The 57,671-nt window shown below is 64.5% G+C and carries 42 protein-coding genes (2 of these 42 only partly in view); 16 read left to right on the top strand and 26 right to left on the bottom strand.

The window, feature by feature from the left end:
• Positions 1-63 carry the 3' end of an aldo/keto reductase gene (locus tag ABNP31_RS15465; RefSeq protein WP_085593104.1) on the top strand. The gene continues 762 nt to the left of window position 1, outside the view, so only the last 63 of its 825 coding nucleotides appear in the window; its start codon lies off the left edge, out of view; the stop codon is at positions 61-63.
• Between the two features lie 169 nt (positions 64-232).
• On the opposite strand, the gene ABNP31_RS15470 is transcribed toward ABNP31_RS15465, so the two are convergent.
• The 5 genes from ABNP31_RS15470 to ABNP31_RS15490 form a co-directional block, all read right to left on the bottom strand.
• Positions 233-2,329, bottom strand: coding sequence for a putative bifunctional diguanylate cyclase/phosphodiesterase (locus ABNP31_RS15470; protein WP_350012481.1), 2,097 nt, complete (start codon positions 2,327-2,329; stop codon positions 233-235).
• 127 nt (positions 2,330-2,456) lie between these two features.
• Positions 2,457-2,951: a GNAT family N-acetyltransferase gene (locus tag ABNP31_RS15475; protein WP_085665110.1), complete on the bottom strand. Its 495-nt coding sequence runs from the start codon at positions 2,949-2,951 to the stop codon at positions 2,457-2,459.
• A 249-nt stretch (positions 2,952-3,200) separates the two neighbouring features.
• Positions 3,201-4,136 carry a catechol 1,2-dioxygenase gene (gene catA, locus ABNP31_RS15480; protein WP_350012482.1) on the bottom strand — a complete coding sequence of 312 codons (936 nt, stop codon included), beginning with the start codon at positions 4,134-4,136 and terminating at the stop codon, positions 3,201-3,203.
• Positions 4,137-4,179: 43 nt separating this feature from the next.
• Positions 4,180-4,470, bottom strand: coding sequence for a muconolactone Delta-isomerase (catC, locus tag ABNP31_RS15485; RefSeq protein WP_350012483.1), 291 nt, complete (start codon positions 4,468-4,470; stop codon positions 4,180-4,182).
• Positions 4,471-4,593: 123 nt separating this feature from the next.
• Positions 4,594-5,715, bottom strand: coding sequence for a muconate cycloisomerase family protein (locus ABNP31_RS15490; protein ID WP_085665112.1), 1,122 nt, complete (start codon positions 5,713-5,715; stop codon positions 4,594-4,596).
• A 135-nt stretch (positions 5,716-5,850) separates the two neighbouring features.
• Between ABNP31_RS15490 and catR the strand changes: the two genes are divergently transcribed.
• Both catR and ABNP31_RS15500 read left to right on the top strand, forming a co-directional pair.
• Complete coding sequence (gene catR, locus ABNP31_RS15495; RefSeq protein ID WP_085615336.1) at positions 5,851-6,723, top strand: HTH-type transcriptional regulator CatR; 873 nt, start codon at positions 5,851-5,853, stop codon at positions 6,721-6,723.
• Between the two features lie 99 nt (positions 6,724-6,822).
• Complete coding sequence (locus tag ABNP31_RS15500) at positions 6,823-8,157, top strand: D-serine ammonia-lyase (protein WP_238066483.1); 1,335 nt, start codon at positions 6,823-6,825, stop codon at positions 8,155-8,157.
• A gap of 164 nt (positions 8,158-8,321) precedes the next feature.
• Here ABNP31_RS15500 and ABNP31_RS15505 read toward each other — a convergent pair whose 3' ends face one another.
• Positions 8,322-9,233 carry a LysR substrate-binding domain-containing protein gene (locus tag ABNP31_RS15505; protein ID WP_025338757.1) on the bottom strand — a complete coding sequence of 304 codons (912 nt, stop codon included), beginning with the start codon at positions 9,231-9,233 and terminating at the stop codon, positions 8,322-8,324.
• A 97-nt stretch (positions 9,234-9,330) separates the two neighbouring features.
• Between ABNP31_RS15505 and ABNP31_RS15510 the strand changes: the two genes are divergently transcribed.
• The 5 genes from ABNP31_RS15510 to ABNP31_RS15530 all read left to right on the top strand — a co-directional run bounded on the left by ABNP31_RS15510 (position 9,331) and on the right by ABNP31_RS15530 (position 15,839).
• Positions 9,331-10,422 carry a tartrate dehydrogenase gene (locus ABNP31_RS15510; protein ID WP_350012484.1) on the top strand — a complete coding sequence of 364 codons (1,092 nt, stop codon included), beginning with the start codon at positions 9,331-9,333 and terminating at the stop codon, positions 10,420-10,422.
• Between the two features lie 194 nt (positions 10,423-10,616).
• The gene (locus ABNP31_RS15515) at positions 10,617-12,215 is read left to right on the top strand and encodes a BCCT family transporter (RefSeq protein ID WP_350012485.1); all 1,599 of its coding nucleotides are present in this window, start codon (positions 10,617-10,619) and stop codon (positions 12,213-12,215) included.
• A 139-nt stretch (positions 12,216-12,354) separates the two neighbouring features.
• Positions 12,355-13,476, top strand: a complete 1,122-nt coding sequence (locus tag ABNP31_RS15520; protein WP_085593088.1) for an aromatic ring-hydroxylating oxygenase subunit alpha — start codon at positions 12,355-12,357, stop codon at positions 13,474-13,476.
• A 77-nt stretch (positions 13,477-13,553) separates the two neighbouring features.
• Positions 13,554-14,525: a PDR/VanB family oxidoreductase gene (locus ABNP31_RS15525; RefSeq protein ID WP_350012486.1), complete on the top strand. Its 972-nt coding sequence runs from the start codon at positions 13,554-13,556 to the stop codon at positions 14,523-14,525.
• A 234-nt stretch (positions 14,526-14,759) separates the two neighbouring features.
• Positions 14,760-15,839, top strand: coding sequence for a helix-turn-helix domain-containing protein (locus ABNP31_RS15530; RefSeq protein ID WP_085665118.1), 1,080 nt, complete (start codon positions 14,760-14,762; stop codon positions 15,837-15,839).
• A gap of 138 nt (positions 15,840-15,977) precedes the next feature.
• On the opposite strand, the gene ABNP31_RS15535 is transcribed toward ABNP31_RS15530, so the two are convergent.
• The 16 genes from ABNP31_RS15535 to ABNP31_RS15610 all read right to left on the bottom strand — a co-directional run bounded on the left by ABNP31_RS15535 (position 15,978) and on the right by ABNP31_RS15610 (position 36,476).
• Complete coding sequence (locus ABNP31_RS15535; RefSeq protein ID WP_238066485.1) at positions 15,978-16,844, bottom strand: LuxR C-terminal-related transcriptional regulator; 867 nt, start codon at positions 16,842-16,844, stop codon at positions 15,978-15,980.
• 53 nt (positions 16,845-16,897) lie between these two features.
• A complete protein-coding gene (locus tag ABNP31_RS15540; RefSeq protein ID WP_238066486.1) occupies positions 16,898-18,310 on the bottom strand; it encodes an aminotransferase in 1,413 nt (470 codons plus the stop codon).
• A 34-nt stretch (positions 18,311-18,344) separates the two neighbouring features.
• Positions 18,345-19,448, bottom strand: a complete 1,104-nt coding sequence (locus ABNP31_RS15545) for a polyamine ABC transporter substrate-binding protein (RefSeq protein WP_350012487.1) — start codon at positions 19,446-19,448, stop codon at positions 18,345-18,347.
• A 250-nt stretch (positions 19,449-19,698) separates the two neighbouring features.
• Positions 19,699-20,400, bottom strand: a complete 702-nt coding sequence (locus ABNP31_RS15550; RefSeq protein WP_238066487.1) for an NAD(P)H-dependent oxidoreductase — start codon at positions 20,398-20,400, stop codon at positions 19,699-19,701.
• A gap of 43 nt (positions 20,401-20,443) precedes the next feature.
• Positions 20,444-21,859: an aldehyde dehydrogenase family protein gene (locus ABNP31_RS15555; protein WP_350012488.1), complete on the bottom strand. Its 1,416-nt coding sequence runs from the start codon at positions 21,857-21,859 to the stop codon at positions 20,444-20,446.
• On the bottom strand, positions 21,852-23,042 hold the full coding sequence (locus ABNP31_RS15560; RefSeq protein ID WP_238066489.1) for a pyridoxal phosphate-dependent aminotransferase: 1,191 nt from the start codon (positions 23,040-23,042) through the stop codon (positions 21,852-21,854). The genes ABNP31_RS15555 and ABNP31_RS15560 overlap by 8 nt, the downstream gene beginning before the upstream one ends.
• A 24-nt stretch (positions 23,043-23,066) precedes the next feature.
• Positions 23,067-24,296 (bottom strand): alanine racemase, encoded by a 1,230-nt coding sequence (gene alr / locus ABNP31_RS15565; RefSeq protein WP_238066490.1) that lies wholly within the window; start codon positions 24,294-24,296, stop codon positions 23,067-23,069.
• Positions 24,297-24,330: 34 nt separating this feature from the next.
• Entirely contained in the window at positions 24,331-25,938 is a 1,608-nt protein-coding gene (locus ABNP31_RS15570) for a 5-guanidino-2-oxopentanoate decarboxylase (protein ID WP_286101717.1), read from the bottom strand.
• A complete protein-coding gene (locus tag ABNP31_RS15575; RefSeq protein WP_085665125.1) occupies positions 25,931-28,048 on the bottom strand; it encodes an acetate--CoA ligase family protein in 2,118 nt (705 codons plus the stop codon). The genes ABNP31_RS15570 and ABNP31_RS15575 overlap by 8 nt, the downstream gene beginning before the upstream one ends.
• A gap of 17 nt (positions 28,049-28,065) precedes the next feature.
• Positions 28,066-29,226: an acyl-CoA dehydrogenase family protein gene (locus ABNP31_RS15580; protein ID WP_015270769.1), complete on the bottom strand. Its 1,161-nt coding sequence runs from the start codon at positions 29,224-29,226 to the stop codon at positions 28,066-28,068.
• Between the two features lie 33 nt (positions 29,227-29,259).
• Entirely contained in the window at positions 29,260-30,054 is a 795-nt protein-coding gene (locus ABNP31_RS15585; RefSeq protein WP_085665126.1) for an enoyl-CoA hydratase/isomerase family protein, read from the bottom strand.
• A 339-nt stretch (positions 30,055-30,393) separates the two neighbouring features.
• Positions 30,394-31,800: an amino acid permease gene (locus ABNP31_RS15590; protein WP_075044924.1), complete on the bottom strand. Its 1,407-nt coding sequence runs from the start codon at positions 31,798-31,800 to the stop codon at positions 30,394-30,396.
• Positions 31,801-32,017: 217 nt separating this feature from the next.
• Positions 32,018-34,270, bottom strand: coding sequence for an ATP-binding protein (locus ABNP31_RS15595; RefSeq protein WP_350012489.1), 2,253 nt, complete (start codon positions 34,268-34,270; stop codon positions 32,018-32,020).
• Positions 34,267-35,043, bottom strand: coding sequence for a substrate-binding periplasmic protein (locus tag ABNP31_RS15600; RefSeq protein ID WP_238066495.1), 777 nt, complete (start codon positions 35,041-35,043; stop codon positions 34,267-34,269). Before ABNP31_RS15600 ends, ABNP31_RS15595 begins: the two co-directional genes overlap by 4 nt.
• Positions 35,040-35,756, bottom strand: a complete 717-nt coding sequence (locus tag ABNP31_RS15605; protein ID WP_012271826.1) for a response regulator — start codon at positions 35,754-35,756, stop codon at positions 35,040-35,042. The genes ABNP31_RS15600 and ABNP31_RS15605 overlap by 4 nt, the downstream gene beginning before the upstream one ends.
• A gap of 75 nt (positions 35,757-35,831) precedes the next feature.
• The gene (locus ABNP31_RS15610; protein ID WP_015270774.1) at positions 35,832-36,476 is read right to left on the bottom strand and encodes a TetR family transcriptional regulator C-terminal domain-containing protein; all 645 of its coding nucleotides are present in this window, start codon (positions 36,474-36,476) and stop codon (positions 35,832-35,834) included.
• A 101-nt stretch (positions 36,477-36,577) separates the two neighbouring features.
• On the opposite strand from ABNP31_RS15610, the gene ABNP31_RS15615 reads away from it, so the two are divergent.
• Complete coding sequence (locus ABNP31_RS15615; RefSeq protein WP_085665129.1) at positions 36,578-37,324, top strand: enoyl-CoA hydratase; 747 nt, start codon at positions 36,578-36,580, stop codon at positions 37,322-37,324.
• 625 nt (positions 37,325-37,949) lie between these two features.
• On the opposite strand, the gene ABNP31_RS15620 is transcribed toward ABNP31_RS15615, so the two are convergent.
• The 3 genes from ABNP31_RS15620 to ABNP31_RS15630 are packed head-to-tail and all read right to left on the bottom strand — an operon-like array spanning position 37,950 to position 42,122.
• A complete protein-coding gene (locus ABNP31_RS15620; protein ID WP_085665130.1) occupies positions 37,950-39,005 on the bottom strand; it encodes a lipocalin-like domain-containing protein in 1,056 nt (351 codons plus the stop codon).
• The gene (locus ABNP31_RS15625) at positions 38,995-41,457 is read right to left on the bottom strand and encodes an ABC transporter permease (RefSeq protein ID WP_350012490.1); all 2,463 of its coding nucleotides are present in this window, start codon (positions 41,455-41,457) and stop codon (positions 38,995-38,997) included. Before ABNP31_RS15625 ends, ABNP31_RS15620 begins: the two co-directional genes overlap by 11 nt.
• The gene (locus ABNP31_RS15630; protein ID WP_350012491.1) at positions 41,454-42,122 is read right to left on the bottom strand and encodes an ABC transporter ATP-binding protein; all 669 of its coding nucleotides are present in this window, start codon (positions 42,120-42,122) and stop codon (positions 41,454-41,456) included. The genes ABNP31_RS15625 and ABNP31_RS15630 overlap by 4 nt, the downstream gene beginning before the upstream one ends.
• A gap of 343 nt (positions 42,123-42,465) precedes the next feature.
• Here ABNP31_RS15630 and tssG point away from each other — a divergent pair, with 343 nt between their 5' ends.
• Genes tssG through tssJ form a run of 3 tightly spaced genes read left to right on the top strand, consistent with a single transcriptional unit; the run spans position 42,466 to position 44,821 of the window.
• Positions 42,466-43,476, top strand: a complete 1,011-nt coding sequence (tssG, locus tag ABNP31_RS15635; protein ID WP_350012492.1) for a type VI secretion system baseplate subunit TssG — start codon at positions 42,466-42,468, stop codon at positions 43,474-43,476.
• Positions 43,473-44,042, top strand: coding sequence for an FHA domain-containing protein (locus ABNP31_RS15640; RefSeq protein WP_085665134.1), 570 nt, complete (start codon positions 43,473-43,475; stop codon positions 44,040-44,042). The genes tssG and ABNP31_RS15640 overlap by 4 nt, the downstream gene beginning before the upstream one ends.
• Positions 44,039-44,821, top strand: a complete 783-nt coding sequence (gene tssJ / locus ABNP31_RS15645; RefSeq protein ID WP_350012493.1) for a type VI secretion system lipoprotein TssJ — start codon at positions 44,039-44,041, stop codon at positions 44,819-44,821. Before ABNP31_RS15640 ends, tssJ begins: the two co-directional genes overlap by 4 nt.
• 118 nt (positions 44,822-44,939) lie before the next feature.
• Here tssJ and tssM read toward each other — a convergent pair whose 3' ends face one another.
• The gene (gene tssM, locus ABNP31_RS15650; RefSeq protein WP_350012494.1) at positions 44,940-48,602 is read right to left on the bottom strand and encodes a type VI secretion system membrane subunit TssM; all 3,663 of its coding nucleotides are present in this window, start codon (positions 48,600-48,602) and stop codon (positions 44,940-44,942) included.
• Between the two features lie 293 nt (positions 48,603-48,895).
• Here tssM and tssF point away from each other — a divergent pair, with 293 nt between their 5' ends.
• The 4 genes from tssF to ABNP31_RS15670 all read left to right on the top strand — a co-directional run.
• Positions 48,896-50,659: a type VI secretion system baseplate subunit TssF gene (gene tssF, locus ABNP31_RS15655; RefSeq protein ID WP_350012495.1), complete on the top strand. Its 1,764-nt coding sequence runs from the start codon at positions 48,896-48,898 to the stop codon at positions 50,657-50,659.
• A 15-nt stretch (positions 50,660-50,674) separates the two neighbouring features.
• Positions 50,675-51,478, top strand: coding sequence for a type IVB secretion system protein IcmH/DotU (icmH, locus tag ABNP31_RS15660; RefSeq protein ID WP_025338729.1), 804 nt, complete (start codon positions 50,675-50,677; stop codon positions 51,476-51,478).
• 242 nt (positions 51,479-51,720) lie between these two features.
• On the top strand, positions 51,721-54,456 hold the full coding sequence (locus ABNP31_RS15665; protein WP_350012496.1) for a type VI secretion system Vgr family protein: 2,736 nt from the start codon (positions 51,721-51,723) through the stop codon (positions 54,454-54,456).
• 4 nt (positions 54,457-54,460) lie between these two features.
• Positions 54,461-57,671, top strand: the 5' portion of a protein-coding gene (locus tag ABNP31_RS15670; RefSeq protein ID WP_350012497.1) for an RHS repeat-associated core domain-containing protein. It continues 1,463 nt past the right edge of the window; 3,211 of the gene's 4,674 nt are visible here — the first part of the coding sequence; it begins with the start codon at positions 54,461-54,463; its stop codon lies off the right edge, out of view.

Raw genomic sequence — 57,671 nt, forward strand, 5'->3', positions numbered from 1 at the left:
GCCGGGTTGCCGAAGGACCAGCGGGTGGTGAGCCCGGCGTTTGCGCCGGACTGGAACAGCTGATTGCGGCTCAATATCTGAAAGCTGACACGATCTCTGTGGGAGCGGCCTTGTGTCGCGAAAGGGCCGCAAAGCGGCCCCGGCAATTTTTGCGGCGAAGCTGAAAATGATGGGGGCGCTGCGCGCCCCAATCGCGACACAAGGCCGCTCCCACAATGGGCCGCGTAGGCCGTTATATTGGCGTCACGACCTGCTTCAACCGCTCGTTCGCCGGTGCCGGTCGCCCGTACAGGTAACCCTGGAAGTGCGAGCACCCCTCCGCCGCCAACCGGCGCATCTGCTCTTCCGACTCAACCCCCTCGGCCGTGGTCTTGATCATCAGGCTGTTGGACAGGTCGGTAATGGCGCGGATGATCGACATCGCCTCGCGACTGTCGCACATGTCATGCACGAACGACTTGTCGATCTTGATCCGGTCGAACGGGAACGAACGCAGGTAGCCCAGCGAGGAATACCCGGTGCCGAAATCGTCCAGCGAAATGGACACGCCCAGGTCCTTCAGTGCACGCAGGGTACGCACGTTCTCCTCGCTGTTGCCCAACAGCACCGACTCGGTGACCTCCAGCTCCAGCCGCTGTGGCGGCAGGCCTGAGTCGGCCAGCGCCAGGGCCACGGTGTGCACCAGGTTGGCATTCTTGAACTGCACCGCCGACAGGTTGACCGACACCGTCTGCTCACTGTCCCAGCTGGCCGCCTCCTGGCAGGCCAGGTTCAGCGCCCGGTTGCCCAGTTCGTGGATCAGCCCGGTTTCCTCGGCGATGGGGATGAAGTCCATGGGCATGACCATGCCACGGGTCGGGTGCTCCCAGCGCAGCAACGCCTCATAGCCGGTAACGCTGCTGGTCTGCTGGTCGACCACCGGCTGGTAGTGCAGCTGCAACTGGCCCAGGTGCAGCGCGGTGCGCAGGTCGGTTTCCACCAGGCGGCGCTGGCGGGCGGCGACGTCCAGTTCGACGTTGAAGCACTCGTAGCGGTTGCGGCCATTGCGCTTGGCCTCGTACAGCGCCATGTCGGCGTAGCCCAGCAGTTGCTCGGCCTGGTCGCTGTCATCAGGCGCAATGGCAATACCGATGCTCACCCCCACCGTGAACTGGTGCCCCTCGATCTGGAACGGTGGGCAGATCGCGTTGATCAGGCGCTGCGCAGTGTTGCATGCGGCCTCCCGGCCCTCCAGGCCGGTCAGCACCACGGCAAACTCGTCGCCGCCCAGGCGGGCCAGGGTGTCGTGTTCGCGCAGTTCGCGCCGCAGGCGCTTGCCCAGCGCGCGCAGCAGCTTGTCGCCAAAGGCGTGGCCCAGCGAATCGTTGATGTTCTTGAAGTTGTCCAGGTCCAGGCACAGGGCGGCGGTCAGCTTGGCGTGCTCGCTGTCACGCACCAGCGCCTGGCGCAGGCGTTCGTTGAACAGGGTGCGGTTGGGCAGCCCGGTCAGCGCATCGTGGTGCGCCATGTGGTGGATCTGCGCGTGGGCGGCCAGCTCTTCGGTGGCGTCTTCGGCAACGAACAGCACGTAGTCGGCCTGGCCTTCACGGTTCTGGCTGAGCAAGGTGCGGCTGCGCAGGGTGCGTGGGCCGCAGGCCGTGTCGACCCGGGTTTCGGCGGCATGCCCCTTGGTGCTGCGGGCGCCACGGGCCAGTTGCTGTTCCAGGTAACCGGCAGCACCCGGTGCCAGGCATTCGCCGGGCAACTGCCCGGTCATGCTGCGCTGCGGCCCGCCGAACAGGCGCTCGGCCTGCTGGTTGGCCAGCAGGATGCGCTGGCTTTCCAGGTCCTGGACAATGACGCTGGCGGGGATGTTGGCAATCACCGAATCAAGGAACTGCGACAGTTTGGCCATTTCCTGGCTGTACTGCTCGGCCAGTTCCTTGGCCTGCAGCAGTTCCAGCTCTTGCCGGTGGTGCTCGGAAATGTCGCGGGTGACCTTGGCGAAGCCCACCAGTTGCCCGGCATCGTCGTACACCGCGTCGATCACCACATGGGCATGGAAGGTCGTGCCGTCCTTGCGCAGGCGCGAACCGGTCTCTTCAAAGCGCCCGGTGCTGCGCGCCTGCTCAAGGTTGAGCGCGGGCAGCCCGGCGGCGCGCTCGGCATCGGTGTAGAACAACGAGTAGTGCTGGCCGACGATTTCCTCGGCCAGGTAGCCTTTGGCGCGCTGGGCGCCAGGGTTCCAGTTGGCGACGATACCTTCGGGGGTGAGCAGGTAGAAGGCATAGTCCACCACACTCTGGATCAACAGCCGGTACATGATGTCGGGGCTTGCGACTAGCGACATGAACTTTACCTGGGCCTTCGAAAGGCGTGAAAAGGATTGGTGGCATTATGCCTCCGATGACGATTTTGTGAAGTAGCTCACAAAAAGCCACGATCCCTTCAATTTGCGAACGAAGGCTGGCAACCCCTCAATGGCGGGCGCCCGTCACCAGGAAATTGAGCAAGCCCGGTTCGTCATCCAGGGCTATGGGCTGCGCCGGGCGCGACAGCTCGGCCAGCACGGCATCGCAGAAGGCCACGGCAGGCATGTCCTGGGCGTAGCAGCGCATCAGCCAGTCGCCCTCGCCGCCCAGCAGTTGCAATGCCACCGCCCGGCCGATGCCCTGTCGGCGGTACTTTTTCAGGATGAACAGGTCGGCCAGTTCGAACGCGTCGATGCCCGGCAGCTCGCTGCGTTCGACCAGCACGAAACCGGCGATGAAACCATCTGCCAGCACCAGGTACGCGCCCCAACCATCGGCCTGCCAGTAACGTTGCAGGTGCTCGTCATGGATATAGAAGCGGCCGTCCACTTCGACGTCTTCCTGCTCCCAGTCCGAGGACTCGTAGGCGTAGAACTGGTAGAGGTTGCGAATCAGCGGGGCCTGGTCGGCAGTGGTTGCCAGCAGTTCGATGGGCAGCATGGTGCGGGGGCTCGGGTAAAAAGGCGGATTCTAGATCAACAGCCCCTGGCAGCAAAAAGCCCAGGCCCTCCCCGCACGGAAAGGCCCAGGCAAAACCATCACAAGCACATCACTCATTGATTTAGCAGGCCCCTGTGGGAGCGGGTTCACCCGCGAACACCGGCACAGCCGGTGCCATACACCGTGTCGCATTCTTCGCGGGTAAACCCGCTCCCACAACGACCTCTACAACCGGAGCAATAACACCACTCAGGCCCCCTGCAACGCACGCGGGCGGTGGCTGCGCGCCTCGGCGTCCGGCGCCTTGGCCGCCTGCAGGTGGAAGTCGAACGCCAGTTCGGCAAAGCGTTCGCCCTCTACGCCGCGATCACGCGCTGCCGCCGCATCCTCGACAAAGCGCAGCTCGCCGACCAGCCCGTCACGGGTGGCATAGGCAAAGTCATCCCACAGGTACTTGTCGCCGGCCAGGTTTATCTGCGTGGTCAGATGGCGGTGCCCCGGCGCCGAGATGAAGAAGTGCACATGCGCCGGGCGCTGGCCGTGGCGGCCGAGCAGGTCCAGGCATTCCTGGGTTGGCCCCTGCGGGTCGCAGCCGTACCCCGACGGCACGATGGAGCGCGCGCGGTAACGCCCTTCGGCATCGGTGATGATGCGCCGGCGCAGGTTGTACTCGGACTGGGTCGAGTCGAAGTACGAATAGGTGCCCTGGGTGTTGGCATGCCACAGGTCAACAGTGGCGCCGGCCAACGGCTTGCCTTCGGCGTCGAACACCTGGCCCTGGAGGAACATCACCACGCCCGGGTCGCTGCCGTCGTCCATGCGCGCTTCACCCTGCGCCAGCGGCGCCCCCGCCACATACAGCGGGCCTTCGATGGTGCGCGGGGTGCCGCCAGTCAGGCCGGCCTCGGCGTCCTTGGCATCCTGCAGCAGGTCGAGGAAGTGCTCGATGCCCAGCCCCGCCGCCAGCAGGCCGGCTTCGTTACGGCCACCCAGGCGGTTGAGGTAGTCGACGGCATGCCAGAACTCGTCTTCGGTGATTTCCAGGTCTTCGACCAGGCGTGCAGTGTCCTGCAGCACACGCAGGATGATCTGCTTGAAGCGTGGGTTGCCTTCGGCATGGCCCAGGCCGGCCACTTCCTTGAAGAACGCCTGAACATCGGCAGTATGGGAAATTTTCACGGTCATCGTGCTTGCCTCATCTTGTTCTTGTCAGGTAGACAGGTGCGACTCAGCGGTCGTCGCTGTGAATCGACGAGGGGTGCCGGCACAGGCAGTCGACCTCGATGTCCATGTACGGGAACAGCGGCAGCTGCATCAGGGTGTCGTGCAGCGCCTCGACGCTGGGCACGTCGAACACGCTGTAGTTGGCGTAGTGCCCGGCAATGCGCCACAAGTGGCGCCAAATGCCTTCGCGCTGCAGGCGCTGGGCCAGTTCCTTTTCGTCGGCCTTGAGCCGGGCGGCCTTGGCCGGGTCCATGTCGACCGGCAGTTTCACGGTCATCTTCACGTGGAACAGCATGCTGGTATCTCCTTTCTCTGATTTGGCGCGAACACGGGCGAAGCCCGTGCCATCCACCGCGTCGCCTGCTTCGCGGCTAAAGCCGCTCCCACAGGGGTTGTGTGTTCTTTCAGCCAGCGTGACTCAGCAGCGGGCGAAGCGCGCCAGGCGCTGTTCGTCCAGGGTCAGGCCCAGGCCTGGGGTACGTGGAATGTGCAGCTGGAAGTCGCGGTACTGCGGCGGCTCGTTGACGATTTCTTCGGTCAGCAGCAGCGGCCCGAACAGCTCGGTGCCCCAGGTGAGCTGGCGCAGGGTCAGGAAGGCGTGAGCCGAAGCCAGGGTGCCGATCGAGCCTTCGAGCATGGTCCCGCCATACAGGGCGATGCCGGCAGCCTCGGCGATTTGCGCGGTGCGCAGCACGGCGCGCGGGCCACCGTTCTTGGCTATTTTCAGGGCGAAGATGCTGGCCGCGCCAATGGCGGCCAGGCTGAAGGCGTCCTCGACGCTTTCGATCGACTCGTCGGCCATGATCGGCGCCGGGCTGCGCTGGTTCAGGCGCACCTGGCCGCTGCGGTTGATGCGCGAAATCGGTTGCTCGATCAGGTCGATGCCGTTGTCGCCAAGCACCTGGCAGGCACGGATGGCCTGGGATTCGTCCCAGTACTGGTTGACGTCGACCCGCACGCTGGCACTGTCGCCCAGCTCGCGCTTGATCGCCATCACGTGCTTGAGATCCTGGGCCAACGGGTTGGCGCCGATCTTCAGCTTGAACACCCGATGCCGGCGAATCTCCAGCATGTGCAGGGCTTCGGCGATGTCACGGGCGGTGTCGCCGCTGGCCAGGGTCCAGGCCACTTCCAGGCTGTCGCGCACGCGGCCACCCAGCAGTTCGCTGACCGGCAGGCCCAGGCGCTTGCCCTGGGCATCGAGCAAGGCGCTCTCGATACCCGACTTGGCAAAGGTGTTGCCCTTGGCCAGCTTGTCCAGCTTGAGCATGGCGGCGTTGATGTTGTCTGCCGCCAGGCCGATCAGCGCCGGCGCCAGGTGCGCATCGATGTTGGCCTTGATGCCTTCGGGGCTTTCGTAGCCATAGGCCAGGCCGCCGATGGTGGTGGCCTCGCCGATGCCTTCCACGCCATCACTGCAGCGAACACGCAATACCACCAGGGTCTGCTGCTGCATGGTGTGCATCGCCAGCTTGTGCGGGCGAATGGTCGGCAGGTCGACGATAATTGCCTCTATACGTTCAATCAGCGCGCTTGTCATTGTTGCCAGGTCCCGTTGTTTCGGGCTGCCAGCCGCAGGCCCGAGTGGTGCATTTACTTGCTTGTTCAAGGATTGCGCGAGACCCTGATAGCCGTCCAATATCGAATGAATCTCCCACCATACCCTGGAGGTCTGATGGAGCTGCGCCACCTGCGTTACTTCAAGGTCCTGGCCGAAACCCTGAACTTCACTCGCGCCGCCGAGCTGCTGCACATTGCCCAGCCACCGCTGAGCCGGCAGATCAGCCAACTCGAGGACCAGCTCGGTACCTTGCTGGTGGCGCGCGAGCGCCCGCTGCGGCTGACCGAGGCGGGCCGCTTCTTCTACGAGCAGAGCTGCACCGTGCTGCAGCAGCTGGAGAACATCAGCGACAACACCCGTCGCATCGGCCAGGGCCAGCGCCAGTGGCTGGGGATCGGCTTTGCCCCCTCGACCCTGTACAAGGTGCTGCCGGAGCTGATCCGCGAGCTGCGCCAGGACAGCGAGCTGGAACTGGGCCTGAACGAGATGACCACGCTGCAGCAGGTGGAGGCGCTGAAAAGCGGGCGCATCGACATCGCCTTCGGGCGCATTCGCATCGATGACCCGGCCATTCACCAGCAAGTGCTGTGCGAGGACCCGCTGGTGGCTGTACTGCCCAAGGGCCACCCGCTGGCGAGCAGCCCGCTTACCCTTGCCCAGCTGGCTGGCGAGGCGTTCATCCTCTACCCGGCCAACCCGCGGCCCAGCTATGCCGACCATGTGCTGGCACTGTTCGCCCACCACGGCATGAGCATCCGCGTCAGCCAGTGGGCCAACGAACTGCAGACCGCCATCGGCCTGGTGGCCGTCGGCGTAGGCGTCACCCTGGTGCCGGCGTCGGTGCAGCAGCAGCACCGCACCGATATCGAATATGTAAGCCTGCTCGACAGCGGCGCCGTCAGCCCGATCATCCTCAGCCGACGCAAGGGCGATGTGAGCCCGATCGTGCAGCGCTGCCTGGCATTGATTGCACAACAGGCCGAATGAGCGCGCTCCCTGACCTCACGCGGTCGGTTGTAGGAGCGGCCTGCGCAGGCCAGAAGAATGCGCCCCCCGGGTCATCATCAACCAACAGGAAAAACCAGCATGATTCACGGCAAGACACTGCAAGCATGGTGCAGCTCCCACCCCCTGATCGAAGACCTGGTGGCCCTGCGCGAAACCCGTTGGTTCAACCCGCACATTGCCCCTGCCGCCCAGGCCCTGGCCGATGTCGGCCTGAACGCCGCCGATGTCAGTGCCGCCAGTGCCCGCCTGGCACGCTTTGCCCCGTACCTGGCCAAGGTGTTCCCGGACACCGCCACCAGCAGCGGCATCATCGAGTCGCCACTGCGCCCGCTGCCCACCTTGCACGCCACCTTGCTGCAGGAAGCGGGCCTGCCAGCCAGCGGTTCGCTCTGGCTCAAGGCCGACAGCGAGCTGCCGATCTCCGGTTCGATCAAGGCCCGCGGCGGTATTCATGAAGTGCTCAAGCATGCCGAAGACCTTGCCCTGGCAGCCGGCCTGATCAACCTCGACAGCGATTACCGGGAACTGGCCAGCGACCAGGCCCGGCAATTCTTCAGCCAGTACAAGGTTGCGGTCGGCTCGACCGGCAACCTCGGCCTGTCGATCGGCATCATGAGCGCCAGGCTGGGCTTTCAGGCGACCGTGCACATGTCGGCCGATGCCCGCCAGTGGAAGAAGGACAAGCTGCGCGCCCATGGCGTGAAGGTGGTCGAGTACGAAAGCGACTACAGCGTGGCAGTGGAGCAAGGGCGCCAGCAGGCGGCGGCGGACCCGAGCTGCTACTTCGTCGACGACGAGAACTCGCCACACCTGTTCCTCGGCTATGCCGTGGCGGCCGAGCGGCTGGCCGTCCAGTTCGAGGCCGCGGGTATCAAGGTGGATGCCGAGCACCCGCTGTTCGTCTACCTGCCCTGCGGGGTCGGCGGCGGCCCGGGTGGCGTGGCGTTCGGCCTGAAGCTGATCTGGGGCGACCATGTGCACTGTATCTTCGCCGAGCCCACCCACTCGCCCTGCATGTTCCTGGGGGTGTATAGCGGTTTGCATGACGCCACCAGCGTGCAGGATTTCGGCATCGACAACCTGACCGCCGCCGACGGCCTGGCGGTGGGCCGCCCTTCCGGCTTTGTCGGCAAGGCGATGCAGCGTTTGCTCGATGGTTATTACACGGTCAGCGACGAGGCGCTGTACCGGCTGTTGGTACTGGCCCATGACCAGGAGAACGCGCGGCTGGAGCCTTCGGCGCTGGCGGGGATGCCGGGCATGGTCAAGGTGCTTGAATCGCCTGAATACCTGGCGCGCATGGGCCTGTCGGCTGGGCGCATGGAGCGGGCCACGCACCTGGTGTGGGGAACCGGTGGCAGCATGGTGCCGGAGGCAGAGTTCGCAGCCTATCTGGCCAAAGGAAGGGGCTGAGGAATCGTCTCTGCTTTTGATGTCTGTAGGAGCGGCCTTGTGTCGCGATGGGGCGCGCAGCGGCCCCACATTTTCAGCTTTGCCGCTAATTTCGCCGGGGCTGCTTTGCAGCCCTTTCGCGACACAAGGCCGCTCCTACACAAAGCGGGTGTTGCAGGTAGGCTCTACCCCGGCAGGCTATAACGCTCGGCAAAGTACTGCCGGAAAAAGTCCACTGCCACTCGCACCTTGGCCGAACTGGCCAGCGGAGTGGTGTACACCGCCCAGATATCCGCCGGCTGGTGATAGTCCTCCAGCACCTGCACCAGGCGCCCGTCCTGCAGGCTGTCGTGCACATCCCACCAGGAACGCAGCAATATCCCGCGCCCGTCCAGGCACCACTGGTGCGCCACTTCGCCATGGTTGCTCGACAAACCGCCGGTCACCCGCACCCCCTCCTCACCCTCCGGGCCCATCAGCTGCCACACGCCAAACGGGTGGTCGCGCTCCTTGATCACCAGGCAGTCATGGCTGGCCAGATCGCCCAGCACCTTGGGCGTGCCGCGCCGGGCCAGGTACGCCGGCGCGGCGCACAGCACCCGGCGGTTGCGCGCCAGCGGCTTGGCAATCAGGTTGGGGGCGATGGCGTTGCCCACGCGGATATCCAGGTCGACGCCTTCGGCGATCAGGTCCACCAGGCGGTCATGCACGTCCAGGCGAATGTCCAGCCGCGGGTAGCGCTCGGCCAGCTCCGACAAGGCTGGCGCCACGAAGCGCCGGCCCAGGCCCAGGCTGCTGGCGATGCGCAGTTGCCCGGCCGGCTCGCGGTGCTGGGCGCTTATGTCATCACCCATGCGCTGCACCGCATCGAAAATCTGCAACGCCCACTGGTACACCCGCTCGCCCTCCTCGCTCACCGTCACCCGCCGGGTGGTGCGGTGCAACAGGCGCACTTCCAGGGTTTGCTCGAGCATGCGAATGCGCTTGCTGATGTACGCCGCCGACATGCCCAGCTCATCGGCCACGGCCGCGAAGCTGGCGCGCCTGGCCACTTGCAGGAAGATGTTGAGGTCGTCGAGGTTGGGCAGATTATTCACGTAGCGTGTTCCAAGAATCCATGAATGGCTAGATTATCTCCGGATCAAGCCCTTATAGCATGGCCAGCACCTGTTCCCTAGACAACGAGTGCACCCCATGAGCAAGACTTTCAGAATCGCGGCAATCCCCGGCGATGGCATCGGCAACGAAGTACTGCCTGAAGGCATTCGCGTGGTCGAGGCCGCTGCGCGCAAGCACGGCCTGGACATCAGCTTCGAGTTCTTCGAATGGGCCAGCTGCGATTACTACCTGGCCCACGGCAAGATGATGCCGGACGACTGGTTCGAACAGCTCAAGGGTTTCGACGCCCTGTACTTCGGCGCAGTGGGCTGGCCTGACAAGGTACCGGACCACATCTCCCTGTGGGGTTCACTGCTCAAGTTCCGCCGCGACTTCGACCAGTACGTGAACATCCGCCCGGTGCGCCTGTTCCCCGGCGTACCTTGCCCACTGGCTGGCCGTGAGCCAGGTGACATCGACTTCGTGGTCATTCGCGAGAACACCGAGGGCGAGTACTCGTCGCTGGGCGGGCGCATGTTCGAAGGCACCGAGAACGAGTTCGTGCTGCAGGAGTCGGTGTTCACCCGCCGCGGCGTCGACCGCATCCTCAAGTACGCCTTCGATGTGGCCCAGACCCGCCAGCGCAAGCATGTCACCTCGGCCACCAAGTCCAACGGCATGGCCGTGAGCATGCCGTACTGGGACGAGCGCACGGCGGCGATGGCTGCCAATTATCCGGAAATCAGCTGGGACAAGCAGCACATCGATATCCTCTGCGCGCGCTTCGTGCTGCAACCGGACCGCTTCGACGTGGTGGTGGCCTCGAACCTGTTCGGCGACATCCTCTCCGACCTCGGCCCAGCCTGCGCCGGCACCATCGGCATCGCGCCATCGGCCAACCTCAACCCCGAGCGCAAGTTCCCGTCGCTGTTCGAACCGGTGCACGGTTCGGCGCCGGACATCTATGGCAAGAACATCGCCAACCCGATCGCGATGATCTGGTCCGGTGCGCTGATGCTCGACTTCCTCGGCAACGACGGCGCCGACCCGCGCTATCGCGCCGCCCACGACGACATCCTCAAGGCCATCGAGCAGGTCATCGCCGCCGGTGAAGTGACCCGCGACATGGGCGGGCAGCAGTCCACCCAGCAAGTGGGCCAGGCCATCACCGCGCTGGTCGAGGCCTGATCCACCAGGGCCGATTGTCAGAAGTGTCTGACAATCGGCCCTTTGGCTCTTGCGAGCGGCGTGGATTGTATGCAAAATCTGTTAACCATTAGATATTCGTAAACCATAGGTTAACGACCAAGGAAGGAGTGGTACTGCAACACCCCGGATGCCTGCCGGGTAAAACAAGTACGCCAACGTCCCAGGAGACGATGATGTCGCACAAGAATAAAAAGATTGATGTGTTCCTGATTACCGTGAGCCTGATTGCCGTGCTGCTCACCGTGATCGGCCTTGCAGCCTTCCCCGCCCAGGCGGAAAGCGCCGCCAACCAGTTGTTCGAACTGTCCACCCGCACCTTCGGTACCAGCGTGCAGGTGCTGGTGTTCGGCAGTACCCTGGCCGTGCTGTACCTGGCCTTCAGCAAGTACGGCAACATCCGCCTGGGCAGCGGCAAGCCTGAATACGCCACCGCCACCTGGGTGTTCATGTTCATCTGCGCCGGCATGGGCTCGTCGACCCTGTACTGGGGCGTGATGGAATGGGCCTACTACTACCAGACCCCAGGCCTGAACATCGCCGCGGCCAGCCCCAAGGCGCTCGAGTACAGCGTTGGCTACTCGTTCTTCCACTGGGGCATCAGCGCCTGGTCGATCTATGCCCTGGCCTCGCTGGCCATGGCCTACCACTTCCATGTGCGCAAGAAGAGCGGCCTGAACCTGGCCTCGATCGTCGAAGCGGTGACCGGCTTCAAGGCTACCGGGCCGGTAGGCCGTAGCGTCGACCTGATCTTCCTGCTGACCATGATGGGCGCGCTGACCGTGTCGCTGGCCCTCACCGCCTCCACCCTCACCCGCGGCCTGCACGACCTGGCCGGCACCCCGGACACCTTCACCGTGCAGCTGCTGGTGATCGGTGGCGTGGCAGTGATGTTCTCGCTCAGTTCCTACATCGGCATCGATGGCGGCCTGCAGCGCCTGAGCAAGATGGTGTGCATCGGCGCGCTGGTGTTCGCCGCGGTGGTCCTGCTGGTCGGCCCGACCCAGTTCACCATCAACAACACCGCCAACTCGATTGGCCTGATGATCCAGAACTACGTGCACATGAGCCTGTTCACCGACCCAGCCGGCGACGGTGCCTTCACCCGCAACTGGACGGTGTTCTACTGGCTGTGGTGGGTGTCGTACGCACCAGGCGTGGCCATGTTCGTAACCCGCGTTTCGCGCGGCCGGCAGATCAAGGAAGTGGTGCTGGCCCTGCTGCTGGGTGGCAGCTTCGGTTGCTGGTTCTTCTTCGGCGCGCTGGAAAGCTACAGCATGCACCAGTTCATCACCGGTGCGGTGGATGTACCGAAGATGCTCGCCGAACAAGGCGGCGAATCGGCCGTGACCCACCTGCTGCTGGCGTTGCCATGGGGCCAGGTGTTCCTCGGTGTGTACCTGTTCATCATGGCCATCTTCTGTGCCTCGCACATGGATGCCGCAGCCTATGCGGTAGCCGCCACCAGCACCCGCAACCTGCGTGAAGGCGACGACCCGACACCGACCCACCGCCTGTTCTGGTGCGTGGTACTGACTCTGGTGCCACTGGCCATGCTGTTCGCCAAGGCCTCGCTGTCGACCATGAAGACCGCCGTGGTGCTGACCGCCATCCCGTTCATGGTGATCCTGCTGGTGAAGATCTACGGCTTCTTCAAGTGGATGATCGCCGACTACGGCCAGGTATCGGCCCACCTGATCGACGAAGAAGCGGCCCGCATGGCTGGCGAAGAGCCAACCGAGCAGGCCCCGCGCAGCGCCGCTGCGGTGCACTGACCGATGCTGTAGAAGCGAGCTTGCTCGCGATGGGGCTGCCAGGCAGCCCCAGGATAGCTGCAAATTTTTTTGCCTGATCTGTTAACCAACAGATACGCGTTAACCAATAAATACAAACCGAGCTTGTGAGAAACCTGTCATGAACGACTTCAAACGCCTGCCCGCCGATTTCTGCGCGAACGCCGACGAGGCCTTCACCATCCCCGCCAATTTCTACACCCAGGCCGCGGTGTTCGAGCACGAGAAGGAAGCGATCTTCGCTCGCAGCTGGATCTGCGTGGGCCACCGGAGTGAAGTGGCGGAGAACAACGCCTACATCACCCGCGAAGTGATAGGCGAAAGCATCATCGTCGTACGTGGCCGTGACAGCGTACTGCGCGCGTTCTACAACGTCTGCCCGCACCGCGGTCACCAGTTGCTCAGCGGCAGCGGCAAGGCCAAGAACGTCATCACCTGCCCGTACCACGCCTGGACCTTCAAGCTCGACGGCGAACTGGCCCACGCCCGCAACTGCGACAACGTGGTCAACTTCGACAAGGAAAACTCCACCCTGGTGCAGCTGCGCGTAGAGGAATACGCCGGTTTCATCTTCATCAACATGGACATGGACGCAGGCTCGGTAGAAGACCAGTTGCCAGGCATGCAGGCACGCATGCGTGAAGCCTGCGCGGTGATCGACGACCTGCACCTGGCCGCGCGCTTCGTCAGCGACACCCCGGCCAACTGGAAGTCGATCGTCGACAACTACCTGGAGTGCTACCACTGCGCCCCTGCCCACCCGGGCTTCTCCGACTCGGTGGACGTTGGCCAGTACAGCCACAGCCTGCACGGCAACTGGACCCTGCAATACGGCCTGGCCAAGCCTTCGGAGCAGTCGTTCAAGTTCGACGAGAATGTGAAAGACCCATCGTTCGCCGGTTTCTGGGCCTGGCCTTGCACCATGTTCAACGTGCCGCCAGGAGCCAACTTCATGACCGTGATCTACGAGTTCCCGGTCGATGCCGAAACCACCCTGCAGCACTACGACATCTACTTCCTCAACAAGGACATCAGCGAGGAGCAGCAGAAGCTGATCGACTGGTACCGCGAAGTGTTCCGCCCGGAAGACCTGCGCCTGGTCGAAAGCGTGCAGAAGGGCCTGAAGTCCCGTGGCTACCGAGGCCAGGGCCGGATCATGGCCGACCGCGAGCGCAGCGGCATGAGCGAACACGGCATTGCCCACTTCCACAACCTGATCGCCGTGGCCCACCTCGACGATTGATGGCAACCGCTCCACGTTTTTTGCACGTAAAGGTGCGCGGCAGGGCCTGCCGCGCACCCAGGCAGTCGAGGTGAACCATGGCCAACACATATGAAATGTTCAGCGTGCACGTTACCGCAGTGGAACAAGCCACGCCGCTGATCAAGCGCTTTACCCTGGCCCGCGAAGACGGCGCGGCGATGCCCGCCTTCACCGGTGGCAGCCACGTCATCGTGCAGATGCACGGCACCGACGGCAGCCAGTTCAGCAACGCCTACTCGTTGATGAGCGACCCGCGCGACACCCGCAGCTACCAGATTGGCGTGCGCCTGGAGGAGCAGTCCAAGGGCGGCTCGGCGTTCATGCACCAGCAGGTGGAAGTGGGCACCCGCCTGACCATTTCCTCGCCCAACAACCTGTTCGCGCTGGACCCGACCGCCGGCCGCCATGTGCTGATTGCCGGCGGCATCGGCATTACCCCGTTCCTGGCGCAACTGCATGAACTGGAAGGCGCCAGTGCCGACTACGAACTGCACTATGCCTTCCGCGCGCCGGAGCACGGGGCGTTCCAGGACCAGCTGGCCAACGGGCCGCACGCCGCCAACACCCGTTTCTACATCGACAGCCTCGATCGCAAGCTCGACCTGGCCACCCTGTGCGCGGGGCTGGACGAGCAGGCGCACCTGTACGTGTGCGGCCCCAAACCACTGATCGACGCGGTCATCGCCTGCGCCGCCCAGGCCGGCATTGCCGAGCACCGCGTGCATTGGGAACAGTTTGCCGCCACTCCGGTCACCGGCAGTGCCTTTACCGTGGTGCTGGCGCAGTCGGGTGTGGAGTTGCAGGTTGAAGAAGGCATGACCATCCTGCAGGCCATCGAGAAGTCCAAAGCCGCCAAGGTCGAGTGCCTGTGCCGCGAAGGCGTGTGCGGCACCTGCGAGACGGCCATCCTCGAGGGTGAAGCCGAGCATTACGACCAGTACCTGAGCGACGAAGAAAAGGCTGCCCAGCAGAGCATCATGCTGTGCGTCTCGCGTGCTCGCTCGGCGCGGTTGGTGCTGGACCTGTAACTGGTATTTCCAGCTTGTCGCGACCCCCTGTGGGAGCGGCCTTGTGTCGCGAAAGGGCTGCATGGCAGCCCCGGCAATTTCGCGTCGGGTCGAGATATGGGGGGCGCTTCGCACCCCTTTCGCGACACAAGGCCGCTCCCACATTGACTGGGTAAGGCTTCCAAAACCGTCAACCAAAAGTTGACAAGTTACGTATACTGGCAGGCTCTTGGCCCAGATCAGGACACCCTGCCGATGTTGGAAAACAGCTTCGCCTTCCGCCTCAAGGAACTGCTCGAGCATCACAAGCTGACCCTGCAAGCCGTGGGCACGGCCTTGGGCATTTCGCGCACTGCGGTGCACAAGTGGACCCGTGGCGGCGAGATCGACTACGACAACCTGCGCAAGCTGGCCGACTTTCTCAAGGTCAACTGGATCTGGCTGCGCTATGGCGACGAGGCGCTGCAGAACATCCAGCAACCACAGGTGGTCGAGCTGCCGATGACCGATCTGCGCCGGCGCCTGACGGCCGAGATCATGGAAAGCGAAACGCGCATGAAACTGGCCCAGGAAGGCGCACGCATCGTCACCTGGGAATGGAACCTGATCAGCGACGAGGTCACCTACTCGCCCAATGTCGAGCAGGTATATGGCTGGCCGGTGCACCATAACGAAGACTTCTGGAAACACCTGCCGGGCGAAGACGTGCAGCACATGCAGGCGATGTATGCCGAGGCAGTGGCCAAGGGCAGCGGCTGCGAGTGCGACTTCCGCATCACCCGCCCCGACGGTGAAGTACGCTGGATCTCCTCCCGCGCCACGGTGGTACGCGACAGCGCCGGGCGATCGGTGAAGATGGTCGGCATCAGCATGGACAACACCGAGCGCCAGATGGCCCAGCAGGCCTTGAGCCAAAGCGAGGAACGCTTCCGCACGATCTTCGAGCTGGCCTGGGGCGCCCTCGCCTACATCGACCCCGACGGCACCTGGCAACGGGTCAACAACAGCCTGTGCGAGCTGCTGGGCTACCGTGCCGAGGAGCTGTACGGCATGACCTTCCAGCAGATCACCCACGCCGATGACCTGGCGCAGAACCTGCAATTGCTACAGCGCATGCTGGCCGGCGAAACCGAGCGTTACGAAGTGGAAAAACGCGTACGCCACAAGAACGGCGAGTACATCTGGGTACGCGCCCGCACCTCGCTGCAACGTCGCGACAACGGCGAGCCGGAGCACCTGATCAGCGTGTTCGAAGACATCAGCGCCGAGCGCCAGGAACATGAACGGCTGCAGGCGCACATTGCCGCGCTGGAGGCAAGACTGGCTGCTTCGTGACAAGGCTTACCCGAAAACCCAAGTCTGTCGCGATCCGTGTGGGAGCGGGTTCACCCGCGAACACGGGCGAAGCCCGTGCCATCCACCGCGGTGCCTGCTTCGCGGGTGAACCCGCTCCCACAGGGACCGCGCCAGCTTTCAGATTTGAGTAAGGCCGTTGCTCCTTTGCTGCCAGGCCGGCAGGTGATCGCCACGCAGCCAGTCGATAAACCGCGCAAACAACTCCGACTGCGAGTTGATCTCCAGCTTCAGGTACAGATTCTTGCGGTGCATGCGCACGGTTTCCGGCGAGATGCCCAGCTCCAGCGCGGTGGACTTTACCGAATGCCCACGCAAGATCATGTGCGCTACCTCCCGCTCACGGTCGGTCAGCACCTGGCAGCCGAAACTGTCGAACGCCGCCTGCAGGCTGCCACGCTCCGCCGATGCGGGGCCGGGCTCCAGTTGGTGCCGGGCGTAGCGCCCCAGCAGCTCGCGTACCATCGGCTCCAGCGCACGAAGCAGGTCGATCTGCCCTGTACTCAGCCGCGTGCCGCTGCAGCCCTGGAACAGGCTCAGCGACAACTTGCGGCCAGCGCTGAGGTCGACGATGTAGTAGCTGTCTTCACTGCAACCGGTACCCAGGTAATAAGCCTTGTAGTAGTCGCTGTCGAAGAAGTTGTCCGGGGCGATTTCCTGCAGGTGGTAGAAGCCCTCGGCCAGGCCGCTCTGCACGGCCAGGCAGAACGGGTCGAGCAGGTAGCCGGCAGTGAAGTAGCGCTCCAGCACGGCGGCGCGGTGCAGGTCGGGGATGCCTTGCTGGTACAGCAGTTGCGGTGCCCGCCCCTGGCACTCGAGGCTGATCATCATCGATTCCACCTGCACCAGCTGGCCGATGGCGGCCGCCACATGCGCCAGCGCCTCGGGCGTTTCGCTGTGGGCCAGTGCGCGCTGCAGCGCCGCATGCCATTGCTGCAGCGCGCCCAGTGAAAGGGTAAGCGGGGTGTCGGGAGAGGCCTGGGTCATGCCCGGCAGTCTAGCCTGCCAGGCACGCCCGCGCACAGCCCTTTGCGCCAGGTTCATCGGCCCTGGTACAGGCCAAGCGCCGTGAGTTCGCGCGCGGTTTCGATGATGCACTGGCGCAGGGTTTCGACGATCTCGTCCACCTGCGCATGGGTGACGATCAACGGCGGCGACATCACGTTCAGGTGCATGATCGGCCGCACCAGCAGCCCTTTGGCCTGGGCCTTGCTGTGGATGCGTTCGCCGATGTTCACCTCATCGGCGAACAGCGCCTTGCTGGCCTTGTCGGCAACGAACTCGACACAGGCCATCAGCTTCATGCAGCGCACATCCCCCACCAGCGGCAGCTCGCGCAGGCTTTGCAGGCGCTGTTCCAGGTAGCCGCCAACGTCCTTGACGTGCTCCAGCAAATGCTCGCGCTCGATGATCTCGATGTTTTTCAGCGCCGCGGTGCAGCACACCGGGTGGCCGCTGTAGGTGAAGCCGTGGGTGAAGCAGCGGCCCTTGCCCGGCTCGGCGATCACCTGCCAGATGCGCTCGGAGAAGATGCACGCCCCCAGCGGCAGGTAGGCCGAGGTCAGGCCCTTGGCGGTAGTGATGATGTCGGGGGTGACGCCGAACAGTTCCTCGCTGGCGAAGAAGGTGCCCAGGCGCCCGAACGAGGTCACCACTTCGTCGGCGACGAACAGGATGTCGTAGGTCTGGCACAGCTGCCACATGCGCTGGAAGTAGCCCTTGGGCGGAATGATCACCCCACCCGAGCCCATGATCGGCTCGGCGAAGAACGCCGCCACGTTGTCGGCCCCCAGCGAGAGAATCTTGTCCTCGAACTCGGCCACCAGGAAGTCGAGGAACTCGGCCTCGTCCATGTCGTGCGGGGCGCGATACGGGTTGGGGTTGGACACATGGTGGATCAGGTCGTGCTGATAATCGAACTCCGGCACCCGGTCAGCGGCCTTGTTGCCGATCGACATGGTCAGGGTGGTGGAGCCATGGTAGGCGTTGTAGCGGGCGATGATGTGCTTCTTGTGCGGCTTGCCACGGCAGTTCTGGTAGTACTGGATCAGCCGGTAGGCAGTGTCGACCGCGGTCGAGCCGCCGGTGGTGAGGAACACATGGTTCAGGTCACCCGGCGCCAGCTGCGCAAGCTTCTGGCACAGCTCGATGGCCACATCGTTGGCCATGTCGGAGAACGGGTTGGAATAGGCCAGCTGGCGTACCTGGTCGGCGATGGCCAGGGCCATTTCCTCGCGGCCCAGGCCAATGTTGGTGCACCACATGCCGCCGACGGCATCGAGGAAGCGGTTGCCGTGGGTATCGCGGATGTAGGCGCCCTCGCCGGCAACGATGTTCAGCGCGCCTTGCTCGCGGTGCTCGTCGAACACGTGGTAGCCGTGCATGTAGTGGGCCTTGTCGGCTTCCACCAGCGGGTCGTGGGCAATGGCGAATGCTTTGCTTGGGGTGGCCATGGGCAGCTCCTTGGCAGTGATCGTTGGGCAGTGTTCAGAAACCGGTCTTGACCGTGCTCCAGACCCGGGTGATGGCGCGCATGTCCTTCGGGCTCTGGGTTTTCTGCGCGAACAGGCGCTCGCGGGTTTGCGCGTCGGGGTAGATGGCCGGGTCCTGGCGGATCTCGTCGCGTACCAGCGCAGTGGCAGCGGCGTTGCTGTTGGCGTAGTGGATGTAGTCGGTGACCTTGGCCATGGTCTGCGGCTGCAGCAGGAACTCGATGAAGCGGTGGGCATTGGCTGCGTGCGGCGCATCCTTGGGGATGTACAGGTTGTCGAACCAGATCAGCGAGCCTTCCCGGGGGATGAAGAACGACAGCTTGATGTCCTTCTTCGCTTCCACCGCGCGGGCCTGGGCGGTGGCGTAGTCGCCGGACCAGGTCAGGGCCAGGCAGACATCGCCGTTGGGCAGGCTGGTGAGGTAATTGACCGAGTCGAACTTGCGAATGTACGGGCGAATGCCCAGCAGCAGTTGTTCGGCCGCCTTGAGGTCGGCCGGCGATGCGCTGCGTGGGTCCTTGCCCAGGTACTGCAGGGCCAGCGGGATAACTTCGGTCGGCGCGTCCATCAGGGTGACGCCACAGTCGGCGAAGCGCGAGACGATCCTGGGGTCGAACAGCATGGCCAGCGAGCCGATGGGGGCATCGGGCATGCGCGCGGTGATCTTGTCGACGTTGTAGGTTACCCCTGAGCTGCCCCAGGTGTAGGGCGCCGAGTATTTCAGGCCGGGGTCGTAGCCTTGCAGGTTGTTCACCACCTGCTGGTCGAGGTTGTGCCAGCTGGGCAGTTGCTGCTTGTCCAGCGCCTGGAACACCCCGGCGCTGATCAGTGGGGGGACCAGGGAAGCGTTGAGCATGACCAGGTCGTAGCCGGAGCGGCCGGTGAGCAGTTTGGTCTGTACCGTTTCGTAGCCGTCGAAGGTGTCGTAGATGACCTTGATGCCGGTGGCCTTCTCGAAGTCGGCCAGGGTGGTTTCGCCGATGTAGTCGGTCCAGTTGTACAACCGCAACGTGTTACCGCTGTCCACCTCTGCCGCCTGGGCCAGGCTGGCGCCAGACGCCAGCAGCAGACCGCCAATCACCTTCAGTACCTTGCGCATGGCAACTCCATCGTGTGAGTGCTCGGGATCGAGCCGATGGGGGCACTATCGAGGGATTTGCCGGAGGGGGACATACCCCGAATGTGTGGGTGGTCGTTTTTTGGCAGAATGTCGTATGCCGACAGAATTCTGGGGCTGCTTTGCAGCCCTTTCGCGACACAAGGCCGCTCCTACAGGGTACGCGGATCCTGTAGGAGCGGCCTTGTGTCGCGATGGGCCGCAACGCGGCCCCAGTGGTTCGAGCAAAAGCTCACGGCAGCGGATACAACGCCTCATCAAACTGCTCCAGACGCGGGAACACCAAAGGCTGGTCGTCCGAGAGCTGCTCCAGGCGCTGCCGGTACTGCTGCAAAAACGCCTGCCGCGCCTCGTCACTGATGTACGGCACATGCCAGGCCACGAACGGCGGCAGTACCTCGAACCCCACGTAGGCCAGCGTGCCGCGCAAGATCGGCCGCAGCATGTCTTCCAGCGGCCCATGAATCGCCCCCTCGCCAAACATGTGCTCGCGCCCGCCCAGGGTCACGGTCACCAGCGCTTTCTTGCCCGCCAACCCGCCCTGGTCGTAGAAGCGCTTGCCGCCATAGCACACCCCCGACACCAGCACCCGGTCGATCCAGCCCTTGAGCATGGCCGGCGCCGAGAACCAGAAGATCGGGAAGTTCAGCACCAGCAAGTCGGCCCACAGCAGCTTGTCCAGCTCCTGCTGGATGTCCGCGGCAATGGCGCCACGCTTCACCCCCTGGCGCTGCTCCAGTGCATACACCAGGTACTCGGGGTTCTCGCGCTGGCTGAAGTCATCGGCACTGGCCACCGGGTTCCAGCCCATGGCGTACAGGTCGCTGACCTGCACCTGGTGGCCCTGGGCGCGGAAGGTTTCCACGGCCTGGTCACGCAGGGCAGCAGTGAACGATTGCGGCTCGGGGTGAGCGTGGACGATCAGTACATTCACAAACATTCTCCTCACACAAAACAGGTTGTCTTCCAGCTGTGGCTCAACACTGCACCGCTTTCACCTCGACGAACTCCGCCAGGCCCTCCTCGCCCCACTCGCGCCCGTTGCCCGACTGCTTGTAGCCACCAAACGGTGCCTGGTAGTTGAACCCGCCACCGTTGATGAAGCATTGCCCGGCGCGTATCTGCCGCGCCAGGGCCAGGCCGTGCTCGCGGCTACCGGCCCACACCGCGCTGGACAGGCCGAACGGCGAATCGTTGGCAAGGGCCAGCGCCTGGGCCTCGTCGGCATAGGGGATCAGGCACAGCACCGGGCCGAAGATTTCCTCCTGGGCGATGCGCATGCGGTTGTCGACATCGGCGAACAACGTCGGCGCCACGTAGAAGCCGCGCTCGAAGCCGGCCGGCGTATCACCGCCGCACAGCAGGCGCGCGCCCTCTTCCTGCCCCAGGCGAATGTAGTCGAGCACGGTGCGCCGCTGGCCTGCCGAACACATCGGCCCGAGGAAGCTGGCCGGGTCACGCGGGTCGCCCATGACCAGCGCACGGGTCTCGGCCTCGGCAATCTCCAGCGCCTCGGCGTAGCGGCTGGCCGGCAGCAGCATGCGGGTCAGGGCCGTACAGGTCTGCCCCGAGTTGATCATCACGTCCTGCACGCCATGGCGCACCGCCGCGTGCAGGTCGGCGTCGGCGGTGATCAGCAGCGGCGACTTGCCACCCAGCTCCAGGCACACCCGCTTGACCGTCGGCGCGGCCGCCTGGGCCACGCGCACCCCGGCGCCGGTGGAGCCGGTGAACGACACCATGTCCACCTGCGGGTGCCGGGCCAGGGCCTCGCCGACCTTGGCCCCCGGCCCGCTGACCAGGTTGAACACCCCGGCCGGCAGGCCGATGGCCTCGATCATCTCGGCCAGCAGGAACGCATGCAGCGGTGTTTCCTGGCTGGGCTTGACCACCACCGTGCAGCCGGCGGCCAGGGCCGGCGCCAGCTTGCCGATCATCTGGTGCAGCGGGTAGTTCCACGGGTTGATGAACGCGCACACGCCAACGGCCTCGCGGTACACCAGCGAGTTGCCGACTTCGCGCACCTCATCCATCAGCCCGGCCAGTTCGGCGTACTGCTCCAGCCCGGCAATCGGGCCCTCGACCTGTACCGCCTGGCACCACTGCACCGGCATGCCCAGTTCATCGGTGATGAGCGAGGCCATTTCCGCGGCGCGGCTCTTCAGCTGTGCGGCCAGCGCCGTTATGTACCCGGCGCGTACGCTGGACGGTGTGCGCGACCAGCCATCGAAGGCCCGCCGCGCAGCCATCACCGCCCGTTCGACATCGGCCTCGGCGCCCAGCGGCACGCGGCCGATGGCCTGTTCGGTGGCCGGGTCGATCACCTCGGCCATGCCCTGCCCGCTCGGTACCTGCCAGGCACCGTCGATGTACAGCCGCGCATACTCACGCATGGGCCTGCCCCTGCATCAGTGCGGCGGCGCAGCGGGCGATGCGCCGGCAAGCGTCGGCCAAGGCCTCGTTACCCAGTACCAGGCCCAGGCGGATATGCCCGGCAGCGCTGGGGCCGAACGCTTCGCCAGCGAGCACCGACACACCCTGGCTGTCGAGCAGGCGATCGGCGAATGCCTGGGCACTGAGGCCGGTCTCGCGGATATCGACCATCACGAACATACCGCCATCGGGCTTGAGCACCTTGATGCCCGGGCAGTCGGCCAACTGCTCGCACACCAGGTCGCGACGCTGGCGATAGGCTTCGCGCATGACATCCAGTTCCGGGAGTTGTTGCTCCAGTGCAACCACGGCGGCGTCCTGGATGAAGTCCGGCGAGCCGTACAGCATGCACAGGGCGAGGTTTTCCAGGTGGGTGGCAAGCTCGGTCGAACCGACCACCCAGCCCATCCGCCAACCGGTCATGGCATGCGACTTCGACAGGCTGTTGAGGGTGGCGGTGCGCTCGGCCATACCCGGCAGGCTGCCAGGGCTGACATGCTCGCCGTCGTACAACAGCTCGCTGTACACCTCATCGGAAATCAGCCACAGGTCGTGGGCGATGCACAGCTCGGCCAGCGCTTCCCAGGTGGCGCGCGGCAGGCTCGCCCCCGAGGGGTTGTGCGGGCTGTTCAGGGCCAGGGCGCGGGTGCGCGGGGTGATGCGCGCGGCCACGTCACGCGGGCACACGCGAAAGCCGTTCTCCGGCTTGACCGGCACCGGCACCACCTTGGCGCCACAGGCCCCGAACACCGCCTCGTAGGTCACGTACATGGGCTCGGCGACAATCACCTCGTCACCCGGGTCGAGCACGCACTGAGCCACGCAGTACAGCGCGCACTGGGCCCCCGCCAGCACCGTTACCTGGTCGGCATCGACGGCCTGGCCGCTGCGCTGCCGGTGGCGGTTGGCGATGGCCTGGCGCAGCGCCAGCTTGCCGCGCACATCGGCGTAATGGGTGTGGCCCTCACGCAGGCTGTCGATGGCCGCCTCGACGATCGGCGCGGGGGTGTCGAAGTCCGGGTCACCCACCGACAGCAGCAGGATATCCTTGCCCTCGGCCTGCAGCGCCAGGGCGCGGTAGTGGATGTCCCAGGCCGCGGCCCCGTCGCCGGCGATGCGTTGAGTGAGCTTGGCGTAGCGCATGGCAATCTCCCTTCATTGGCGGTTTCAGTCGACGAGAATCTTCGGGTTGGAACTGCCCCATACGGTGTACAGGTCGGCGAGCAGCGCGCCGTTGATTTCTTCCATTTCGGCCTGGGTGATTTCACCCCCGGCCTGTTTGCCGAACAGCACCACTTCGTTGCCACCCTTCACATCGGGGAAGTCGGTGACATCGACCATCAACGTGTTCATCGACACCTTGCCCACCACCGGCACACGGTGGCCGTTGATCAGCACATGGCCCTTGTTGGTGAACACCCGGCGGTAGCCATCGGAGTAGCCGACGGTGATGTTGGCCAGGCGCGAATCACGCGCCAGGGTGAACGTGCGGTCGTAGCCGACGGTGTTGCCTGCCGGGTAGCTGTGCACCGCTGCCACGTGCGACTTGAACTGCATGGCACGTTGGTATTCGGTGTGCGTCGGCACGGTGTCGCCGAACAGCGCGCCGCCGGTGCGCACCATGTCCAGGCGCGCTTCCGGCACTTCCAGCGTAGCGAAGGAGTTGGCGGCGTGCAGGGTGAGCTTGCTGCGATCAAGTTTCGCGTGCTTGATCAGCCAGTCGGTCTGCTCGTTGAACGCTGCCAGGCCTTTGCGCACATCGTCCTTGTCTTCCACGGCGAAGTGGGTCATCAGCGCGACCAGCTCGAGGTGCTTCTGGTCGGTGATCTGCAGCGCTTCACCCCGGCCGGACCAGGTGGTCATTTCCACGCCGTTGCGGCTCATGCCACTGGAATTGAGCGCCAGATGAATGCGCAGGGTCTTGCCGTGGCGTTCGGCGAGGGCATCGAGCTGGCGGGCGAACTCGGCGCTGCCGACCAGTTCTTCCATGTCGTACTGCAAGGCATCTTCCACTTCGCTGAGGCTGGCCAGGCGCACCCGCACCAGTTGCCCGGTGAAGCCGCTGGCGCGGACCACGCGGGCCTCCTCGTTGCTGGCCACCGCCACGCAAGGCACGCCCTGGGCGATGATCGACGGCATCACCAGGCCGATACCGTGGCCATAGGCGTCGGCCTTGAGCACGGCGCACAGCTTGGACTTGCCGCCCAGCTCGGCCTGCAAGGTACGGATGTTGTGTTGCAGCGCGCCGGCACTGATTTCGACCCAGGCGTTGCTGTTTTGCGCGGTCAGGGCGGCGGTGCCGTTGTCCATCGACAGGGGTGGTGCGGCGTACAGCGGGGCCTGGCCGGTGATCAGCAGAGCGAGGGATGCAGCCAGGAGGGTACGGCGAAATGGCATGGTGGTTTCTCTTGTTGTTCGTGGTGTCTGCCGCTTAGCAGACGCAGGTGTGTTTGAGTTCGATGAAGGTGACGCCGGGGGTGGCGAAACCGCTGGCCAGATCGGCCTGCAGCGCATCCAGATCACGCGGCTGGCGCACCGTGCAACCAAAGGCACGGGCCAGGCCGATGAAGTCCGGATTGCGCGGCAGTACGCCGACCGGCTCGATGTCCAGGTCGAGCATGTCGTCACGGATCTGGCCAAGGGCGTCATTGTTCCACAACAGCACGACCAACGGTCGGTCCAGCTCCTCGACTGCCGTGGCCAGTTCCTGGGCGGTGTAGAGGAAGCCGCCGTCGCCGACCAGCACCAGGCCTGGGCGGTGGTCGCTGGCGAACATGCCGCCGATGCCGGCCGGCAGGCCGTAGCCGAGGGTGCCGTAGCCGGTGGGGTGCAGCCAGCTGCGCGGCGCCCGGCTGGCGAAGGCGTAGTTGCCGGTGTAGGCCAGCTGGGTCATGTCGCTGCTGATGAAGGCATCGTCGGGCAGCACGGCGGCAATGCGGTCGAGGATTGCCTGGTGCACGGCCTGCAGCGGCGCATGCCCGCTGCGAATGGCCAGGCGCAGGTTGGCCACTGCTTCGCTGGCCTGAGCCGGGTCACGGTCCAGCGCTGGCAGGTGCTCGAGCAGGCCGGCCAGGGTTTGCCGGGCATCACCGTGCAGGGCGATGGCACAGGGGTAGAAGTCGTTGAACTTGCGCGGGTCGATGTCCACGCGCAGCAGCTCGCCGCTGATCGGCAGGCGCTCGCGCCAGAAGTCGGTGTCGGCCATTTCGGTACCCACTGCCAGCACCACGTCGGCCTGGCTGATCAGCTGCCAGCCGGGCTCGACGCACAGGCTGGCGCCGGCATTCAGTGGTGCGTCCGCAGGCAGCAGGCCCTTGCCGGCCACGCTGGTGAACAATGGCGCTGCCAGCCGGGTGCTCAGCTGCTGCAGCTGCTCGGCCGCGTGCAATGCCCCACCACCGGCAATGATCATCGGCCGCTTGGCGGCGGCCAGCTTCACGGCGGCCTGATCGAGGATGTCGCGGCACGGCCGGCCACGCCCGGGGCGGCGCACCACCTCAGCGCTCCAGTCACGGCTGACCGGCGCGGCCAGTACATCCAGCGGCACCGAGATGTGCACCGGGCGCGGCCGTTCGCTGTCGAACACGGCCCAGGCACGAGCGATCAGCTCGGGCAGGTCGTCGCCGCGCAGGGCCACGGCAGAGAACGCGGTAATCGGCGCGGTCATGGCGCGCTGGTCCTGGGTTTCGTGCAGACAGCCCCAGCCCTTGCCCAGGCTGGCAGTGTGGTTGACGCTGGAAATCACCAGCATCGGGATGGAGTCGGCGTAGGCCTGGCCGATGGCGGTGGCGGCATTGGTCACGCCCGGGCCGGTGATGACGAAGCACACCCCCGGCTTTCCGCTTACCCGTGCATAGCCGTCGGCCATGAAGCCGGCGCCCTGCTCGTGGCGGGTCAGCACATGGCGGATGCCGCTGCCCGGCAGGCCGCGGTACAGCTCCAGGGTGTGCACGCCGGGGATGCCGAATACCGTCTCCACGCCGTAGCTGGCCAGCAGGCGCACCAACGCCTGGCCGGCGGTCGGGGTGTGCTTATTCATGTCGTTCTCCTTGCGCCTGGCCGAGGCGGATCAGCGCGTCGACCGCGGTGGTGCCGTGGGCACCGACCATCAATGGGTTCACATCCAGCTCCAGCAGTTGCCCGGCGTTTTCGCAGGCGTAGTCGGCCACCGCGCGGATAGCCGCAACCAGTGCGTCGAGGTCGGCGGCCGGGCGGCCACGGAAGCCTTGCAGCAGGCTGGCGCTGCGCAGGCCGAGCAGCGCGCTGCGGATGGCATCGTCGGTGGTCGGCAGCAACAGGCTGACGCTGTCCTTGAGCAACTCGACCAGCACGCCACCGGCACCGATCACCAGGGCCAGGGCGAAGTCGTGCTCGCGCTTGATGCCGACGATCAGTTCGGCCAGCGGCGGCTCGGCCATCGGTTCGAGCAGCACCTGGTCGAACGCTACCTGCGGGGCGTAGGCGGCGATGCGCTGGCGCATCTGCACCAGCGCAACCTCGAGGGCGGCGGCATCGCGCAGGTTCAGCGCCACTGCACCGGCCTCGGTCTTGTGCGGCAGTTGCGCGCTGACCGCCTTCAATACCAACGGGTAGCCGACGCGGGCGGCATCTGCCACGGCGCGCTCGGGTGTGCTCAGCACCCCAGCCGGTACCGGCAGGCCGAAGCCACGCAGGGCTTGCTTGGATTGCCATTCGTCCAGCAGCTGGCCCTCGCCCCCAAGGGCCTGCGGGCACAGCGGCACCCGCGTGGCCTCACCCTGTTCCAGTAGCCGCTGGCGGTTGCGCTGGTAGGCGACGATGCGACCCCAGGCTGCCAGGCCATCCTCCACACCCTGCAGGGCGGCAATGCCACGCGCGTGCAAACGCTCGCGCGCGCAGGCGGGCAACAGCTCCGGGAATGCCGAGGTGACGAAGCCGATCTTGCCGTGGCGTTCCAGTGCATCGCAGTACAGCGCCAGCAGCAGGTCGCATTCCTTGCGCTCGCCGGTGAACGCCGCCGGGTAGTCCAGCACCAGCATGGCCGCGTCGGCTGCGCCGCTCAGGGTGCTGTCGAGCATGCGTTGCAGGGCCGCTGCATCACCCCAGATGGCAGTGGTGAAATCCAGCGGGTTGACCAGGTTGGCATAGGCCGGCAGCACCTCGGCCAACTGCGCCACCTGCCCTTGTGCGAGCTTCGGCAGGACCAGCTGGTTGCGCTCGGCATAGTCGGCGATCAAGCCGGCGTCGCCACCGGAACAAGCCAGGGCGATCAGCTCGCCATTCACCGGCAGGCGGCCACAGGCGGCGGCCTTGAGGGTTTCAACGAAGCTCACCGGGCCACTGACGCGGATCACGCCCAGGCGCTGGAACAGGCTGTCGTACAAGGCATCGGAGCCGGACAGCGAGCTGGTGTGGCTGAGCGCCAGTTCGGCGCCGATCTGCGACACGCCGGTCTTCAACGCAATGATCGGCGTGCCCTGCTGCAATGCCTTGCAGGCGGCACGGGCGAAGCCCGGCACGTTCTTCAGGCCTTCCAGGTGCAGGCCGATGGCGGTTACCCGTGGGTCGTCGAGCAGCACGTCCATCAGCTCGGCCACGCCCAGTTGTGCCTGGTTGCCGACCGAGGCCATGTAGGCCACCGGCAGCGAACGGTCGCTCATCGACAGGTTGTAGGCGAAGTTGCCGCTCTGGGTGAGGATCGCCACGCCCTTCTCCACCTGCTGGCCACCATGGGCCACCGGCCACAGGGCAGCGCCGTGCAGGTAGTCGAGCAGGCCGTAGCAGTTGGGGCCGAGCAAGGCCATGTTGCCGGCGGCGGCGAGCAGGCGCTGCTGCAGCTGGCGGCCCTCTTCGCCGCTTTCGGCAAAGCCCGAGGCATAGCAGATGGCGCCACCGGCGCCGCGTGCGGCCAGCTCGGCAACGCACTGCAGGGTCAGTTCGCGGTTGGTGGCGATGAACACCGCGTCCGGGGCATGGGGCAAGTCGGCCACCCGCGCCACACAGGGGATACCTTCGAGGCTGTCATGCTGCGGGTTGACCAGCCACAGCTCGCCGCCAAAGCCACCTTCGGCGCAGCGCTTGAGCGCCCGCGCCATGCTGCGCCCGCCGACGAAGGCCAGGTGCCGGGGGGCCAGCAGGCGCTTGAGGTTGTCACGAATCGAATGCGACATGGGTGTTCTCCTGGCGCTCAGCGCAGCAGCGGGCGCAGCAGTTCGCGGGCGATGATGTGCCGCTGGATTTCCGAGGTGCCTTCCCAGATGCGCTCGATGCGTGCGTTGCGCCAGATGCGCTCGACCGGCCCTTCATCCATCAGGCCCATGCCGCCGAAGATCTGCACGGCTTCGTCGGCAACCTTGCCCAGCACCTCGCTGGCGAACAGCTTGGCCATGCCGGCCTCGCCGTCGGTCATGCTGCCCTGGTCCATCTTCCAGGCGGTGTGCAGGGTGAGCATTTCCGCAGCGCGAATCTGCGTGGCCATGTCGGCCAGCTTGAACGACACGCCCTGGTAGCTGCCGATGGCCTGGCCGAACTGCTTGCGGTCGGCGGCCCATTGCAGCGACAGGTCGAGGGCACGCTGGGCCTGGCCCACGCAGTTGGCGGCGACCATCACCCGGCCGGCGGTGAGCCAGGCGTTGGCCACCTCCCAGCCCTTGCCGACCTCGCCCAGCACCTTGCTGGCCGGCACCCGGCAGTCGTCGAAGAACAGCTCGTAGGTGTGGTAGCCACGGTTGCTCACGCACTTGGGGCCACGGCGGATGGTCATGCCCGGCGTGCCCCGGTCGACCAGGAAGGCCGTTACCGCGTTGCGCTTGCGCCCGTTGTGCTCGTAGGTGTCGGTGACGGCGAAGACGATGGCGAAATCGGCGTGGCCGGCATGGCTGATGAAGTGCTTGCTGCCGTTGATGACGAAGTCGTCACCCTGGCGCACGGCACGGGTCTTGATGGCGTTGGCATCGGAGCCGGCGCCCGGCTCGGTGAGAGCGAAGCAGTCGATCTTCTCGCCCTGCACGCAGGGCAACAGGTAGTCGTTGATCTGCTCGTCCTTGCAGGCCATGAGGATTTTCGATGGCCGCGCGACGAACACATGCAGGGCCCAGGACACCTTGGACAGTTCGCGCTCGATCAGCGCCTGGGACAGATAGTCCAGGCCACCGCCGCCGACCTCCTCGGGCATGTTGAAGGCATAGAACCCGGCAGCGATGGCCTTGCCGCGGATCTGCGCAGCCAGCTCGGGCGACACGGCATCGGCGCGGTCCACTGCCTCCTCATGGGGCAACAGCTCCTTGGCGACAAAGCTGCGTACCGCTTCCACCAACATTTCTTGTTCTTGGGTCAGTTGGAAATTCATCTGCGAAGGTCCTGGTGAGGGTCGGTTATCGGGTTACTGGCCGGTGAAACGGGGGGCGCGGCGTTCCACCGAGGCTTGCAGCGCCTCGGCACCGTCCTGGCTGCGACCGCACAGCAGGCCGGCCTGGCGCTCGGCCTCCAGCTGCTCGGCCAGGGTGCGCCGGGCACCATCGCGGATCAGCCGCTTGGTCTGCGCGTAGGCGAAGGTAGGGCCGTTGGCCAGGCGCCCGGCCAGCTCGGCGGCCACGGCGGGCAGTTGCTCGTCGGCACAGACTTCGCTGACCAGCCCGGCCGCCAGGGCACGTTCGGCACCCCACAGTTCATCGAGGAACAACAGGCGCTTGGCCTGCTCGCTGCCGATCAGCCGTGGCAGGTGCCAGCTGGCACCGGCATCGGGGCTGTAGCCCATGCTGGTGTAGCCGGCCTTGAAGCGCGCCGAGGCCGCGGCGATGCGCAGGTCGCAGCACAGGCTGAGGTCCATGCCACCGCCCACGGCAGTGCCGTTGATGGCAGCGATGGTGGGCTTGTCGAGGCTGTGCAGGCGCAACATCAGGGCGTGGGCGGTTTCGGTCCAGCCGTAGCTTTCCAGGGTGCCCTGTGCCTCGGCCGCGGCCCATTCGGCCAGGTCGGCACCGGCGCAGAAGCTGCGCCCGCTGCCGGTCAGCACCACCACGCGCACGGCCGGGTCGTTGTTGCAGGTTTCCAGCAGGGCGTGCAGTTGCTTGAGGGTGGGGATGTCCAACGCGTTGCGCTGCTCGGGGCGGTTGAGGGTGATCCAGGCAACGCCGGCTTCGACCTTGCTCAACAGTGACGACGACGGGGTGGTCATGGGGGGCCTCGGTGTTGTTGTGATGGTTTGAGAGGGCTTGATGAGGGAGATACTAAACGAGTGTTCAACAAGGCGGCAATTGGGCGGGGGTGGGGCTGTAACAACGCTTGAAAACGATATATGTCGTTGTTTTTATTGGTCTTATTTGTTGAATCAAGGTTGAGATAGGAGGTGATTGTTACAACTTTGTACAACTGACGGATTGCTGGGGGCGCTTTGCGCCCCATCGCGACACAAGGCCGCTCCCACAGGTACCGCGCAGACCTGAAGTCTGCGAATGACTTGTGGGAGCGGCCTTGCGTCGCGATGGGCTGCGTAGCAGCCCCCGAGATTGCAACCTCAGACCCCCGGCACGCTCGGCTCGAAGGCCCCCTGCCGACGGCGGTTGACGAAGAAGTACGCCGCATAGCACAGGGCAATGAAGCCAAAGCCCCAGTACAACGACGGCCGCTGGGTTTCATCCAGCGCCAGGAACACGAACAGCGAGCTGCACAGGGTGATGCACAGCAGCGGCACCAGCGGGTACAGCGGCGCCTTGTACTTCAGGTCCTGCAGTTGCCCACCTTCACGCAGGTAGACCTTGCGGAAGCGGTACTGCGCCAGGGCGATGACGATCCAGGTCACGGTGCCGGACATGCCACTCACCGCCATCAACACCATGAACAGGGTGTCGGCGGCAACGAAACTGGTCATCAGCGAGATCAGCGCAAAGCACAGGGTGATGCTCAGCGCCCGCAACGGCACGCCACGCTTGCTCAGCGGCGACAGGCTTTTCGGCGCCATGCCGCTCTTCGACATGGCCCAGAGGATGCGCGTGGAGGCATACAACCCGGAGTTGCCCACCGAAAGGATGGCCGTGAGGATGACGAAGTTCATCAGGTCGGCGGCAAAGGGGATGCCGACCATGTCGAACACCTGCACGAACGGGCTTTCCATCAGCCCGGCCTGCTCGAACGGCACGATGGCCGAGAGCACGGCAATCGCCAGCACGTAGAAGATCAGCACGCGGAACACCACGTTGCGCACGGCCCGTGGGATGCTCTTTTCCGGGTGCTCGGTCTCGCCGGCCGCCACCCCCATGATTTCACAGCCCTGGAAGGCATAGACCACGGTCATCATCACCGCGAACACCGCCGACAGGCCATGGGGGAACAGCGACTCGCCCATCAGGTTGTCCAGCATCGGTGCCGGCGCCCCGCTGCTCAGCGGGATGGCGCCGAAGATCACCAGCAGGCCGATGATGATGAAGCCGAGGATGGTCGCCACCTTGATCCCCGAGAACCAGTACTCCGCCTCGCCGAAGGCACGGGTGGCCAGGGCATTGAGGCCGAACAGCACGACCACGAACAGCGCCGACCAATACCAGATCGGTACCTCGGGGAACCAGCGGGTCATCAGCATGCCGGCGGCGGTGAACTCCAGGCCCACGGTGGTGGCCCAGCTCATCCAGTACACCCAGCCGATCATGAAGCCGGTGGCCGGGCCGATGAACTTGGTGGCGTGGGCCTGGAACGAACCGGACACCGGCATCTGCACCGACAGCTCGCCCAGGCAGACCATCACCAGGTACATCAGCAAACCCGCGACCAGGTAGGCCAGGATCGCGCCTATCGGGCCGCCCTGGTTGATGGTGACGCCCGAGCCCATGAACAGCCCGGTGCCGATCACCCCGCCCAGCGACAGCATGAAGATGTGCCGGCTTTTCAGCGCGCGGGTGAGCTGGATCTTTTCGCGGTTGTCAGTCATGGCGCACCTCGCCTTTGCGGCTGGTGCCAGGCCGCGCGGGGGTGCCGCGCGGAGTGGTAGGAAGGAGGGGCTGAGCGCTACGGCATGTCATTATTCTTGTCTCCAATAAGCCTCATGGACCGCGTGCAACACGGTTGCCATGGATTATTGGAAACGGATGTAAGGTGCCGTTGTACGAACGGATCGAAGATGTAAAAAGTCGTAAGTTTTTTGTACGTCAGCTCTGGATCAGCTGTTCCAGGGTGACGCGGGCCTGGGCGAGCTCGGTGGCCAGCGGCGCGCCGAGCGCTTTCAATGCCTGTTCGTCATGCTGCCGGGCAGCGTCCTCAAGGCGTCGCAACAACGCAGCCAGGCCAGAAAAACCCAGGGAGTCGCAACTGCCGGCCAGACGGTGGGCCAGGTGCAGCACTTCGGTAAAGTCCTGGGCAGGCAGCGCCTCGGCCAACGCCGTGGCGTGATGTTCCAGCGACTGGCGCAGCACCTTCAACAGGCCTTGCAGCTTCTGTTCACCCAGCAGCGAGCGGTGGGTGTCCAGCAATGACCAGTCCATTGTCGCGTCGACGCCCGCCACTTCAGCGGGCGCCGCTTCGGCCAGCGCCCGGCGCAGGTTGTCCAGCCGCAGGGGCTTGGCCAGCACTCCCTGCATGCCGGCATCCAGGTACCCTGGCACTTGCCCCGGTTGCACGCCAGCCGTCAGTGCCAGGACCCGGCTGTGGCGGTTCGGCCCGGGCGTGGCACGCAGTTGCCGGCACAGCTCCACCCCGCTCATGCCGGGCAGGTGCACATCGAGCAGGATCAGGTCGAAGCGCCGCTGTGCGCAGGCCAGCAGGGCTTGCCCGGCGTCCTCGGCAAAGCTCACCCGGTGGCCATCGCGCAGCAGCAACCCACCGGCCACCTCGCGGTTCAATGCCACGTCCTCGACTACCAGGATATCCAGGCTGGCCAGGGGCGAAGGGGCTGGTGAGTTGGCCTGCACTGGCTGCCCGCGAGCCATGTCGAGTTCGAACCAGAAGCAACTACCCTGCCCTTGCACGCTGTCCAGGCCAATGCAGCCCCCCAGTTTTTCCACCAGGTGCTTGCAGATCGCCAGGCCCAGGCCGGTGCCGCCGTAGCGCCGGGCCACCGCCTCGCTGGCCTGGACGAAGCGGTCGAAGACCCTGGCCTGCACAGCCGGCTCGATGCCGATGCCATTGTCGCTGACCGACACCCGCACGCGCTGCGATCCCTGGTCACTGGCCAGTACCTGCACCGCAAGCCGCACCTGGCCGTGTTCGGTGAACTTGATGGCGTTGGCCAGCAGGTTGCTGAGCACCTGGCGCAGGTACTGTTCGGCACCGTGCTGGTACTCGGCCAATTGCTCGTCGATGTCCAGCTGCAGGGCGTCGCCATTGTCCCGGGCCATGGGTTCGAGCAGCGCCAGCACTTCCTGGCACAACTGGCGTAGCGAAAAACCGACCAGCTCGGCGCGGCTCTCGCCCTCCTCGAGGCGGGCGAAATACAGCACCTCGTTGAGAATCGCCAGCAGCCCCTCGCCGGCCTTGTACAAGGCCTCGACGCGCTGGCGGTCGGCCGCCTCCAGCCGGCTTCCGCGCAGCAGCTCGGCCATGCCGAGTATGCCGTTGAGCGGTGTGCGCAGCTCATGGCTCATGGTCGCCAGGAAGCGTGACTTGGCCAGGTTGGCGGCTTCGGCCTCGTCCTTGGCCCGGGCCAGGCTGGCGGTGCGCCGCTCGACCATGGCCTGCAGTTCGTCGCGCTTGTCCTGCAACGCCAGGCGGTCGCGCTCGCGGCGCTCGATGTCACTGAGGATGGCGCGGCGCATGTCATCCAGGGCATTGGCCACGGTGTCGATCTCGTCCGGGCGCGTCGAGGTGCGGCGCCCCAGGCGCAACGGTTCCTGCCACTGGCCGGCGCCAATACGCCGGGCGAACTCGGCCATCACTTGCAGGTGGCGGGTGACCAGGCGGTAGAACAGCCCCGACAGCGCCACCGCCAGGCCACACAGGAACACGCCCATCCACAGCAGGCTGGCAAGGCCAGTGGCATACAGGCGCCTGTGCACCGCGCCCAGGTCGATGCTCACTTCCAGCTCGCCCAGATGCCTGGCCGGCCCCGAGGGCGGCTGGTAATCGAGGGGGAAGCGTTCGATGCGCAGCGGCCCCTTGGGCTCGGCGGCGCCACGCAGCAGCTGGAAATCGTCGCTGACCAGGCGCACCCGGGCGACATCGGAAAAGTCCACCAGGCCGCGCAGTTGTGTGTCCAGCTGTGCCTCGTCCAGGTCCCACAGGCTGCGCTCCAGGCTGGCCAGGTAACCGGCGCGGATCAACGCCATGCGCGCCTCGATATCGCGCATCTCGCGGCGGTACTCGAAATACAGCTGCACCGAGCTGGCCAGCACGGTGAAGCACAGGCTGAACAGCAGGATGAACAGCAGCAGGCGGCGCAGCAAGCCATCGGTGCGCAGGCGGATCATCGGGTGTCCGCCGGCAGGTTGACCATGTCGCGGTAGGTCACTTCGCTTTGCTCCAGCCAGCGCTCGATCTCGCCGGCCTGGTTCATGCGCAGCAACTGCGCGTCGATTTCGTCCATATGCTGGCTCAAGGGCGATTGCCGTGATATCGCAACGCGCAGGTAGTCCACGCTCAGGGCCGTGGGCAATACGCGGATGTCCTGCGCCCCGGGCAGGTTTTCGATGAACAGCTGGCCGGTGCGCCGCTCCTGGATCACGTAGTCGATGCGCCCACGGATCAGCTTGCCGAAGTTCTGCTGGCTGGACGACACCCGTTCGATGTTCTGGTGGCGGGCAACGAAGCGGTCGAAATCGGCGCCGTAGCTTTCGCCGTACAGCAGGCCGCCACGGTAGCTGGCCAGGTCCTCCAGGCGCTGGAACTGCACTGGCCGCAGGCGGTTGTAGAACACCGCCACTTCCTCACGCACCACCGGCACCGTGGAAAAGCGCATGCGTTGGTCACGCTGGTCGCTGTTGTAGGCCAGCACCACGTCCACCCGCCCGGCGGCGGCGTCCATCAGGCAGCGCTTCCAGTTGCCCAGCACCACGGTCTGCACTTCGTAGCCCATGCGCGCGAACAGCTCTCGCACCACGGTGGGGGCCAGGCCACGCACCTGGTGGCCGTCACTCCAGGAAATCGGCGGGTACACCGGGTAGTCGCAATAGCGCACCGGCTGCCTTGCACTGGCTTGCACGGCGAACAATGCCAAGGCCAGCACCCAGGCGCTGCGGGTCATGCCGCCACGCTGGCGGTGAACAGGTAGCCGGTGCCGTGGATGGTGATGATCAGCTGGGGCTCGGCCGGGTCGTCGTGCAGCTTGCGCCGCAGGCGGCCGACCAGCACATCGATGGAGCGGTCGTTGGGCACCCACTCGCGGTTGCGGATCTGGTCCATCAACTGGTCGCGGCTGAGGGTGTGGCCGCTGTTGCGCAGGAACACGCTGAGCAACTGGAACTCGCCATGGGTCAGCAGGGTTTGCCCGCCACGGGCGTCGATCAGGCGCCGGCGGTCGGTGTCCAGTGCCCAGTCGGCGAACTGCTTCAGCGATTGCGCGCAGGCCGGCGCCGGGTGCACCTCGCGGGCATGGCGCACGCGGCGGATCAGGTTCTTGGCGCGGGATACCAGTTCGCGGGGGTTGAGCGGCTTGATCACGTAGTCGTCGGCGCCGCATTCCAGGCCGACGATACGGTCGATGTCGTCGTTGCGGCCGGTGATGAGGATGATGCCGACCTCCGAACGTACCCGCAGCTCGCGGGTCAGGGTGAGGCCGTCCTTGCCGGGCAGGCGGATGTCCAGCAGCACCAGGTCGACATCCTGGCTGCCGAGCAGGGCTTCGGCCTTTTCCGCGGTGTCGGCGCAGTGCACGTCATAGCCTTCCTGGGACAGATAGGCCTGCAGCAAGTCACGAATAAGCGGATCGTCATCGACGATCAATACCCGAGGCGTCATTGCGTGTCGTCTCTTTTTTTTATTGGTTTGTTCTACACACTCGCGACAGCAGCGTACTCGTTACTGAACAGGCGATCAACAGCCCTCCGGCAGGCTGAAGCGGCGCCGGCCACCGGCCTGCAGGCCATCGACCCAGGCCTCGCAGATCAGCACGCCCTGCTCGGGGGTGAAGGTACCGGGGTTGAGCCCCGACTCCAGCCACAGGCCATCGAGCAAGGCGCTCAGGCTGATGGCCGCCAGGTCGGCATCGAAACCCTGCCAGCCCTCCTCCCCGGCCAGCGTGGCCAGCAGCCCGCTCAGTTCATTGCGGTATTCGCCATAGGAATGGTCATGCACCTGGTTGATCGCATCGGCGGTCTTCACCGCGCCCCAGAACGCCAGCCAGGCGTCGAGCAATTGCGGGTCGAGCAGCTCGGCGCAGAACGAGGCGCGGAAGAACGCCGACAACCGCTCGCGGGCATTGGGCGCGGCCTGGGCCATGGCCTCGCGCAGCAGGCCCATCACCCGGCCGGTGACCGCCATGTAGGCTTCGGCCACCAGCTCATCCTTGCCGGCGTAGTGATGGCTGATCAACCCGACCGAGACCCCGGCCTCGGCCGAAATCTTGCGGATCGACGCGCCCTGGAAGCCATGGCGCTTGAGGCATACCAGGGTCGCCTCGACCAGGTTGGCTTTGCGCAATTCCGGCAGCATGCGGTGATAGCGGGCTTCCTGGTTCATCGGCGACTCTCGGGCTGGGGCTGGGCTGAACGACTGTACAACAAGCCGGACTGCGTGATAAACCCTTGGCACCCATGCCCACAACAACAAAAGCGGCTGCCATGAACGACCTGATCACACGTGACCTGGACCAGGGCCTGCTGACCCTGGCCTTCAACCGCCCCGACAAGCTCAACGCCTTGAACACCGCCATGTACCAACAGCTGGGCGACCTGCTGCTGGCGGCAGGTGAAGACCCTGATGTCGAAGCCATCATCATCACCGGTGGGCCGCACTGCTTCAGCGCCGGCAATGACTTGCGCGACTTTCTCGACAACCCGCCCGCCGACCTGGACAGCCCGGTGTTCCGCCTGATGCGGGTGGTGATGGGCCTGGACAAACCGCTGATTGCCGCGGTCAGTGGTGCGGCGATAGGTATTGGTGCCACCTTGCTGTTGCATTGCGATCAGGTGCTGGTCAGCCGTACGACCAAGCTGCGCATCCCTTTCGCGCCATTGGGCGTGTGCCCGGAGTTTGGTTCCAGCCTGCTGCTGCCGCGCTTGCTTGGCCATGCCCGTGCGGCTCGCCTGCTGCTGGCAAACGAGTTGCTTGATGGCGAACGGATGGTGGCCTGGGGGCTGGCCAATGAACTGCATGAAGACGGTGAGCAGTGCCTTGCAGCTGCCCGGCGCTTGGCGCGGCAGCTGCAAGGCTACCCGCAGGCGGCGCTGCGCATCAGCAAGCGGCTGCTCAAGGACGGCCAACGGGCCGAGCTTGAGGCGACAGTGGCGCGGGAAAGCCGGTTGTTCATCGAGTGCTTGCGCACTGAAGAAGCGCGAGCGGTGTTGCGAGGGTTGATCAAAGATTGAAAGCCTGGGGCCGCGTTGCGGCCCATCGCCGGCAAGCCAGCTCCCACCTCGACTGCATCGACCTCAAGCCTTGTGCAATACCTGTGCGAGCAACTGTCTTGTTCAAATTCCAAAAGTTGGCGCGATTCCCTGTAGGAGCGGCCTTGTGCCGCGAAAGGGGTGCGAAGCGCCCCCAGGACCTTCGCATCACCACAGCATTGCCGGGGCCGCTTTGCGGCCCTTTCGCGACACAAGGCCGCTCCTACACGAGATATGAGCAAGCAAATGCTAAAGGTCGGCCAGCAGGCAATGTGCGGGGGCTAATCAAGAATTGAATAGGTTGACACGGTCCCTTGTAGGAGCGGCCTTGTGTCGCGAAAGGGGTGCGAAGCGCCCCCAGGATCTTCGCATCACCACAGCATTGCCGGGGCCGCTTTGCGGCCCTTTCGCGACACAAGGCCGCTCCTACACGGGACCGCGTCATGCCCGATATATGAACAAGCCGGCCAGCAGACAGTGCCATGCACCGTGTTGGGCTCTTCGCGGGCACGCCCGCTCCCACAGGTAATATGACACGCTCTCGAGCATAGCTCCTTGTGCAACAGCGCAGCCCAAAGGGCTGGGCTCATGGCCGGGATATGAGGTGCTAATAGCCGGTCATCTCCAGATACCCTCGCCCACCCGCACTCCCGGTCAAGCGCACTGGCCCCTCCCAGTACGGGAACCGCGTCTCCATCCAGGCCTGCGACTCCACAGCCTCGACCTGCACATCCACGCCATGCCCCGGCACCTGCACCCGCCATCGCGTCGGCACCTGCTTGCCGTTCTTCTGCCGGGCCCAGGCCAGCGCCTGCAGCTGGATCTGCGCACCCTGCAGTGCTACCACCTCACCCTGCGGGCCAACCCAGGTCCCGGCGCGATACGCCTCCCCCTGCATTTCGCGCACCTGGAACAGCATCAGCCTGGCGCCACTGTCCAGGTGCAGGGAAAACCAGTCCCAACCCGTCTGCCCGGCAGCCAGCGGCTGGCTGCTCCATTCCCGGTCCAGCCAGGCCTGGCCGGTGACTGCAATGCACTGGCCGCCACGCTGCACTTCCCCACTCACCCGATAGAACGGCTGACTGTAATAGTACGAAGCCTGCCCCTTGCCGGACTTCTCGCTGTAGCCCTGGTCCCCGTGCAGCACCAAGGGCCGATCGCTGTGCAGTTGCAGGTCATAGCGAAAGCCGTCACCACCGGCGACCATTTGCAGATGCTCGATGCCACTGCTGCCCTGCAACGACCAGTCATTGATCCACGCCCGGAACGGCTGGGCTTGCACGCCAGCCTGGCCGATACCCCCACGCGCCAAGGTTTCGCCAGACCGATGCCCCCCGGGACCGGTCAACGCCGCGTGCCCCATCCACAGGTTCGGGCTGTTCCAGCCAGCAGTCTCGGGGCCTGGGCGCAGGGCCGAGCGAAACAGCGTCCACTGCGCGCCCCAGTCCCGCCCCTGGAGGTCCTGAAGGTTGGCGGTGACATACCACCATTCGATGCGAAAGCCATCGTGGGCCCCGTGGTCCCGCGGAAATTCCAGGCGATGGCCGCGGCTTACCTGGCTGAACTCGCCCGCCTGCTGCCCGAGCCCGGCATAGCTTTGCTCGGCGGGCTGATCACAGCCGCCCAGCAACCCACACAGCAACAGCCAGGCGCTACGTTTCATCGGCAAACGGCCTCAACAGTTCGCGCGGCTGGCGACGCGCCAGCTGCCACAGTGGCCAGGCGCTGGCCAACAGGCTGGTAAGCATGCCCAGCACGGCCAGGTGCAGAAGTTGCGCAGGGAACACGTAGAGCGGCAAACGCCAGCCGAATGCCTGCACGTTCACCACCGCGACCAGGCACCAGGCCAGCAGGATGCCCAGCGGAATCGCCAGCAGCACGGTAAGGCTGCTCAGCAACAGTGTCTGCCCAAGGCTCAGCCACACCAGGTGCGTGCGCCGCACACCCAGTGCCCACAGCGGCGCCAGCTGGCCCAGGCGGGCCTGGCCCAGGGTCAGCAGGTTGATGAACAGCGCCACGCCTGCCACGCCAAGGGTGAGGCTGTTGAGCGCGGCGGTGGCGGCGAAGGTGCGGTTGAACACGTCGGTCGACCAGCGTTTCAGACGCGCCTGCTCGACCACGCGGCTGTCGTCCAGGGTGAAGCGCTGTTGCAATGCGGCCTCGAGTGCCGACACCTGGTCGCCCACCAGATCGACACTCAACCCGGTCAGGGTTGCCTGTGGCCAGTGCCCGCGCAGCCAGCCGGCATTGACCAGCATGTGCCCCTTGGGGTTGCCGTAATCGGCATAGATGCCCACAACGCTCAGGGCTGGCGAAGTGTCTGCGGGCAGCCTCAGGCGATCACCCAGCTGCAGCTTCAGTCGCCTGGCCAGCTGTTCACTGAGCATCACGGCCTGCCCGGCGGCCAGTTGTTGCCAGGCCTGCTTTTGCTGCGCCAGCAATGGCCAGCGTGTGCGATAGACGGGATGATCGACGATGCCCTGGACCTGCACCGGCCAGCCCTGCAGCTGTGTTTCCACACGCCAGCCGGGCAATACCACCTCCACCGAAGGTTGCTGCCCGAGCCACTCGGCTATCTGCAAGCCCTGGGCGGTATCCCTTGGCGTGACATACAGGTCGGCGGACAGGCGCAGGTCAAGCCAGCCGACAAAGGTCTTGCGAAAGCCCTCGGTCATGCTGCCCACCCCGACACTGGCCGCCAGCGCCAGCAACAGCGCCATCAACGCCAGGCTCAGGGCCGGCAATTGCTGGCGGCTGTCGGCGACGAACCATTGCGCCAAAGGCCGCCGGCAATGGCGCGCCAGCCAGGCCAGCACCCGGTCGAGAAAGGCCGGCAACAGCAGCGCCGCCGCCAGCAGCAAGCCTGCCAGCAGGCCGAACGCGCTGGGCAGGCTGTCGCCCAGCACGCCACAGCCCAGGGCCAGCAAAAGCAACAGGCCGGCCACCATGGCCTGGCGCCGCAACCAAGGCCCCTGGGCCAACCGCCAAGCCTGAGGTTGCGCCAGCGCCAGCAACGGCAAGCGCGCCGCACGCAGTACACTGCCCAAACCCGCCAGCAGCGCCCCCAGCACGCTCACCAGCACGCCCATCAGCCACCACCCGGCGGGCAGGCTCAGCGCCCCGGCGACCTGGGCGCCATACAGGCCGCGCAAGCTGGCGGCCACATCGGGCAGCAACCACGCGGCCAGCCCGTAACCACTGGCCACGCCGGCCAGACCGCCCAGCACCGCGAACAGCTCCAGCTCCAGCACCAAGGCGCACAGCAAGGTTTGCAGGCTGATGCCACAGGCGCGCAGGTTGCGAATCAGGCCGCGCCGCTGTTCCAGTGCCAAACCGATTGCGGCATGGGCAATGAACAGGCCGACGACGAACGCCAGCAGGCCAAGGGCGGTCAGGTTGAGGTGGAAACTGTCGGTCAGCCGCTGCAAGCCGCCATCGTCCTGCCGGGGTTGCAGCTCAAGGTAAGGCGCGATATCCGCCGGCAGCGGCCCCGGCGTGGCAGCCACCAGCAAGCGCGACAACTGACCGGGTGCATGCAGCAACGCCTGGGCGTGGCCGATATCGACCACGATCACCCCTGGGGCCAGCGCTGGCTGTAGAACCAACGGCGGCAGCAGCTGCCCTTCGCTGTCGCGTGCTGAGGCCCCGGGGCCGGCATGCAGCTGGCGCAAGGTGTCCGGCCCGACCCAGGCTTGCCCGGGCATGTCGACAAAGGCCTGCAGATCGAACGTTCCGGGCTGCACACCGGCGATGCTGCTGGCCGGCGGCAGGCTCAACGGCTCGATGCCGATCAACCGCACGCTGCGCGCCGGCTCACCAGCAAAGCGCAAGCGCCCTTCCAGTACCGGCGTCACCGCCCAGCCCAGCCTGCGCAACTGCACGTACAGTGCCTGGTCGAAGCGCTCGCCACGGCGCGGCACCAGTTGCGCCTGCAACGGCCCGGCCAGCACCGCGCTGGCGCGGGCATAGTCGCTGCGTGCCTGGCTGTTCAGCGCCTGCACGCCGGTCCACAGCGCCGTGGCCAGCCACAGGCCGGTGAAGATGCTGAAAAACTGCACGCGATGGCGCCGCCAGTGGCTGAGCAGCGCCAGCAGGGCCAGCGATAGAAGCCTCATCCGCCCTGCTCGGGCCGCACACGGCCGGCCTGCAGGTAACAACGCTGCTGCAAGCGCGCCGCCAGCCGCGGGCTGTGGGTCACCATCAGCACCCCACTGCCAGCCTCGGCGACCAGCTGCAACAGCAGGCTCAACACCTCATCGCTGCTGGTTTCATCGAGGCTGCCGGTGGGTTCGTCGGCCAGCAACCAGGCCGGGCGCCCGGCCAGGGCGCGGCCGATGGCAACCCGCTGTTGCTGGCCGCCAGACAATTGCTCCGGGTAACGCACCAGCAAATCCGCCAGCCCCAGGCGCTGCGCCAGATAGGCCAGCCAATCGGGATCATGCCGACCGGCCAGCCGCGCCTGGAACGCAAGATTGGCCCCCACGTCCAGGCTGCTGATCAGGTTGTACTGCTGGAACACCAGGCCTATGCCCTCCCGCCGCCACAACGCCAGCGACTCCTCGGAACGGCTGTCGAGCGGGGTATCGTCGATCAGGATGCGGCCACTGTCGGCACGGTCCAGGCCGGCCACCAGGTGCAGCAAGGTACTCTTGCCGCTGCCCGACTCGCCCATCAGCGCCAGGCTGCTGCCGCGCGCCAGGCGCAGGTCGACGCCCTGCAGCACGGGGAGCGGGCCCTGGGGGGTAGGGAATGATTTGTACAGTTGCTCGATGACCAGCATCGACGGGCCTTGGTAGGTTCAGGTGTTTTCTTAGGAATAGCAGGTTCATCGCGGCGTGAACGAACACTCGTCGTTTTCCTCGATAAAGCAATTTCCGGCTCTATTCGAAAAGCGGTTTCCAACTTCAACCCTAGATGAACTTATTAAATCCACGCCCCTGAAAGCCTTACCGAAAAGTCAACATAAACAGCCCCGCACCAATAAAAAAAGACACTTCCTACAGAAAGTTCTTTTTATTGGTCGATATCCACTTTCGTACGAGAAAACAATGATCTGAATCAGAAACCATCGACTACGATCTGCATTCACTTTGCACCCGTTAGTTACGGCAAGAGACTCAACCATGGAAAAACCAGTAGTTCTGCACGCCGCTGGCCAGGTCGATATCGCTTTGGAAAGCGCCCACCAGTACGCCTATTTCCAGCTACTGGAATTGCTGTATCACGTACACGACGACGATCTGGAACAACGCCCACTTGCTCGAGAGACGAGACGCCGATTACGGCTGGAAGTGTCCCCCAGCCTGTCTTTCCCTGTTGCCGACGTGTTGCGCGCCGATCGCTTGAAGGACGACCGCTACCGCATCCAGGCAAGTTTTCTGGGCCTGCATGGCACAGACTCGCCACTGCCCACTTACTACCTTGACGAGATCGCCTACGAAAACGCACACGGCATCGGTTTACGCCCGGCTTTCCTCAATTTCTTCAACCATCGCCTTCATACCCTGCTCCATCAAGGATGGCGCAAGTACCGCTACTACGTACGCTTCCAACCGGGCGCGAAGGACGGTTTCTCCCGCTATGTCTTCGCCCTGATCGGCCTGGACGACTCAGCACTACGCGGCGCTACGCCGCTACCCTGGAGCCGCTTGCTCAGTTTCGTGGGAATGATCGCCAGCCGCAGCCGCTCCCCCGGCATGGTAGCCGGCATGATCGCGCATTGCTTCGACCTCCAGCAGGTTGCCATCCGCGAATTCGAAAAGCGCACCGTCTCGATTCCCACTTCCCAACGCAACTGCCTGGGGGCCAGAAACTACCAACTCGGCAACAACTTCCTGGTTGGCGACAGCATCGAGTCACGCAGCAGCAAGTTCACCATTGTGATCACAGGCCTGAATCAGCAGCAGTTCCACGAATTCCTGCCCAGCGGTGACAACTACCAGAGGCTGGCACGGCTGGTGGAATTCCTGCTCCGTGATGTCGGGGCCTATGACCTGGAGTTACGCATGTGCGCCGAGCAAGCCCCACCCTTCAGCCTACGGGCCGAGCAAGGCACCCACCTCGGTTGGACAAGCTTCATCGCCAACCGCAATGACCCCACGCCTCCCCCTGTTCGCATCACGGTACGCACATGAGTACAAATGTTCTCTCCCCCAGCGTCACGCTCACCGTCCTCAACCCGGAAAAACTCTTGCACGGCAGCGAACCGCGGCATCGCTTCGATCGGGCTGGCGGCTCCATCGGCAGTCAAGGTGACTGGCGCCTGCATGATCGCGGCGTTCGCATCCTGCCGGTGCACTGCGAAATCAGCTGGCATGAAGGCCATTTCTGCATCGTTGACCACAGCGGCAAGAGTTTCATGAATGGCAGTGACACCCAGTTGCTTTCGGGTACGCCTGTCCGCCTCAGGCACAACGACAGACTGCAGATGGGTGACTATCAGATTGCCATACACCTGGGCGAGGACGAGGAAGAGCCGCAGCCGCATACCCGCAGGGACCCGCTCTCCGAGGTGGGGGTTGATCAGCAGATGTGCCCGCTGCAGGTACTTGGCGTACCGATTACGGATATCGCCGGATTTTTCCAGGCCTCAATGCCTGGGCCTGTGGATGAGCTTGATCCGTTGGCCTATCTGGACAGGGCCGCACAAGCCCGGGTTGACCCGGCCATAGTCGAAATCTTCGGCAAGGAGGTGCAATGAACAAGCCTGTAGGTTTGCTACTGGCCTGCCTGGCGATCAGTGGCTGTACTTCGATCAGCAAGATCTACCAGGTGGCGATGGATCCGGCTCTGCCTGTCGGTGGCCCCAACAATGACATCAGCCACCTGGCGCTAAGCCTCTACGCCGCAGACCCGCCTGCGCCTGTCAGCCTCGAACCGACAGATTCAGGCACACAGGTACCGCTGCATGGCCACCCGGAACAGCTGGCGGCCAACCTCAGCGCCACAAGTCCTGTCGAGTTGACTGACAAGCTGAGCTCATTGGCGGAGCAGCTGCACCGCAACTACCCCGCTTCTGTCGAGGGCGAGCAAGCCATCGTCGGGCCGAAGGCGCCTGCGGCATTGGCCAGTTACGCAACGCCCCAAACTGCTTTGCCTGAGGAACTCGGCCTGCAACCACAACACCAGGCCCCGTCATCCATCGTTTTCAAGGTACTTCAGCTCCGGGACGATTCGTTGTTGCTGGATGCCACTTATGAGCAAGTCGAAGAAGACCTGGATAAAGCGCTGGGCACCACGCTGATCAGCGTCGATGACTACCGTCTGACCCCTGGCCAGTTCAAGTTCATCGAACACGAAGAAATCAACGAGCGCACCCGCTACATCGCCGTCGTTGCTCGCCTGGGCGATAACCCCAAGGGCCGCTGGAAAGATGCAGTACGCATCCAGGCACGCGGTTACAACCATACCGTACACGTTCACTTCGAGAACAACGCCGTTGAACTCAGGCAAGACAGTGAATACCGCCGTGACAAATGATCCGTCCAATAAAGAAATGAGCATCCTGTGAAGGCCGAACCAGGCACCGGAACAAACAGACAACGAATCCCGACCCAGGCCACTGGTATCAGGATTCTTGGGTGGCCTGCGCCGTGCCCTATCGCCCGGCCACTTCGCTGGCCGTGCCGTCACGCAACAACCGCTGCGGCAGGGCGAACCCTGCAAAGAGCTGGCGGGTGAAGGGGTTGTTTGCGCCCGTGGTGTGAACCTTGTAGCGCGCCGTATCGCCGGCAATCATGAAACCGAGATCGATACTGGTGGATGTACGGGCATTCAGCCCACCGCGGCTGAGCAGGCGGTAGAGCGACCAGGGGCCGTGATAGCCCAGGCTGACAGTGGTACCGGCAACCTGCACCAGGGTGACACGGCTATGCCCACTCTCCCCGGCAGGACCCGGCCAGGTCATGCCGATCGGCTCCTTGCCCCGGTCCGCAAACGCATGCAGCTGCCCATCCAGGTCGAAGACGCTGCCGCGCAAGCCACCGCTGATCGCCAGAGGCTCCAGGCCGAAGCTCACGTTCAGCTCCCCGCGATTGTCGAAAAACGCGTTGCGTATGGCTTCAGCCTGCTTGAGCTGCACCATGACTTCGGGGCGGACCAGGTAACCTTCATCCGCACGGGAGTACAGCGCATCGAGGTTGTCTTCGAGAAACACCGCAAGGTACTGGTCCTGGAAGCGCTTGAGCTGGCCTTGCGGGCCAAAGAAGGCTTCAAAATCCTTGAGCGACACATCCGGCCCGGCCGGGTCGATGGGATAGCGTGAGGCCAGTCGTTCCTGGTAGACGCTGTAAACCTCGGCATCCCAACGCTGCTCCAGCTCCCGCAACGCCATGACCATCAGCACCTGCGAAGTCTGCTCCGCCAGCTGGCGAACATGCCGATTGAGGGGTTCCGGCAGGCCCGTGGCAATGCGCTGAAGGTTGCGAATGGGGTCGGGCGCCGTTTCCGAAAAACGGCTCAACACTAGCGCCAGGGCGGCCTTGCCCCGGTCAGGGCTGTCCTGCACCGCCTTCAGGTAGTCGTGTACAGCGCTGATCGCCTGGAGTGTTTCGTCATGGTAGGACGGTTTGTCACCCCGCACGTCGAGCATCCCCGAAAGCCCCGCGAAAGACCGATAGATGCCCATGGCCTGCATGCGAACCTGCGGATCGGCGTTCGATTCCTTCTCGCTGTCCGCGGCCTGCGGATAGATCAGCGTATTGCTGCGCACGGTTTCCAGCAGCCGGCGTATCGGCGCTGCCGGGCCGCTGACTTGTTCCAGAACACCCAAGGCATGCGCAAGATCGCTGAATTCGGCAACCGAAAACTGGTTCAGCACACGCCGCCAACTGTCGATGTAGTCGGCGCTGTACAGGGCTCGCAGACGCTCCGCCAGGGCCTGGCGGTCCATGTCGGAGTAGTCGAGGCTACGCCGCTCCCCTAGCACCCACTGATCGACCAGGGCGAGGTCGGCCACGTTCTGGCTATGCTGGTCGAAATAGTCGCGAAAGCCCGTCGCCGTCAGTAAAGGTGGCAGGGACAAATTGCCGTCGACGGCCGCCTGGTGATCGCGCTCGGCCAGTGGCCTGTAGACGATATCGAACGCTGGGCCGATCTCGTTGCGCAAATCCAGCTCACCGTGCAATTGCTCCCGAGCCTGCTGCCTCAAGCCGATGTAGACACGCTCGGCCAGCGGCAGCTTGCGCAACTGCTGCTGCGCTTGGGCAACGACTTTCCGATACTCCGGCAGCTCGACATCTGCGTAGGCCAAAGCGTACCTGAGGTGGCGCATCAGCGCGGCCTGCAGCTGGCCCTGGCCCGGATACGCCCTTTGCCACTCGCGAGCCATCCATTGCTCGACCATCTCCGCCCGACGATTACCGCGATCCTCGATCATGCGATACACGCGCAATGCCGCCAACTGCTCGTCGCTACCGGGGGCGGCTTGCTTGACAGACGCTGCCACGCCGCCCGCAATCACCGGTAGAAAGCGCTGGGCCAGGGCATTCAGGTACGCCTGGTCCACTTGCGGGCCAATGGCTTTGCCCTGGTACAGCCCCATATCCGTGAACACGCTCCAACCAGAGCGATAATCGCCGTACAGGCTCACGGCATCACGGATCTCATTCAAGGGCAGCAGCAGGCTGCGCCCGGTCAAATCATCCTTGGCGTCCGTGCTGGTGTTGCTGAACGCAAGGCTTTTCTCCAGCACCTGCTCCGCCTTGTCACGGTTGACGCTGTAGAAGTACGCCCAACCACCGGCCATGGCCAACCCGCACACACTCGCCGCCACGGCGCCGCCCTTCAACAGGCGGCCCTTGCGCCGGGCGACCTTGCGGTTGTCGCCCGCCAGGCCGGCCTCTGGGTAGACCACGCGTTGCAACAGCCGCTGCGCGAAATACACCACGGAGGTGCCTTGCGGCTTGGTCGACAAAGCCGGGGCAGCGAAGGCAAAGGCGCGGGCAGAAGCATCCGCCAGCAGGTTGCGCACTTCGCCTCGCTGGTAGACCGAGGAAAAGTACAGGCCACGCACCAGGGGTGGGGTGCTGTAGCGGTCACTGACCAGTACATCACCAAGGAAATTCAGCAACATCTCCTGCGCCCCGCTCAGCTCCCGAAGCAGCGAGCAGGCGCTCTTGCCCGTGGTGCCAGGCGCGCCCACGGTAGCGCTCATCAGTTGCCTGCCGAGGCGCCCCAGGAAGCCCTGATAGGCTCCCTCCAGCTCCTGCAGCCAGGCATCGAAGTCCTTTACCGAACCCAACGTGAAGGTAAAGCCCTGCACCTCTTCCCGCTCACGGGCCGGGAGCGCGGCGAACAGTTCCTCGAAACCGTCCAGCAAGTCGAACTTGCTCATCACCACGTACAGCGGCAAGCGCGTACCCAACTCACCGCCCAGCTCCGTCAGGCGCGCGCGCAGCATCAATGCCAGGTCACGTCGCGCCTTCGCCGATCGCCCGAACAGGTTGACCATATCCACCAGCAAGACCACGCCATTGAGTGGCCGTCGGCTGCGGTTCTGGGCAAGCCAGCCAATCATGTGCCGCCACAGGCGTCGCTCGACGCCCGCCGGCAGGCCTGTGGGCTCGGCCAGTTCTCTCCCTTTCAGTGCCGCCTCCTGCACAGCTGGCAGGGTGTTGTTTTCGCCCCCCTCCTCCTTGATGGGCTTGACCACATACGCCGGGCGCTCAGGCTGGCTGATGAACTCGCCCGGCGGATCGATCAGCACCGCGTCGTCACCTACCCACCAGTCGATGCCAAAAGCCAGGTCCGGATCCGTACTGGCCCGCTGGGTGGCGCCATCGGTGCGGGCGAGTGCAAAACGCTGATCCGAACGGCTGACGAAGCTCGACTTGCCCGCATTCTGTTCGCCAAGGATGAGGTACCACGGCACATCGTAACGGTGCCCGCGGCCACCTTGGCTGTCGCGCAAGCGGGCCAGGCTGCTGTCGAGGGAGCGCTGCTGGGCCTGCAGATACACCAGGCACGGGTCTTCCACCTCGCGCCGCTGCCGTTGCTGTTCGCGTACGATCGAGCGGTTGCGCCGATGCACCCACGCGCTCCATGCCAGCAATGGCAGCATCACCAGCAGCACGGTTGCCGCAATCCGCACCGGCAGGTCAACCAACGGTTGCTGCTCACGCCAACGCCATTCAGGCCCCAACCACCATAGCCAGACCACTGCGGCAGCAACGCCGAGCAGTACCACACCAACAACTACCGGCATTGCCTGACGCTGCACCAGCGATACACCGCGCAGCAGACTGTCCTTGTTCACTTTCATAGCGGCAAACCTTACCGACTGCATATCCGAATGATTTAAGGCACCTCACAGTGCACACTGGCAAAAACAGTAGCAGCATTGAAAAACACTGTTCAATGATATCAAGCAAGAAATACCAGCTAACACTTTTCTTACAGACGCCGGTGACTTTCCTGAATTATGAAATAAAAAAGCACTTGCTCCAGGAAAGTTAACAACCCATCAACTTGTGGGAACTTTCCTACAAATAAGCCATGCACACTTTTCATCAACCCCGGCACATGCCACCAGATAGAGCGTCCAACGCGATAAACATGAAGTTCAAAGACTGGTTCATGCAGGAGCAGCAGACCCTACGGGAATTGGGTGACGACTTTGTCGAGGACGACCCGCGTCTGGCGCCTGTCCTCGGTCGCACCGCCTCGGACCCGGCCAGCGAGTACCTGATGGAACACTTCGCCTTCCTGACCGCTCGCCTGGTCATGAAGATCGAAGACCATCTGCCCGAGCTGACCCACCCGTTGCTGCAGCTGCTCTACCCCAATTTTCTGCGCCCGCTGCCGAGCATGACACTGATGCAGTTCCAGCCTGTCGACCACGCGCTGAGCGAAACCCAGGTGCTGCCCAAGGGCACCCCTGTGTTCAGCCGAGCCGTTGACGGCGTGAGCTGCGAGTTCCGCACCTGCGTGGACCTGGCTATCGCGCCGCTGGAAATTCGCAGCATCACCACGCAACCCAGTGCCGAAGCACCGGTAGTGCGCATCGACCTGGGCGCCTTGTCCGAGCAGCCGCTGCGGCAGATGAAGTGCGACCAGCTGCGGTTTCATCTGGCTGGCAGTAAACGCAATGCGCTCACCCTCTACCAGTGGCTGGCGCAGCACCTGGACAAGCTCAATCTGCATATCGGCCAGCACCGCTTTGCGCTCCCCCCCTCAGTGGCCTTCGTCGGTTTCGAGGCAAATGAAGCGCTGCTGCCCAGCCCCGGCGAGCAGATGGATGGCTACCGCATCCTGCACGAATTCTTCTGCTTCCCGGAGCGCTTTCATGGGTTTCGCATCGACGGGCTAGGCAGCTACTGGCCTGACGAGGCCGCCGTTCATATCCAGCTGGAGTTCGGTTTCAGTGCGCCCCTCCCGCCCGACATACAGATCGACCAGACAACGATCCTGCTCAACTGCATCCCTGCCATCAACCTGTTCAGTTGTACGGCAGAGCCCATCCCGTTGAATGGCCAGGCGCTGTGTGAAACCGTGCGAATGGGGCGCCAGGGCGGCAAGAAAGGTGAAATTTTCAGCATTGATCGGGTCAGCAGCCAACGCCAGAAATCCAGCGATCACGTACAGGACTTCAAACCCTTCGAGGCCCTGGACCGCGACTTCCCGTTGGCCGAGCCGACGCCCGCCCGCTACTACAAGCTGGACATCGAGCAGGAACCCGTCAATGACAAGGTGCAACACAGGATTAGCCTGGTGCACCACAACCTTGCGCCCTACCTTGGCCTGCACGAAGAACTCAACATCGACCTTACCTGCAGCAACGGGCGCCTTGCGCAGCAGCTCAGGGTTGGCGAAGTCGATGTGACCACCCAGGACACCCCCTCGTTCGTCACCTATCGCAACCTCACCCGCCCCACCCGCAGCTACCCGCCGATGCTGCAGAGCGGTGGCCAAGGTGAACGCCACTGGGTGCTGGTCTCCAACCTTGCGCTGAACAACCTGTCGCTGTCTTCTCCTGCAACCCTTGCCGCGGTACTGCGGGTTTACGACTTTGTCGCCGCCCATGACCTGCAGCAGGAGCGCAATACCACCCAGCGCCTCGACGCCATCAGACAGGTGGGCAACGAGCCCTGCGATTGGCTGGTCAAGGGCGTGCCGGTTCGGGGCATGCGCACCACCCTGCACATCGACCCTGCCGGCTTCGAATGCGAGGGTGAGGTGCAGCTGTTTGGCAACGTGCTGTCCCACTTCATGACGTTGTACGCCAACAGCAACTCATTCCATCAACTGCAGATCATCAACACCGCCAACGCAACCCGCCAGCTATGGCCCGCCCGGACCGGGCGGCAGCCGGTGATGTGACCAGGAGGTCCCCTCATGAACAACGCGCCCGAGAAAGACTTCGAGAACACCCGGGTAGACGCCCGCGCCGCTCCCCCGCTCAGCGAACTGTTCCCTCATGTCGACGCGCTGGGGTTCGACACCCGCTCGAACACCACATTCCCGCTCTTCGACATCGCCTCTCCCCTGTTCGGCCTGGTCATCCGCCTGGAAGGCACCGAACACTATGACCACGTCGAGCAGTTGCATGCCCACGTCAAGAACATGATCCACGGCATGGTCGAGCAGGTACGCCAGCTTGAACACTGCGACGAAGGCGACCGCGTGGTGTTTTCCTACTGCTTGTGTTGCGTGGTCGATGAAGCCGTGATGACCACCTCCTGGGGGCGCGACTCGTCCTGGAAGGCCCAGTCCTTGCTCAGCGCCATCCATCAGGAAACCTGGGGTGGCGAGAAATTCTTCAGCGTGCTCGAACGCTTGCTGGACGCCCCCGAACAGCGCTACGACCTGTTTGTGTTCCTGTTCTGGTGCCTGGCACTGGGCTACCGCGGCAAGTACGCCAACCAGACCAATGGCGATGAGCAACTGGCCGCCTGGCTCAAGCGGGTCCATGACCGGATCGTTGAACTGCATGGCCCCGAAGCCGAATCGCAACCCCTGACCGACCCTCTGGCCAATGTCGCGCCCCGGCATTACCGCATGAACCGCCAACTGCCCTGGTGGACGCCCTGGGCCGTAATGGGCGTGTTCTGCACAGGCCTGTATTTCTACTTCGCCACCAAACTTGACGGCATTACCCAACAAGTACTGGCATCACTGCAGGCGATGCTGCAGCCATGAACTCGACAACATAGAACTGACATGACGCAACAGTCACTGTGCCGATGGGCGCAGCAAGTAAAACGTTGCCCGAAACAAGATAGATCCTGCATTTAGCGAAACTTCCTACAAGTTTTTAGGAAGCAACTTTCACGACCAGGAACGGATTCCTCATTACGGTCGTGAGCACAACTAATGCCTCGCGTCCTATGACGCGTCCGGTTTCATGAACCTGCCCGATGGGACGAACCGCAGGAGTACGCATGAGCAACCTGAATGATGTGCGCTTTACCTTCAGTACCCCAGCCGACGAAGCCATTCAGTTTGATGTCGTGTCATTCGAGCTGACCGAAGGCGTCAGCCAGTTGTATCGCCTGGAAGTCGAACTGGTGAGTTTCGCCGACGATGCCGACTTCGCCACCCTGCTCGACCACCCCGCGCTGCTGACCATCTGGCAGCAGGAGCAACCGGTGCGTCACGTACATGGCCTGATCAGCAGCTTCGAACAGGGCAAGACCGGCCACCGCCGCACCCGCTACCGCGCCATTGTCGAACCGCAGCTGGCCCGCGCCGGCCTGCAGTCGGACTGGCGCATCTTCCAGCACCGCCCCGTGCCGCAGTTGCTCGAAGAACTGTTCCGCGAGCGCCGATGGGGAACGCTGACCCAGTACCTGGTCAACCCGCACCAGACGCGTGAGTTCTGCGTACAGGCCGGTGATCTGGACCTGGATTTCTTCTGGCGGCTATCGGCAGAAGAAGGCCTGATCTCGGTCTTCGAGCACAGCCAAGGCAGCCATGGCGTCATCCAGGCGGACCAGATCAGCCAGTTCGGCAGCCTGGAAGGCGACCCGGTGCTGTACGTGGCCAACCGGGGTGGCACGGCGCGCCAGCCCTGCCTGCATGACTTCCGCTATCGCGAGCAGGTACGCACCAGTATCCAGGTCCAGCGCGACTACACCTTCACCCACCCGCGCTACAACCTGGAACACACCCTGTACCCCAGGGACATGGGCAACCAGGGCAACGAGTACGAGCGCTACGACTACCCCGGCCGCTACAAGCACGACAACGCCGGCAAGCCGTTTACCCAGACCCGCGTCAACGCCTTGTTCGGCGATGCCCGGGTGGCCCAGGTCAAAGGCGACGACGCGCGCCTGCAGCCGGGCATTGCCTTCCAGCTGGCCGGCCATGCCCGTGAGGACATGAACATCCTCTGGCGGCCGATGCAGATCACGCACAAGGGGCAGCAGTTCACAGCGCTGGAAGAGGATGCCGCCGAAGCTGAAGTCGGCACCTCCTACACCCTCACCGCCACCTTGATTCCAGCCCGGGTCGAATGGCATGCCCCTGCTTGCCCCAAGCCCGTGATCGACGGCCCGCAGATGGCCAAGGTGGTCGGCCCGCCCGGCGAGGAAATCTACTGCGACGAGCACGGCCGCGTGCGCGTGCAGTTCCCCTGGGACCGCCTGGGCCAGGACGACGACAAGAGCTCGTGCTGGGTGCGGGTGACCCAGGCCTGGGCCGGTGCCACCTGGGGCCATATGGCCATACCCCGCATTGGCCAGGAAGTGGTGGTCAGTTTCCTCGACGGCGACCCTGACCAACCGATGATCACCGGGCGTAGCTACCACATCGTCAACCGCCCGCCGTATCGCCTGCCCGAGTTCAAGGCGTTGAGCCCGATCCGCAGCAAGGAGCACCACGGCAAGCGGCATAACGAACTACGCCTGGACGACACCACCGGGCAGATCAGCGCGGCGCTGATGAGTGACCACGACCACACCGCGCTGCACCTGGGTTACCTGACCCATCCGCGTCACTTCGGTGGCCAGCCCCGTGGGCAAGGTTTCGAGCTGCGCACCGATACCCACGGGGTGATCCGCGCAGGCGGCGGCCTGCTGCTGACCACCGAGCTGCGCGCCCGCGCCGTCCAGCACCACACCGACCTGGCCGAAACCGCCGAACGCCTGCAGACCGCACAGCAGTACCACACCACCTTCGCCAGGGTCGCCCGCGACCACCTGGCCCAGGAAGGCGGCGATCAGGATGAGGTCGGTGAAGCGCTCAAGGCACAGCACGACGCCATCTGCGGCTACGGCGGCAACCCTGAAGCCAACCGGTTTCCGGAACTGGCCGACCCGCAGCTGGTGCTCGCCAGCCCGACCGGCATCGCGACCACCACCCCGGAATCCACTCACATCGCCAGCGGCGAACACCTGGGCCTGAGCACGGGTGGCCACACCAGCCTGGCCATCGGCAAGCGCCTGCTGATCAGTGCCAGCCGAGGGGTACGCCAGTTCGTCCAGAGCATGGGCTGGCGACTGGTTGCGGCCACCGGCGACATCGACCTGAAGGCGCTCAAGGACAACATCAACCTGCTGGCCAAGCTCAAGGTGAGCGTCACCGCCGAACGCATCACCCTCAGCGCCAAGGAAGAACTGGTCATCCAGGGGGGCGGCAGCAGTACCACCTACACCGCAGGCGGGATTGTGCATGCCACGGCGGGCACCTACACCGGGCACGCGAACGGCTTCTTCTACAAAAGTGCACAAAGCCAGACGGCCACGTTCCCGGACGCGCCCAAAACCGACAAAGGCAACCTCGACCTTTTCCGCAACTATGCCAACAACCGCCCCTTGAAAGGCTCCGGGTACCAGGTAGAGGACGCGCTGGGCCAGGTCCTCAAAGGCACGCTGGACGAACAAGGATTTGCGGCGGTAGCAGCTGTAAGCCCGGGCCCCACAGCCGTTGATTTCGAGAAAGACCCAGCCGACCCATGGGTAGCCGGCAGCTACTTCGGCAACCTGAGAAAGGACTTTTCAGGCCCGGCTGCAACGCTGACGCTACCTTCCGCCCTGCAGGGCACCGAAAACCTCGCGAAGCACGCGGCACAAGCGTTCAAGGCCCCGCTCGACGCCATCGCCCCCTCGGCACCTCTCCCTTCCCGGCTCGGCACTGCCAGTGCCTTGGCTACCTCACTCGTCCGGGAAGGGAATTGAAACGATGACCCCACAAGAAAAGAAAGAAATCGAAGAACGCGAAATCGCACTGGTCCCGTTGAACAACCTGGTCGCCCAGGATATCGGCCAGGGTGAAGCCACGGTAAACGCCTGGCTGCTGGAACTCAGCGGCAACACCATCGACCTGGCCACCGTCAAGGCCTGGGCCGGTGCAGTGCCGGTGGTGGGCAACATCGTCGCCTTGTTCGACGCCTTGGGCGACATCATCCATCTGGCCAAGACCGGCTCGAATGACCCGCTGGACTGGGTCAGCCTGGGCATCAACCTGATCGGCGTAGTACCCGTCCCGCCGACCATGGCCGCCGCACGGATGACGTTGCGCCCGGTACTGTTCCTGGCCCGACAGCAACTGAAGAAAAACAAGGGTGACTTCGCCCAAGCCGTCATGAACATCATGGTCGGCCACCTCAGTGCCACGCTGATGGGCGAAATCGAAACCTTCGTCGAGCGCGCCGAAACCGAACTGCCTGGCATCTTGAACAATGCCGCCAACACCGGCTTCCAGACACTCAACAGCCTGGCGGATGCCATCGAGCGCATCGCCAAGGGCGAGATCGACACCACCCAGCAGCGCAAGGCGATCATCAACAGCGCCCAGGCAATCTACGCCCCCATCGAAGAGCCGTCCCTCTGGGACCTGCTGACCCGGGCCGAAGCGGTCATCAGCGCCACCGCTGGTGCGGTTCAGTACGGCGCGACCGAGGGGTACAAAGCTGCAGCGAGCAACACTGGCTGGGTCCTGAAGCTCGTCCAGCCACACACCAATGTGCTCAGGGGCCTGGCCCAGCTGATCCGGCAGATGCTGACCGCCCTGGCCGACCCCGCCACGCAAAACAGCATTGCCTGGCTCCTCGCCCAGCTCAACGCAGGCCTGCGCAAGCGCAAACCCGCGCGCCGGGTGTCGGCCAATACCCCGGCGCACGGCTCGGGTGTGGCAAAGGACAAGGGCACCGAAAGCCGCGTGGAAGCCACCCGCAACGAGGCCCGACCTAAAAACGACCCACGCTGCGACCTGAACGGCACCTGCCCCGGCACCAGCAAGAGCATCAGCTATGCACGCGGTACCGAAACCCTGGTGCATGTCGACTTCAACCTGCCAGGCGTGTTTCCTGTCGCCTGGGCACGCACCTACCGTTCCAGTCTGGACGCCTACGATGACAGCGAGTTCGGTGCCCGCTGGATCACGCCATTCTCGATGCGCTTCGATGTGGTTGACGAGGGTGTGCTGTACCACGCCGACGATGGCCGCACCCACAGCTACGCCCTGCCCAAGGTTGGCAAGCCCCATTACGACCCGGTAGAGAAGACGGTACTCATCCGGGTCGACGACAACCACCTGAGCCTGGCCCACGGCCACCAGCGCCAGGAACACTACCAGCGCGTCGGCGATCACTTCCGCCTGGTCGGCATCATCCAGCGCGGCGGCGCGCGCATCGCGTTGCATTACGAGCACCAGCACGCCGGCAAGGCAGTGCTCTCCGACCTGGTCACCTACCAGGATGAAGACCAGCACCAGCATGTGCATACCCAGCTCGATGAGCATGGGCGCATCAAGGCACTCTGGCTGATGCAGGACGGCCGGCAAACGCGACAGCTGGCCAGCTACGACCATGATGACCAGGGCGACCTTCGCGCGGCACGCGATGAACATGGGGCGCAGTGGACCTACCAGTACCAGCACCACCTGGTCACGCGCTACACCGACCGCACCGGGCGGGGCACCAGCCTTGAATGGCAGGGCGAAGGCCCGGACGCGAAAGCCGTGCGCGAATGGGCGGATGACGGCAGTTTCGACACGCGCCTGAAATGGAACAAGCATATCCGCCTCACCACCGTCACAGATGCGCTTGGCCAGGAAACCCGCCACTACTACGACTACCTCGGCTACACCTACCGCATCATCTACCCGGACGGCAACGAAGAGTGGCTGTTCCGCGACGATGGCAAGAACGTCATCCAGCATGTGCATACCGACGGCAGTATCGACCGCTATGTCTACGACGAGCGCAGCAACTTGCTGCAGCACACCCGCCCCGATGGCTCCGCGGTGCACCACGCCTACGACGACCTCGACCAGCGCTTCAAGACCCGCGACGCCGAGGGCGGCCTGTGGAAGTACGACTACGACCAGCGCGGCAACATCATCGAAACGCTCGACCCGCTGGAGAACAAGACCCAGTACACCTACAACAGCGATAACCTGCCCATCGCCATCATCGACGCCAACGGTGGCGAGAAGAAGCTCGGTTACACCCGCGACGGCCAGCTGGCCAGCTACACCGACTGCTCGGGCAAGACCACGCTGTGGAAGTACGACGGGCTCGGGCAACTGAGCAAAGCGATCAACGCAGCGGGGGAAACCACCGAATATCACTACCAGGCCGGTCAGCTGGCCCGCCTGGTATACCCCGACAAGACCCAGGACCGCTTCGAACACGATGCCGAAGGCCGCCTGCTCAGCTATACCGACGCGTTGAACCGTCGTACCACCTGGGCCTACAACGAGGCCGGCCTGATTCACCAACGCCACAACCCCGACGACAGCACCCTCACCTACCACTGGAACAAGCTCGGCCAGTTACTGCGGTTGCGCAACGAGAACAACAGCGAGGCCAGCTTCAAGTACGACCCGGCCGGGCGATTGATCATGGAGACCGGCTTCGACAAGCAGGTCACCGATTACCTCTACGATCAAAGCAGCAACCAGCCCACCCGCCGCATCGATGGCGACCGCATCACCCGCTTCGAATACGACGCCATGGGCCGCCTGGTGAAAAGCCATGCCGGCCAGCGGGGTGGCAAGGAGTGGGAAAGCGAAACCTTCGCCTACGACGGCAACGGCAACCTGCTACTTGCCGAGAACAAGGCCTGCAAGCTGCAGTGGTTCTACGACCTGGCGGGCAACAACACCCGCGAGCACCAGCACTTCAAGTACATGAAGGAAGCGAAGGTCGCTGTCTTCAAGCATGAGTACGACGCCCTCAACCTGCGTATCGCGACCACCCGCCCTGATGGCCACCGGGTCAGCTGGCTCACCTATGGCAGCGGCCACCTGCTCAGCCTCAAGCTCGACGAGCACGAACTGCTCAGCTACCAGCGCGACGACCTGCATCGGGAAATTGGCCGCGAGCAAGGCAACGGCCTGGTTCAACGCCAGACCTGGACCCCGAATGGCCAGTTGCAGCAGCAGACCC

Source organism: Pseudomonas asiatica, assembly GCF_040214835.1.
In the GTDB taxonomy this organism is placed as follows: Bacteria; Pseudomonadota; Gammaproteobacteria; order Pseudomonadales; family Pseudomonadaceae; genus Aquipseudomonas; species Aquipseudomonas putida_Z.

What these genes read in the sequence shown, in the direction of transcription:
- ABNP31_RS15595 (WP_350012489.1), bottom strand. Translation starts at nt 34,270, where the DNA reads ATGATCCGCCTGCGCACCGATGGCTTGCTGCGCCGCCTGCTGCTGTTC.
- catA (WP_350012482.1), bottom strand. Translation starts at nt 4,136, where the DNA reads ATGACCGTGAAAATTTCCCATACTGCCGATGTTCAGGCGTTCTTCAAG.
- ABNP31_RS15490 (WP_085665112.1), bottom strand. Translation starts at nt 5,715, where the DNA reads ATGACAAGCGCGCTGATTGAACGTATAGAGGCAATTATCGTCGACCTG.
- tssM (WP_350012494.1), bottom strand. Translation starts at nt 48,602, where the DNA reads ATGAAAGTGAACAAGGACAGTCTGCTGCGCGGTGTATCGCTGGTGCAG.
- ABNP31_RS15575 (WP_085665125.1), bottom strand. Translation starts at nt 28,048, where the DNA reads ATGTCGCATTCGATTCGTGACAACCTCAAGCGCCTGCTGGCCCCCCGG.
- icmH (WP_025338729.1), top strand. Translation starts at nt 50,675, where the DNA reads ATGAACAACGCGCCCGAGAAAGACTTCGAGAACACCCGGGTAGACGCC.
- ABNP31_RS15610 (WP_015270774.1), bottom strand. Translation starts at nt 36,476, where the DNA reads ATGAACCAGGAAGCCCGCTATCACCGCATGCTGCCGGAATTGCGCAAA.
- ABNP31_RS15475 (WP_085665110.1), bottom strand. Translation starts at nt 2,951, where the DNA reads ATGCTGCCCATCGAACTGCTGGCAACCACTGCCGACCAGGCCCCGCTG.
- ABNP31_RS15520 (WP_085593088.1), top strand. Translation starts at nt 12,355, where the DNA reads ATGAACGACTTCAAACGCCTGCCCGCCGATTTCTGCGCGAACGCCGAC.
- catC (WP_350012483.1), bottom strand. Translation starts at nt 4,470, where the DNA reads ATGCTGTTCCACGTGAAGATGACCGTGAAACTGCCGGTCGACATGGAC.
- ABNP31_RS15615 (WP_085665129.1), top strand. Translation starts at nt 36,578, where the DNA reads ATGAACGACCTGATCACACGTGACCTGGACCAGGGCCTGCTGACCCTG.
- ABNP31_RS15570 (WP_286101717.1), bottom strand. Translation starts at nt 25,938, where the DNA reads ATGAATAAGCACACCCCGACCGCCGGCCAGGCGTTGGTGCGCCTGCTG.
- alr (WP_238066490.1), bottom strand. Translation starts at nt 24,296, where the DNA reads ATGCCATTTCGCCGTACCCTCCTGGCTGCATCCCTCGCTCTGCTGATC.
- ABNP31_RS15620 (WP_085665130.1), bottom strand. Translation starts at nt 39,005, where the DNA reads ATGAAACGTAGCGCCTGGCTGTTGCTGTGTGGGTTGCTGGGCGGCTGT.
- ABNP31_RS15470 (WP_350012481.1), bottom strand. Translation starts at nt 2,329, where the DNA reads ATGTCGCTAGTCGCAAGCCCCGACATCATGTACCGGCTGTTGATCCAG.
- ABNP31_RS15510 (WP_350012484.1), top strand. Translation starts at nt 9,331, where the DNA reads ATGAGCAAGACTTTCAGAATCGCGGCAATCCCCGGCGATGGCATCGGC.
- catR (WP_085615336.1), top strand. Translation starts at nt 5,851, where the DNA reads ATGGAGCTGCGCCACCTGCGTTACTTCAAGGTCCTGGCCGAAACCCTG.
- ABNP31_RS15535 (WP_238066485.1), bottom strand. Translation starts at nt 16,844, where the DNA reads ATGACCCAGGCCTCTCCCGACACCCCGCTTACCCTTTCACTGGGCGCG.
- ABNP31_RS15665 (WP_350012496.1), top strand. Translation starts at nt 51,721, where the DNA reads ATGAGCAACCTGAATGATGTGCGCTTTACCTTCAGTACCCCAGCCGAC.
- tssF (WP_350012495.1), top strand. Translation starts at nt 48,896, where the DNA reads ATGAAGTTCAAAGACTGGTTCATGCAGGAGCAGCAGACCCTACGGGAA.
- ABNP31_RS15500 (WP_238066483.1), top strand. Translation starts at nt 6,823, where the DNA reads ATGATTCACGGCAAGACACTGCAAGCATGGTGCAGCTCCCACCCCCTG.
- tssG (WP_350012492.1), top strand. Translation starts at nt 42,466, where the DNA reads ATGGAAAAACCAGTAGTTCTGCACGCCGCTGGCCAGGTCGATATCGCT.
- ABNP31_RS15630 (WP_350012491.1), bottom strand. Translation starts at nt 42,122, where the DNA reads ATGCTGGTCATCGAGCAACTGTACAAATCATTCCCTACCCCCCAGGGC.
- ABNP31_RS15640 (WP_085665134.1), top strand. Translation starts at nt 43,473, where the DNA reads ATGAGTACAAATGTTCTCTCCCCCAGCGTCACGCTCACCGTCCTCAAC.
- ABNP31_RS15590 (WP_075044924.1), bottom strand. Translation starts at nt 31,800, where the DNA reads ATGACTGACAACCGCGAAAAGATCCAGCTCACCCGCGCGCTGAAAAGC.
- ABNP31_RS15555 (WP_350012488.1), bottom strand. Translation starts at nt 21,859, where the DNA reads ATGCGTGAGTATGCGCGGCTGTACATCGACGGTGCCTGGCAGGTACCG.
- ABNP31_RS15585 (WP_085665126.1), bottom strand. Translation starts at nt 30,054, where the DNA reads ATGACCACCCCGTCGTCGTCACTGTTGAGCAAGGTCGAAGCCGGCGTT.
- ABNP31_RS15600 (WP_238066495.1), bottom strand. Translation starts at nt 35,043, where the DNA reads ATGACCCGCAGCGCCTGGGTGCTGGCCTTGGCATTGTTCGCCGTGCAA.
- ABNP31_RS15530 (WP_085665118.1), top strand. Translation starts at nt 14,760, where the DNA reads ATGTTGGAAAACAGCTTCGCCTTCCGCCTCAAGGAACTGCTCGAGCAT.
- ABNP31_RS15540 (WP_238066486.1), bottom strand. Translation starts at nt 18,310, where the DNA reads ATGGCCACCCCAAGCAAAGCATTCGCCATTGCCCACGACCCGCTGGTG.
- ABNP31_RS15515 (WP_350012485.1), top strand. Translation starts at nt 10,617, where the DNA reads ATGTCGCACAAGAATAAAAAGATTGATGTGTTCCTGATTACCGTGAGC.
- tssJ (WP_350012493.1), top strand. Translation starts at nt 44,039, where the DNA reads ATGAACAAGCCTGTAGGTTTGCTACTGGCCTGCCTGGCGATCAGTGGC.
- ABNP31_RS15560 (WP_238066489.1), bottom strand. Translation starts at nt 23,042, where the DNA reads ATGCGCTACGCCAAGCTCACTCAACGCATCGCCGGCGACGGGGCCGCG.
- ABNP31_RS15580 (WP_015270769.1), bottom strand. Translation starts at nt 29,226, where the DNA reads ATGAATTTCCAACTGACCCAAGAACAAGAAATGTTGGTGGAAGCGGTA.
- ABNP31_RS15545 (WP_350012487.1), bottom strand. Translation starts at nt 19,448, where the DNA reads ATGCGCAAGGTACTGAAGGTGATTGGCGGTCTGCTGCTGGCGTCTGGC.
- ABNP31_RS15625 (WP_350012490.1), bottom strand. Translation starts at nt 41,457, where the DNA reads ATGAGGCTTCTATCGCTGGCCCTGCTGGCGCTGCTCAGCCACTGGCGG.
- ABNP31_RS15605 (WP_012271826.1), bottom strand. Translation starts at nt 35,756, where the DNA reads ATGACGCCTCGGGTATTGATCGTCGATGACGATCCGCTTATTCGTGAC.
- ABNP31_RS15525 (WP_350012486.1), top strand. Translation starts at nt 13,554, where the DNA reads ATGGCCAACACATATGAAATGTTCAGCGTGCACGTTACCGCAGTGGAA.